A 57,671-nucleotide genomic window follows, 5' to 3' on the forward strand; every position below is an offset into this window, starting at 1 on the left:
ACAAATTTCATCTGTAGCTATTGCAACAATTATTGGTATTGTGCTTAATCTGGTTTTACCGGAGGAAGCTTAATATAAGGGTTTGTTCTTAATAGACAAATCACAGTCGTTCATAAACATTTAAAAAAATCATGCTACAGAGAGAGCATGATTAGGGTAAAGGAGACCTATAATGTCAGTAACAAATGGTTTAGTTAGCTTGCCACATTTAACAAGCATGGAAGTTTTGTCAACAGAAGAAGTTATGGCTTTGATCAAACGTGCTTCAGAGTTTAAAAAGGGAACAGCAAAATTTGAAAATGATCGTCAAATTTTTACTTCTAATCTCTTCTTTGAAAACAGCACACGGACACATAACTCTTTCCATATCGCTGAACGTAAACTGGGCTTAGATGTGCTTGAGTTTGATGTTGGAACAAGTGCGTTGAGCAAAGGTGAGACACTGTATGATACAATTTTAACTTTAGACGCACTTGGCGTTGAAGTTTGTGTGATTCGCTCTTCTGAGGAGCATTACTACGATCAGTTGATTAATTCAGATAATATCCATTGTGCCATTGTAAATGGTGGTGATGGCAGTGGACAACATCCAAGCCAATGTCTGCTGGATTTGATGACGATTTACGAAGAGTTTGGAAAATTTGAAGGTTTAAAAATTGCCATCTCAGGCGATCTGACACACTCTCGTGTAGCTAAGTCTAATATGATGATGCTTCATAAATTAGGTGCTCAAATCTACTTCACGGGACCTGAAAAATGGTACAAGGAAGAAGAATTCGGAGCTTATGGTAGTTATGCGCATCTGGACGATATCTTGCCAGAACTTGATGTTCATATGTTACTACGTGTTCAGTATGAGCGCCATACAGCAGGAGATATTATTTCTAAAGAAGATTACCATGAACGCTATGGTTTAACCATAGATCGTGCAGAAAAGCTGCGTGATACAGCTATTATTATGCACCCTGCGCCAGTAAACCGTGATGTTGAAATTGCAGATAGCTTAGTAGAATGTGCGAAAAGTCGTATCGTTCAACAAATGACCAACGGTGTTTACACCCGTATGGCTATTTTAGAAGCAGTATTACGCGACTAAGCGAAGAATTATTGGAGGAATCTATGAAGCGACTTTTAATATTAGAAGATGGGACCATTTTTGAAGGGCAAGCAATTGGTGCCAATACAGATATCACGGGAGAGCTTGTTTTTAGTACCGGAATGACGGGCTATCAAGAATCTATCACCGACCAATCTTATAATGGACAAATCTTGACCTTTACTTATCCATTGGTTGGAAACTACGGAGTTAACCGAGACGACTACGAATCGATTCACCCAAGCTGCAAGGCAGTTGTCGTGAGTGAAGCAGCACGCCGCCCATCAAACTGGCGTATGCAAATGTCACTGGATGAATTCTTGGAGGCTAAAAATATTCCTGGGATTTCAGGCATTGACACTCGTGCTCTTACAAAAATTATTCGTCAACATGGCACGATGAAGGCAGCTTTGGTTAATGCTAAAGATGAAATAGAGCACCAAATGAGTCAACTTAAAGCGACTGTTTTACCTAATAATCAAGTGGAAAAAAGCAGCACTTTAACAGCATACTCTTCCCCAAATACGGGAAGAAAAGTAGTTGTCGTTGACTTTGGACTCAAGCATTCAATTCTACGTGAATTATCAAAGAGACATTGTGATATTACAGTTGTACCCCACAATACGACTGCGGAAGAAATTTTAGAAATGAACCCAGATGGCGTCATGCTCACTAATGGACCTGGGGACCCGACAGATGTACCACAAGCTGTAACAATGATTCAACAGATTCAAGGTAAAGTTCCGATTTTTGGAATTTGCTTAGGACACCAACTCTTTAGTCTAGCAAATGGTGCAACAACCTATAAAATGAAGTTCGGCCATCGCGGCTTTAACCACGCTGTCAGAGAAATTGCAACAGGTCGAATTGATTTTACTAGCCAAAACCATGGTTATGCTGTATCCGCAGATGATCTACCAGAAGACCTTTTGGTTACGCATGTAGAAATAAATGATGCGTCCATTGAAGGAGTACGTCATAAGCGTTACCCAGCCTTTTCGGTTCAATTTCACCCAGATGCAGCACCTGGTCCACATGATGCAAGTTATTTATTTGATGATTTTATGGACATGATGGATGAATATTAAATTAAAAAACAGCTGAAAAGGCTGTTTTTTTAATAAGACATAAAGTTTAAGATTGTATTCTTTTATAAAAGTTGATATAATTTTATCTATAAAACAAAAAGGACATTTTTATGAAAATTTCTAAAACATATTCTATTACTCTGATCGCTTTAGGGGCCGCGATTATTGCAGTACTTTCTCCTTTGGCTATACCTGTGGGGATTGTACCCATAACACTTCAAACTTTAGCTATCGGGCTTATCGCAACGCTATTGCAGCCTCGTGAGAGCTTTTTTGCATTACTGATTTACCTCGTTTTAGGAGCAGTTGGTTTGCCCGTTTATGCAGGAGGAGCATCAGGGATTGGCGCTTTATTTGGTCCAACAGGCGGATTTTTATTCTCCTTTGTACTCGTAGCACCTCTCCTTTCGTACTTTTTACAGAAGACTGAACGTAAATTTTTCTCTATTTTATTGACAAATCTTCTAGCTCAGTTTTTAATCCTTGTATTAGGTACAGTGTGGTTGAAATTCTTTATCGCCGTTCCTTGGGGCACAGCTTTTGGTATTGGCTTTGCACCATTTATTTTGGGAGCAATTATCAAGGCGGTGATTGTTGCGGCAGTTGGAGTTGCGCTCCTTGATATTCTTTTCAAAACGAATCCTTACTTTTCCAAATAAAAATTTATAAAAACCTTCCAAAAATTTGGAAGGTTTTTTAGGTAAAGAAGAGGGCTTTGTATTCACCCAGCTTTGTCTTATTTTCTAGTAGAATTAATATATAATTTTTATTATGGGAAATAAAATAATTCAATATTATCGGAAAAGTCTCATTGTACAGAAGAATAGGTCGCTTCCTATTTTCTTATTAAAGAACACAGGAGGAAAGTATGATCAAGTTTTACTATAGGCAAGGATGTGGCTCTAGCCAAAAAGCAATGTCATGGTTTGAAAAGTATAAAATAAATGTAGACTCGAAAAGAATTGGTGAAATTTCTAAGCAGGACTTGCAGAAAATATTGTCCTATATGGATGGAGGTCTCGAAACAATTACCAAACGGTCGAGCATGAGTAATCCACAGACACAAAACAGTTTAGAAATGCTTCTAGAAATGAATCTAGATGAAGGTTTAGAATACTTATCTCGAAATGCATATCTTCTTCGATTACCGATAGTTCTAGATGATAATAAAGTTCAAGTGGGTTATAACATGGATGACTTACGTCAATTTTTCCCAAGAGAATATCGCCGGTTAGAATTGTCTACAGATCAGGGATTTATCTAAACTCAAACGAATGATTAGGGACAAATAGAAAATGAAAAAACTATGGAAAAAAGTAGAAGAAGGTATGGAATATTTTGTCTATGTCTTATTTATTATCATGTTTTCAATATTGTTAGGCTTTATTTGGCATATTATACCTTGGATATGGGTAAAATAAAAAAGAGACTCAACTGGAAGTCTCTTTTTTTATTACTTCTTGGAAGACTGTTTTATTAACGGTCTTTGAGTTTTCCGCAATCCGGTAAAGGACATTACGCTGTAGTAACTGTATCGTAGGGAGCAGTGATTGCCCATTTTTCAGATGCTTGCTGATCAGTTTATTAGGGTCAAAGTCAATATCATCAGGAGGAAAGGAAATTAAACTGGAGCCAGTATAGTTCTTTGTTGAGAGCATCCCGTCTTCTATGTGATAGGTTCTCGCTTGAGGTTGGCCATTGTCAAAAAAGGCAATCACAGCATTGTAAGCTACTTTTTTAGTTAGGGTGGAGCGCTTGTCTTTATAGCGAAGCAAAGCACTGAGAAGAAATTCCTGAGCTTCTAAGGGTGTGAGATGTGGTTGGTAATGGAATTGCACCAGAATTTCTTCAGTTATTTTATGAAAACCTGTAACTCCGACTAAAAAGCCATTAGGGCTCACATAAAATTTTTTAAAATATGTACGAATGGCTTGTTCATTTTCGGTGATTTGCCCATCTGAAAGGACAGAAATAAAATCCTTAGTGAGTGCTAAATTAAGGAAGCTCATTTATTTTACAAACATCGCGTCGCCAAAGCTAAAGAAGCGATAGTGCTCGTCGATTGCATGTTGGTAAGCTTCGAGGATAAACTCTTGACCCGCAAAAGCAGCGACCAACATCACGAGAGTAGATTTTGGTAAATGGAAGTTAGTATTGAAAGCATCTACTACTTTCCATTGATAGCCAGGTTTAATAAAGATATCTGTCCAGCCAGAATCAGCTTGAATATCTCCATCAAATTTTGTTCCAATCGTCTCCAAGGTGCGGATAGAAGTTGTACCACAAGCAACCACACGATGTCCTGAAGCTTTAACAGCGCGAAGAGTTGCAGCAGCTTCTTCAGACAGTTGATAGAATTCGCTATGCATATGATGTTCTTCGATGTTATCAACGCTTACTGGTCGGAAAGTACCTAGCCCTACATGTAAGGTAAGTTCTACAACATGAACACCTTTAGCACGAATCTTGTCTAATAGCTCAGGTGTGTAGTGTAAGCCGGCCGTTGGGGCAGCTGCAGAACCGTTTTCTTTTGCAAAGACAGTTTGATAACGTTCTTGATCTTCAAGTTTTTCGTGGATATAAGGGGGAAGTGGCATTTCGCCTAAGCTTTCTAAAACTTCCAGGAAGATGCCATCATAACTAAACTCAACAATACGACCGCCATGTTCCAATTCTTCAACAACGGTTGCTTTTAAACGTCCATCACCAAAAGAAAGTTCTTGACCAATACGCATTCGTTTTGCAGGTTTAGCTAAAGTTTCCCACTGATCACCTTCAGTGTTCTTAAGAAGGAGGAGCTCGACATGTCCTTGAGTTTCTGGCTTAACACCATAGAGACGTGCAGGAAGGACACGTGTATTATTGAGGACAAGTGCATCACCTGGGTTAAGCTCATCCACAATATCATAGAAGTGTTTATCTTCCATAGAATGGCTCTCTTTATCCAAGACTAAAAGGCGTGACTCAGAACGCTTTTCAAGAGGAGTTTGGGCGATAAGTTCTTCTGGCAAGTTAAAATCAAAATCATTAATATTCAAAATATATTTTCTACTACTTTCTAAAATTTGTAATTTATCTATATTTGGTCACTATCCCTGACAAGAGCATTTCAAAAGAGGAAAATGTCCTCTTTCATTAATGGCCGTTAATACAAAAATTTATAATAAAGATTTCTATTCTTATTTTGTAAATAGAGAATAGATAACAACAATATTATATCACAAAAGAAAAGCTTAGATTAATCCTGATTCCTTTAAAAATGTTCTTTGTTATTGTAGAAATTGCTCTCTTGAGTTAATAAATTAGATTATGTCATCACAATTTGAAAAAAATTTGATAAAATGTAGATTAGAAATTTCAGAGGTAGTTTAAGCACATATAAAATAATAAAACTACCAAAGTAGAGAGTTAAAGTATAAGTATCTCAGATGAATGTATTGGCTAAAATTGATACCACCAGAAAAAGTCCATTACGGAAAGTATATGGTGTGTTGCTTGTTATATCGACCTGTATTGTTTTAGTTTTGATAGGGACGGCGCTTTTAGGATTTATTGATATTAATAGAGAACCTTTTGATTGGGTTCTGAATACCATTATTACTTTATATACAGTGGATTATTTGTGGCGTTTAAAACGCGTAAAGAATAAATGGCGTTTCTTTAAAATGAATATCTATGATTTGATTGCGATTTTACCCTTTACTTTTCTGTTTTCAATTTTAGGCTTAACTTCGTTTATTGGAATTGCTCAACTCTCGAAATTTGCTCTTGTCGGCCGCTTGATTGGGATGTTTGGCAAGTTTAATCGTTCTTCCAACCGTTTTCTAAATACGAATAGTTTTTATCAAGTATCTAACATTGCACTCGCCATTATTATGACGGATAGTTTTATCTTTTCACTTTCAGAAAAAATATCTTTTGGTGATGCAATTTGGTGGGCAATTGTTACGACAACAACCGTGGGGTATGGAGATTTTTATCCTAAAACATTCTTAGGAAAAGTCTCCGCAGCTATTTTAATGTTTTTAGGGATTGGTTTAATTGGTTACCTCACATCAACTATTACGAGTTATTTCACGAAAAAAATTGATCTTGAAGAAAAAAATCATGAATTACTTCAACTGGAAAAGATAGAGGCTTTGGAAAAAAAGATTGATCTACTCGTAAATAAAATAGAGAATATGGAAAAAACTAAGAAGCCGTGAAAATTTAATCCGAAGGAAAAATAAAAAGCTATCAGATTAAGATAGCTTTTTATTTTTATAGTTTAATCTTTGTTTTTGCAGTGAAAATAAGCGTCAAGTGTTCTTTTTAAAAATTTACGATCTTTCTCTTCAAGGATTTCCTTTTTATAAAAAAGAGCTTCATCGATCAGTCGATCAAGATTAAGAGAGAGCTTGTTTTTATAAGTGGTATCAATATCAGATTTTTCAACTCCCAAAATATCTGCCATTTTCTGAATTACACCTTGTGAAGGGGTGCTTCGCATATTAAGGTAATCTGATAAAGTAGAAGGAACAATCCCGATTTTAGAAGCAAAATCTTTCTGCTTTATACCGCTCATCTGAAGATACTTTTTTATATTAGCTGCGATAATAGCGCGATGTTCTTGAGTATCCATGCCTTTATTATAGCGTTAAATACAAACTCAATCAAGAAAAAAAGTTCGGGTCTGCCTTGATTATTCATTCACAACGTACTATAATTAAAATAATGTGTTAATTTATGTTCAAATTAAGAAATGAGGTCTTTATGCAACATAATTCTTTAAAAGGTTGGAGAGAAAAAGAAGGATTATCAAAGGAATTACTAGCAGATAAATTGGGTTTGACTATTGATGAACTCGAAGGTTTAGAAAAAGATTCTTCTCGAATTTCTAAAGAAACATTGGAAAGAATTCTTGCTTTATTTAATATTACTTATGATGAAATTATTCTAGGTAAGATAGAAAACCAATAAAAGTTATACGAATAAAATACGTTTTTAACGTATTTTACTGTTGATTAAATAAATGTTTTTAAAATTAGAAGATAGAAGTGCTAAAGGAGAATAAAGTACAGGTGAAGGTGAGCAAAATAAAAGCCGAGTATTTGTCGAAGAAATTTGAGATGCTGCCGGTGAAAGATACACGGAACAAGGCAAAATCTTTAATAGGGGCAAATGAAAAAAGTCAGAAAGACTTTTGGGCTTTACGCAATGTAAGCTTTGAAATACATGAAGGAGAGTGCGTCGGAGTCATTGGTCTGAATGGTGCAGGAAAATCAACTCTCTCCAATATTATTAGTGGTCAAATTGCGCAAACTACAGGGCAAGTTGAAATAAATGGAGATGTTTCAATTATTGCGGCAAATGCAGGAATGCAGAACAATCTTTCTGGACGTGAAAATATCCGTCTGAAGGGCTTGATGGTCGGCATGAAAAATAAAGAAATAAAAGCCAAGATGCAGGATATTATTGATTTTTCTGAACTTGGCCCTTTTATTGACCAACCAGTTAAAACATACTCCTCTGGTATGAAGGCAAAACTAGGTTTCTCTATCATGGTTCATCAAGATCCAGACATCATGATTATTGATGAAGGACTTTCTGTTGGGGATAAAACCTTTGTTGACAAATCGAAAAAGAAGATGTTTGAATTCCGTGACCAAGGGAAAACAATCTTGATGGTTTCACACGATATGCGCACAGTTAAAGAATGGAGCGATCGTGTTATTTGGCTAAATTACGGTGAAGTCAAGGCATATGGAACACCAGAGGAAGTTATTCCTGAGTATGAAAAATTTGTCCACTGGTTTAAATCCCTATCGAAAAAAGAACAAGAAGCCTATAAACAAGAACAACGTCAAACCCAATTTGACTACTCTGTTGAGGAGTTAAAAAAAGAAATTATTAGTCAAAGTTCTTCGAAAAGCCGACGTGTTAGCCGTGAAGTGACACAAAGATTAAAAAAGAAGAAAGACAATCACAAACTATCTTTTCTCTCAAAAATAGTGGTGGCACTTTGTATACTTGCTTTTCTTTGGATTACTCTTGTGTCTTTGAGCAACACGACTTTGAAAAAATCAGTCCAACATCCCGTAAAATTTTTCTCGCAAAACCTTTTTAAAGCAAGAGAAGTATCTCGTAAAGATAAACAAACTAATAAGACAATAGAGAGCTCTACAAGTGCATCTTCAAGCTCAAGAAATGAAGAGGCTGATTCTCAATCTACTCCAGAACCAAGCACGAGTGAAAGTGTTGAAAGTACAGGCGAGTCTGACACAGCAACAAGTTCTTCAGAGGAAGCAACATATGTGATTCAAGCGGGGGAATCACTAGGAAGTATCGCTGAAAGTAAAGGCTTAACTGTAGATGCAATTCAAGCGGTTAATCCAGGAATTGACTTTAATATTATCCAACCAGGTCAAACTATAAATTTACCAACAACAGCAGCAGATGCAACAACAGAGCAACCAGATGAAGGGGTAATTCAATAATGAAAGATGCAATTCTTTATCTTAAAGAGCAGATTAAATATTTTCCTATAGCTATTAATTTATCAAAATACAGTACCAAGAGCACCTCGATGCAAAATAAGTTTGGACGTGTATGGGAAATCTTGGATCCTTTAGTACAACTTGCTATCAACTATATTATATTTGGGGTACTGATGCAACGGTCCGCTCCAGATGGGCTTCCTCCACTTTCTTGGATGTTTATTGGTATGGGCGTGTATTCTTTTATGCAGCATGTTATTGTAACTGGAGCAAAGAGTGTTTCTACACAATTTAAAACGACTGCTAAAATGAAGTTCCCTGTAAGTATTATGCCCACAGCATCAATGTTTGGCTTTTTAACAGAATTGTACATCATGGTAGGAATGGGCTTAATTATTGCAATGTTCTCTGGTTACTATCCATCAATGTATTGGTTGCAATTATTATACTACTTCCCTATGTTAATTATTTTTTCATTGGCAATGTCGCTCTTATGTTCTTCAATCGAAGTAGTATTTCCTGATTTCAAATTCTTTTTGAATTATATATTTAGGTTTTTAATGTATGGATCAGGTGTAATCTTTTCGTTGGATCATTTTAAAGTTATTCCTCAGTTTTTACTTCAATCGCAATTGATTAATCCTTTCTATTATCTTATTGAAGGGTTTAGAGACGTGGTATTTGGAAGAACATGGTTTTGGGAAAAAGGAATGTATAATGTGAGTTTTGTAGTTCTATTACTGGTTATTTTAATTATTGGGGCAAATGCTCATATGAGGATTAGAGATAGAATTTCAGATTATTTATAAATACAAAATAGAATAATTTAGAGGGAAATATGAAAATATCAATTATTGGTTTAAACATTTTTGGAATTGGCGGAACTTCAAGAAGTAATCTTAATACTATTTATGAGTTTTCCAAAGATAGCAATAATGAAATAACTTATTATAATTTTGCGGATTTTAGCAAAGTAGATGTTTTAGCACTTATGCAGCGAGAAGTATTTATGAGAGATATTAAATATCAACATTTAAATGATATTTTTAAAATCTCTTATGATGAATGTGATACAAGCTTATATATTATTACAAGAGAAAGCTTTTTTGCTTTAGGAAAATTTCTGAGAGCTAAAAGACCGAATGCAAAAATTCTTGGAGAAATTCATGCACCATTAGCGTATCTAGATGATGCTTTGGGAGATGATTTACCCTATTTTTCAGCTATAAGAGTTGCTACTGAGAGTATAAAACAAGGTTTTATTAAGCAATTTGGATATGATAACGTTTTTGTCCAAAGAGTAAGTCTCGCGCATATATCACGTATGAACAAGTTGGAAAATTCCTTAACGACTAACTTTGTAGTTTTTTCACGTTTTTTTGAAAAACAGAAAGATATTACTTATTCGTTAAAATTGATGGATTACTTAATTAATTATTTAGGGTGTAAGGAAATAAAATTTTACATAAAGGGGGATGGACCTGCCCAGCTACTATATGAAAATCTTATCCAATATTATAATTTAAAAGAGCATGTTTTTATTAATTATGTATTACCAGAGAATTATATTTATTTATCCACAGCAAGCCTAGAAACTCTGGGTTATTCAATAGTAGAGGCGATAAGTGAATCCAAACTGGCTTGTGTTTATGAAGGAGATGATAAAGTTAACTTGGAAAACTTCGAGAAAGTCAGCTCTATTTCATGGTTGAATAAAGACTTGAGTCATGATGCAAATGTTTTACTTAAAGTTATGCAAACGACTTTGACTAACGAAGAAATAAAAAGTGATGTTGAAACGATATTAAAACCATCGAAGGATTACTGCCAAAATATTTTGTATCAGGTTAGTAAGTTTTCAAAGAGGACCTCACAAGCAAGTAATGAAGTTAAGCTTTCAAATAAAGAAATCAGTGATATTATCAAGAAGCTTTCTACGAATACAATAGAAGCGGATGATATTTTATCAAATTTAAGGAGTTACTATTTAAAAATCAAACAATATCCTATTGTTGGTCCCATTTTAAAAAATAAAAATATCAGAAGACAGATAAAGAAGGCTATTTTAGCTGTAGGAAGCAGTACGCAGCCCAAATTGGAAGTTAAAGATGATTATTTTTTCATTGAGTCATTTCACGGTAAAAATTTTTCGGGAGATCCTAAGCACTTGGCTCTAGCAATTTCGGAAAAGTATCCAGAAGCTAAAATTTTTGTAAGCTCCACTAATCAACTTGTTGATATAGCAATCAGAAGCTATGGATTTGAAGCGGTACGACTTGGTACTAAGGCTTATCTCAAAGCTTTCACGCAGAGTAAATATGTTTTTCATAGTGCCAATACCTTAGATAAGGCTGGAAAAAACAAGGGACAAATCTTTATCCAAACTTGGCATGGTTTCCCAATTAAAAAAATGGTTTCCGACTTAGAAAACAAGGAACAGAGAGAACAAGAACTTAATGCTTTTATTCCGAGGATGAAAAAATGGGATTACCTCATAACATCGTCTGATTATCATACTCAACTCTTAAATTCAGCCTTTCTTCTTAATAAAAACTCAAAATTAAAGGTTTTATCATTGGGAGCACCGAAAAATGGGTATTTGATAAAAAATAAGGAGAACCAAAATGAGTTGAAAAAAGTGCACTTAAAATATTTTAATCGCCCCTTAATTGAAGGAAAAAAATATATTCTGTTTTGTCCGACATGGAGAAAGAATGAACGAAGTGAGGTAACTTCTATTGATTTAAAAGAAGTCATTAACCAACTCCCAGAAAACTACGAAATTATTGTTAAACTTCATCCACATGAAGCACAATTAAGGAGAGCATATTCAAATCTGGATGCACGTATCCACTGTTTCTATAATGAACTTGTTGACATTCAGGAATTATACTTACTAAGTGATATTTTAATATCAGATTACTCATCAGCGGTATTTGATTATGCCCATCTACAAAAGAAAATTATTCTTTTACAAGAAGATGTTGAAGAATATACACATCAGATAGGAATGTATTTTGATTCTGAGTCACTTCTGAAATTGAAGGGGAAGAATTATACAACTGAGGAACTTGTTGAAAATATTCTGTTATCTGGTGAAGAGGAAAAATATGAGTACAATTCGCTTATTGTTAAAGAGCTGTTGAATAAAGATAGTATGCACTCAGCCAATGATATTTTAAAAGAGATAGGACTATGATTAATGAAAAATGAAGAAAAAATTTTAAGAGTAACATATAAAAAGAAAATTCGAAATTATAACTACGAACGCATTATTGTTGATTTGAAAAATTCAAAAAATATTATTGCCTTGAGTAAAGAAAACGAGATTTTTTATAATCTCTACAAGGACTTGCTGGCCAATGATTTTATGTTTTATTTTCATCAAGGAACAAAATCTTATTTTATTAAGCGTAAGTTAATTGCGCAAATTTGGAAACGTAAAGATTTAATTTCATTTGGTGATTTGTTTTATACCGTTGAAGAACCGCATCAAAAAAGAAAAAATTTAGTGGCTCCTTTACGCTTAGTTGTTGTTTTTTCGGGAAATGATGTTAAAAATTATTATAATCCTAACATTGGAGTACGTTGCTTTACCAAAAATTATCCAACACTTCAAAATGTTGTTTTAAAAAACACGATAGTTATGAGAATCATGGATTTAAATCTTTCTCATGGTAGTCATTATATCAACACGGACAATTATCCTCATTTTGAAGATGATGTTCAAGGTGCCATCAGAGCTGTCATTGAACGCTATGATATCAATAAAGAAGATGTTGTCCTTTATGGTGCAAACAAAGGCGGGACAGGGGCGTTCTATCATTCGATGTTAGGTGATTATAAGTCTTTAAGTATCGAACCCATTATCTCTATATTAGATCGAAAAAGTTTATTACAAGATAATTATTTTTTAAAGGGATTAAGAAAAGACTCACTTCTGAGTGATTTACTTGAACTAGATAAACAAGAATTCCGATATAAAAAGATGGTGATTGGTAGCCCGGTTATTCCGTTTAATTACGATATGTATGGGCAGTTGGAAAATGAGAACATCAATATCATTGACGTGTTGGATAATGCAATAGATGAAGAAGGAGAGGTTTATCCTGAAACTATTGCGGAACAAACAACATTTATTAATAACTTATTGCTTGAAAGTAATAATTATAAAAATAAAATGGAGGTAATTAAAAATATTTATAAGGAGGCTGGGAATGTCTAACGTGAAAAAGATTTTAGTCGCAGGTACCTTCGACATTCTCCATGAAAGCCATGTAGATATGTTACGTAATGCCAAGAATCTTGGTGATAAGCTGATCGTTATGCTTTCGACAGATGAATTCAATGCCCAAAAAGGAAAAAAAGCTTATCAGGAATATGCGACGCGTAAGTATATATTGGAATCTATCCGCTATGTGGACCTTGTGGTACCTGAGCAGTCTTGGGAGGACAAAGCACTCTATATCGATATGTTTGAGGTGGATATTTTTGCCATGGGCGATGATTGGAAAGGGAAATTTGACTTCTTGAAAGAACAGTTTCCTGATCTGAAAATCATGTATTTCCCACGTGGTAAAACTTCATCTTCAAGTATCAAACAAGATTTAGGGAAGATGTATATTTCTAATATTAAAGAATAAATGAATGATATAAAAAAGATTCTTTCAAAGTTAGGCTTGGTTATTAATCCGCTTAAATTAATAAAACTATTGAAACAAGTTGATTATTTATTTAAGCATCGCCAAAATAATTACCCCAATGATCGAAAGTCAACCGACTTATATTTGAAAATTGATAGTAGTGTGTATATTTTTCAAGGTAAAAAATTTTCTAAAGTAGAAAATTTACCTGAGGTATGCAGTTTAATAACTTTAAGTGAAGAGTCTGTGACTAAAAGCTTAGCACTTTTAGGAAAAACTGAACAAACAGATATCAATTCTTTATTAAAAGCTTTAAGTAACGTAAAAAATGCAGATACTTTTCACAAAGTAATTGGTGAAATTTCAGAAGATTTTTCAACAAACTTATCAATGAGTCAGTTAGTTAAAACAGTAAGTAAAAAATTAATTTAGAATGTAAGGAAAGGGACAATATTGATTTTATTAGCGAGACTAAGACTAATTTTTATAAGAACAATAATGTACCCCTTTCTGTTTATCTTAGGTGTAGTTTTTAAGACAAATTCAAAGATTGTTTTGTTTACTTCTTTTAATGGTAAATCCTACTCGGATAATCCACGTTATTTGTTTGAATACATGAGAGATTCGGAAGAGTTTTCTGATTATCAATTCATCTGGGCTTTCAAAAAGAAGCAAGCAATAGCAGGAGCAAAAACGGTTAACTTTAACTCACTCCAATATTATTACTATCTTTCTAAAGCAAAATATTGGGTCTTTAATGCTAAAATGGCTCCTTATTATTATAAGAAGTCAGACCAAATCTACTTACAAACTTGGCATGGTGTCCCCCTGAAGCGGTTAGGTCACGATATTATTGATAATGGTTCAACTTACTATAGAAGTAAACAGAGTTACAAACAGATGGTGAGATCCTATGATAAGGACAGTAGACATTGGGATTACCTTGTCGCTTCTAGTCCTTTTTCCGCTCATGTATTTGAAACAGCATTTGCTTTTCCGCAGCAAAAAATGCTCAAGGTCGGCTATCCACGGGTTGATTGTTTGATACATCCAGATCCTGCTAGGGTTGAGGAATTAAAGAAGAAGTATCATTTGCCACTAAATAAAAAAATAATTCTTTATGCTCCAACATGGCGAGATAATTCTTATAGTAATACGGGCTATACTTTTGAATTAAAGGTCGATTTTTACAAGTGGAAAAGGGAACTTGGAGAAGACTATGTCGTTTTGTTCAAACCACATTACTTGATTTGTAGCACTTACCATATACCTCAGGATTTAAACAATTTTATCTTTTTCATGGATCCAAATCAGGATATTAATGATGCTTACTTAGCGAGCGATGCTCTGATTACTGACTATTCAAGTGTATTCTTTGATTATGCTCAACTGGGAAGACCTATTTATTTTTATATGTATGACCTTGCACATTATGCTGAAGAATTACGAGGTTTTTATCTCAAAGTGCCCGACGATTTACCTAATGATCCCGTAAAAACAGAAGAAGAACTCCTAAAAATGATTAAAGATGATTGTTTTGACTACCAAAGGCTGTATGCGTTTAACAAGAAGTTTAATCCGTGGAATGATGGCAGTGTTTGTGAAAAAATTATAAGCGAGGTTTGTAATGAAAATTAAATCCATTGTGTTAACCTTTATTTTAGCGCTTTTCTACCCGTTCACTTTTCTCTGTCGTGTGCATCAGAACCGGATTACTTTCATTTCGCTTGAGCATGAAAATCTGTCCAAGGATTTCAAAATTTTGCATGATGAATTGGTCGTAAATCAAGAGTACGAGATAAAAACCTTGCTCTTTAAATTTCAACCAACTTTCTGGGGCCAACTCCAATACGGATTAGCTTGCATTCAGCAACTTTTTGTCCTTCAAAGTTCTAAACTGGTGATTATTGATTATAACAACTTCGTCATTTCTAAATTTCCCCATCGTAAAGAGGTCAAAGTTCTTGAGATTTGGCACGCCACAGCAGCTCTAAAAAACTTTGGTAACTGTGTCCAACGAGATTACGAAATTAAAAACTATGATTATGCTATTGCTAACTCAGATTTTTATAAAAGAGTGTATGCACAAGCTTTTCAACTCCCAGAGTCTCACGTCATGGTTACAGGCATTCCTAATAATGATAAAATTTTCGATGAACATTTTGTCAAGGCAACTAAAGAGCAACTTCTTAGAAAGTACCCTGCTTTAGTAGGGAAAAAAGTCATCACTTATGCGCCAACATTTCGGGGACGGATTAGTACTTACTTTAAAGAGGTAAAACTTGATTTGGCACGTGTACATCAAGATTTAGGTGAAGATTACGTTATCATCTACAAAGCACACCCGCTGATTTCGGGTTCTGCTTATGAGAGCAATCCTCATGTGCTCTTTATTGAAGAAGAGCCCATCTCCTTAATTTTCTGTGTTACGGATGTACTGGTGACCGATTATTCGGCAATTGCGGTGGATTGGATGGTCTTTGACAAACCTATCGTTGCTTATGTTCCCGACTTTAAAAGTTATTCTAAAAAACCAGGCTTAACAATAGATTACCTACAAGAATTTCCTGGAGACGTTACTTTTAATGAAAATGAGCTCATTCAAGCACTCCAGACAACAGATAGAGCTTCCTACAAAAAAGAAAGAGCTATCTTTTTCCAGAAAACCTACAACTATCGAGATGGGAAGGCAACAGAACGTGTGCTTAGGTTGATTGAAGATCTTATGGCTGAAAAGGCAGTAGAGGAGGATATGGAGAGAGTTGAAATATGAAAATTAAGAAAAAACGAAATAAGTTAGGTTGGTTTATTACCTTTGTCCTTTTATTGATTGTAGGATGGGTTTCATTTATGTTTATTGGTCCTAAAAAGCAAGAAAATTTACATGATCAAGCTCAAAGTGTACAACGTACAGATCAAGAGGAAGGATACATTACATCTAATAGTTCGAAAGAAGCAGTTACGTCTTCTGAAAATATTGTCAAAGATACAGGGGAAGCTAGCACGATAAAACTAAACTCGAAAGAGGGAGGAGACAAGTTTACTGACCTTTCATCTGGTAGCTTTAAAATTTACAAAGCCAACAATGTTGAAGTATTAAAAACGGCAACTTCAATTGATGCTCCAGCTTTTACTTTGCAAGAAGTGATGCAAAAATATCCTGAGGCTTTAATCATGAATGCTTCTGGCTTTAATATGAGCACTATGCACATCACAGGGTTTCAGATGAACAATGGGAAACTTTTTAAGGATTGGGGTTCAGATAAGAGAGCTAACAACGCCTTTGTTATCAATAACGACGGCAGCAGTCAAATCTATGACTCTTCTGTCCCTGCCTCAACAATCATTGAAAATGGTGGGAAAATGAGTTTCAGTTTTGGCTCTGTATTAATTCGTGATGGTCAAATACAGAAAAATGATGGTTCAGTGAATTGGATGATTCACTCTTTCATAGCCAATGATGCACAAAATAATCTTTATCTTATTATCTCGGATACAAGTACAGGATACGATCAAATTATGGATAAGTTTAAAGAATTAGATTTAAAAAATGCAGTTGTTATGGATGGCGGCGGATCAAGTCAAATGGCCTTTAAAGGTGAAGTAGTATACCCGAGTCAGGATCAACGCTCAGTTAATGATTTTATCATTCTTAAATAAGGAGAGAGTTATGGAAAAAGAAACTTATAGACGGTCAGGTGGAAAGAAAGCTACTAAAAAAAAGAGTAAGTTTCCTAAAGTTATCGGCATTACTTTACTTGTCTTGATACTTGTTTTTACTGGCTTAGGAGTATTCTTCTATCAAAGTTCAAAAACAGCTATCAATAAGGCTAATACCTTGCATCTTGCAGAAGCGCGTCCTGTAAACTTAAAGAAAGGAGAAACATTTACGACTTTAATTCTTGGAACAGCTCGTGTAGATAATGAAAAAGTACTTATGACTTCCAGTCTTACTTCTACAAATGCGAAGCTCAAAAAGACAAGTCTTATCAATGTTCAACCTCTTTTAGTTTTTCCAGATCAAACAACGCTCTATCAAAGTTATACTCAGGGTGGAGCAGAAGCAGTAAGCAAGAAGTTTAATGAAACCTTTGATACAGAAACTAATAAAGTAGTGGAAATCAACTTTGATAACATGGGGAAACTGGTCGAGGCTAGCGGGGGAATCGTTGTGCAAAATACAAAAGCTTTTGTATCCAAAGGCTTCAAATTTGAGCAAGGGTCTGTAGAGTTAAAAAAAGCAGATGAAGTTTCTGCTTATCTCAGCTTGCTTAATTCTAATGATCAGAAAGGCTATACAGATAGACTACAAGATGTGGCTATTGCTACTTTTGAGAATTTGAAAAAGCCTTCTGTTCTTGCGCGACACTCTTTAGCGATTCTGAAAAGCTTCCCTGAGGTTGTCAATACTAACATCAGTTTTCCAGATTTTATGAATATGGTTAAACACTATAATAAGGCGCTTAAGGTAAGTAAAATAAACGTTCATGCGACTAAAATTCCAGGAAATAAGACCCAACTTGTTACTCAAGAAACGCTAGATAAGGTCAAGAATAAATTTGAAAATACTTTAAAATAAAAACGGCATCAAGTCGTTTTTATTTATACTTTCATAAATAAAAAAATTGGTAAAAATTGAACTTTCCTATTGACAAGGAAATAAATTAGAGTTATAATGTGTATATACCAATTTGAAAAAGGAGACTCTCTCATGAAAGTTATCACAGTAAAAAACCAACTTGAAGGCGCAAAAATCGGCTTTGACTTACTCAAAGAAGCAATGGATAATGGAGCAAAAACACTTGGACTTGCTACAGGTTCAACTCCAGTAGAATTCTATAACCAAATCGTTAAATCAGATCTTGATTTTTCAGATATGACTTCAGTAAACTTGGACGAGTATGTTGGACTTGATGGTTCAGATGAACAATCTTACCGTTACTTTATGAGCAAACACCTTTTCAATGAAAAACCGTTCAAAGAAAACTTCTTGCCAAATGGTAAAGCAGCAGATTTGGAAGCAGAAACAAAAGCTTACGACCAAATCATCGCTGAACACCCAATTGATTTCCAAATCCTTGGAATTGGTCAAAATGGACATATCGGTTTCAACGAACCTGGAACTTCATTTGAAGAAACAACACACGTTGTCGATCTCCAAGAAAGCACAATTAAAGCAAATGCACGTTTCTTCGAAAATGAAGAGGATGTACCACGCCAAGCGATCTCGATGGGTATCGCTTCAATCATGGCAGCTAAATCAATCGTATTGATGGCTTATGGCGAATCAAAAGCAGAAGCAATTAAAGGAATGGTTGAAGGTGAAATCACTGAAGATATGCCAGCATCTATCTTGCAAAAACATGCTGATGTTGTTGTTATCGCAGATGAAGCGGCAGCAGCCTTGTTGAGCAAATAACATAAATAAAAAAGGTCCAGAATGCTGGATCTTTTTTTTATTTAAAGACGCGTGTTGCCTCAACAGCTTTTTTCCAGCCTTCATGAAGTGTTTGGCGTCGTTTTTCATCCATGTGGGGTTGAAAACTTTGCCCTTCTGTATAAGAGCTTTTTATTTCCTCTATGTCTTTCCAAAAACCGATAGCTAGACCAGCCAAGAAAGCAGCACCAAGAGCTGTAGTTTCAAGATCCTTGGCTTTTTGAACGGGAATATTAAGGATATCCGCTTGGAACTGCATTAAATAGCTATTATTAGCTGCACCTCCGTCAACTTTCAATAATGGAATATCAATTCCGGAATCTTCTTGCATCGCATCAATAATATCCTTGACTTGATAAGCGATACCTTGCAAAGTAGCTTTGATAATATCGTTGTTACTGGTGCCTCGTGTAATACCAAAGATAGCCCCACGAGCATCCTGATCCCAGTACGGGGCGCCTAAACCAACAAAAGCAGGTACAACATAGATTTCGTCATTGTTGGTAGAGGCCAAAGCCGCTGCTTCAGATTCTTTACTGTTATCAATCATTTTTAAACTATCACGAAGCCATTGGACAGACGAGCCAGCAACAAATACAGAACCTTCAAGGGCATAGGTAACTTGACCATTGATACTATAACCAATAGTGGTTAGAAGATTATTAGACAGTTGCGCTTCTTGGCCTGTATTCATAACGATGAAAGCCCCAGTACCATAAGTGCTTTTAATCATTCCGGGTTCAAAAGCCAGTTGTCCAAATAAGGCAGCCTGCTGATCTCCAGCCATTCCTGCAATAGCTATTTCTGAGCCAAAGAAATGATAGGGTTTCGTCATGCCGTAACATTCAGAATTAGAGACGGGCTGGGGAAGCATTACTGATGGAATGTTCAAGAGGTCAAGGATATCTTGATCCCATTGAAGGTTATGTATGTTAAAAAGCATTGTCCTGCTTGCATTAGAATAGTCGGTTACATGTGCTTCACCATCGGTTAACTTCCAAACCAACCAACTATCAATAGTTCCAAAGAGCAGTTCACCACGTTCAGCACGTTCCTGTGCACCCTCGACTTTATCTAAAATCCAGCGTATTTTAGTGGCTGAAAAGTAAGAGTCGATGACAAGTCCAGTTTTTTGGTGGATAAGTTCAGAATGACCTTCTTTTTTCAAAGCATCGGCTATGGCTGCCGATTGTCTAGACTGCCAGACGATTGCATTATAAATAGGCATACCTGTTTTTTTATCCCATACAACAGTTGTTTCACGCTGATTGGTAATACCAATCGCCCCGACTTCTGCAGGTTTAATCCCTGATTGGATAAGGGCTTCGGAGACAACAGATTGGACGGAATTCCAAATTTCGTTAGCATCATGCTCCACCCAGCCGGCTTGAGGAAAGTGCTGTTGCAACTCTTTTTGTGAACTGCCGACATGTTGTCCTTGCTTGTTAAAGATAATCGCGCGTGAACTTGTTGTCCCTTGGTCAATTGACATAATGTATTTTGCTTGCATGTAGAGCTCCTTGTATACTTCTCATTATCTTAATTATATCAGAAGTAGGAGAAGGGAGAAAGCTATATCTGCACTATAAAGCGAAAGTACCTACAATCGAATATTATGATTTTATATTTACACCTAAAACTGTCAAGTGACCATTGGAAATTAATTTAACGATAAGATGCGCAAAATCATTTGCTTTCATAGTACTTGGTAAAGAAACCCACCATTTGAGTGTGCCTGCCAAGATAGAAGTAATATAACTGATGACAAAATCACTCGGGACCAACACATCGTGCTCACGAATTTCCAACTTAGCGAAAAGCTCCGTATAACGTTCGGTTAATATCTCGATAAAACGATTGATAATCGTTTGGTCCTGTGATTTATCTATCACAATCTGTGCTACTTCTGGATTTTGACGTACAAAGTCGTAGAAGCGGGCTAACATCTTTTCAATATCATTGACATAAACATCAGTGCCGTCCACAGGATTTTGCTCGTCTAAAATTTTGATGAAATCCATAATAAAAGTGTCAATCAAACTGTCATAGAGATCTTGCTTGTCGGCATAATGGGCATAAAAAGTTGCACGATTAATCATTGCAGTATCAGCAATTTCTTGAATTGAAATTTTTTCAAATTTTTTATTTCTTAATAAAGAAAAGAAGGCTTGCGTAATCATTTTTCGTGTCCTTAAGACACGTAAATCATTTATTTTTGCCATATTAATACATTTCTCCTTTACTTGTAGGTTAAACAACAAAATGGTAGTATCTGTTGTTTATTATAGTCTTTTATGATAAAATCTACCGATTTAAGCTGTGTAAAAGACTTTTGACATAAACGACACACAACTTCTAAATGTTGCTTAAATGACATTAACTTGTAACTTGACGGTTGAAAAATGAGGAATAAATGATAAAATAGACAATGAATAAGATAAGCAACAGCCTGTCAAATAGAGAAGGAAAAAATAATATGAAAAGTTATAAGGCTGGAATTGATGTCGGTTCTACAACAGTAAAACTCGTTGTTTTTGATGAGGAATATCAGCTCCTCTTTAGTCGGTATGAGCGGCATTTTTCAGATGTAAAAATGGCCACGATAAAAGTATTAAAAGAATTATTGGCAGAACAAGGTGAGTGCACACTTACTCTGGCTATAACGGGTTCAGGCGGGATGGGACTTGCAGATGTTATTGATGTTCCTTTTATACAAGAAGTGATCGCAAGTTCGATTACAATCGAGAAATTTATCCCTGAAACAGATGTTATGATTGAACTTGGTGGTGAAGACGCCAAGATGACCTTTTTTGATGCAGGGACTCAAGAACTTCGCATGAATGGCACTTGTGCTGGTGGAACAGGAGCTTTTATTGACCAGATGGCAGCTTTACTGAAAGTAGATGCTGCCGGAGTCAATACATTAGCTAAAGACTATGAAAAAATTTATCCTATCGCTAGCCGTTGTGGTGTTTTTGCCAAAACAGATGTTCAACCCCTTCTTAATGAAGGAGTCCGTAAAGAAGACATAGCCGCATCAATTTTTCAGGCCGTGGTGAATCAAACGATTGCTGGTTTGGCTTCGGGTCGTAAGATCACGGGGAAAATCGCTTTTCTCGGAGGGCCACTCTATTTCATGAGCGAATTGCGTAAGCGATTTATTGAAACATTGGACATATCAGAAGAGGATGTTATTTTTCCCGAAAATCCCCAACTTTTTGTGGCAATGGGTGCTGCTCTAGCTGAAGAAACCAGAACAAGTACGATTCGCACTTTAATAGACAACCTAGAAAATGATAACAGTGACAGCTTGATTCCGCAGGATACTTTAGATCGTCTTTTTGAAAATGAACAAGAATTAACAGATTTTCGGACACGTCATGCTAAGGCAAAAGCAAGCTATAAAAAGCTTTCTGAGCATCACGGCGCAGCCTTTTTAGGAATTGATGCAGGATCAACTACCACAAAAATTGTACTGATTGATGGTGAGGGGCATATTCTTTTTGACCACTATGGTTCAAATAATGGCGAACCTTTGGAGTCGGTCATTGCTGTCTTGAAAGAAGTCTATCGTTTACTGCCGGAAGATGTTTATATTGCTAAATCTACAGTGACAGGCTATGGTGAACACCTGATCAAAGCTGCACTCCGAGTTGATTACGGTGAAGTTGAGACGATGGCGCATTATAAGGCAGCGGATTATTTTAATCCTGGTGTCGACTTTATTTTAGATATTGGTGGCCAAGATATGAAAGCCATGCGGATCACTGACGGGGCTTTAAGCTCAATATCTTTAAACGAAGCGTGTTCTTCCGGATGTGGTTCTTTTATTGAGACCTTCGCTCATTCTTTGAAATATGATGTGCGTGATTTTGCCGAAATTGCTTTATTAGCAAAACACCCAGTAAATCTTGGTTCACGTTGTACAGTATTTATGAATTCAAAAGTGAAACAAGTGCAAAAAGAAGGGGCCACTGTAGGTGATATCTCTGCTGGTTTAAGTTATTCTGTAATCAAAAATGCTCTCTATAAAGTCATAAAAGTCAAACGTCCTGAAGAATTAGGAACAAAGATTGTTGTTCAAGGTGGGACTTTCTATAATGAAGCTGTACTTCGTGCTTTTGAAAAAATCTCCGAACGTGAAGTTGTTCGTCCTTCTATAGCAGGACTTATGGGCGCTTATGGCTGTGCTTTGATTTCTCTAGAACAGGAAGAGTTTGGGCAAAAATCAAGAATTCTGAACTTGCACGATTTGGAAGATTTCAGCACACAAAAAGAATTTATGGTTTGTGGCCTTTGCGAAAATCAGTGTAAAATGACGTTGACGGTCTTTAATGACGGCAGTAAGTTTGTTACAGGAAACCGCTGTGAGCGAGGCGCAGAAAAAGCAACACAAGTAAAAGTTGACAAACGTGATAAAAAGGTTAATCTTGTCGACTATAAATACAAGAAACTTTTCAAATACCGGAGCTTAACCAAGAAAAAACAGACCCGTGGAGAAATAGGGATTCCTCGTGTCCTAAATATGTATGAAAATTATCCGCTCTGGCATACCATGTTAACGGACTTAGGTTTCCGAGTAGTATTATCCCCTAAGTCTGATAAAGAACTTTTTGAGAAAGGAATTGAAACAATTCCTTCTGATACGGTTTGTTATCCTGCTAAACTCTCACATGGACACATTATGTCCTTGATTCAAAAGGATGTTCCAGCTATCTTTTATCCTTCTGTGCTTTATGAACAAAAAGAACAAGACCAAGCAGAAAATAATTATAACTGTCCGATTGTTCAGTCTTATCCCGAAGTGATTCGTAACAATATTGATGAAATTCGAGAAGGTAAAGTTAAATACCTTCATCCATTTATTAATCTAGCTAATCAGGAAGGTGTAGCTGTCAATGTCCATAAAGCTTTGCTTGGTCAGGGTTTCAAAGTGGATTTATCTGAAGTGAAAGCTGCGGTTTTCCACGGTTTTGAAGAGATGGAGAACTTCAAGCAAGATATTCGGGATAAGGCAGAAGAGTTGCTCATGCAGATTAATCTGAACAAGGAAAAAGCTATCGTTCTCTCAGGTCGTCCTTATCATTTAGATCCAGAGATTAATCATGGTATTGCTGACATTATTACGCAAGAAGGCTTTCATGTTTTAACAGAGGACAGTGTGGCGCATCTCGAAGAAGTTGCAGGGCTCCGTGTCGTCAATCAATGGGTTTACCACTCACGCCTATATGCCGCAGCGCAAGTAGTGTGTAAAAATAAAAATTTAGAATTAGTACAATTGAATTCATTTGGGTGTGGTTTGGATGCAGTGACAACGGACCAAGTGGAAGAGATTATGCGTAACCATAATAAACTCTATACAGTCCTTAAGATTGATGAAGGATCAAATATGGGAGCAGTGCGTATTCGTTTACGTTCTCTCAAGGCAGCGGTTGCAGAACGTAGTCGACATAACGTTGAAAAACATACCCCAATTAAAGAAATTGTCGAAACACATCCTGTATTTACAAAAGAGATGGCCAAAAAACATACATTGCTCATGCCAATGTTGTCGCCGATTCATCAAGAAGGATTACTTGAGAATGCTTTTGAAGCTTCAGGTTACAATGTGGTTGTGTTGCCAGAAACCCAAAGCTCAGTGAACAACGGGCTAAAATTTGTGAATAATGATTCTTGCTACCCTGCAATTATAACGATTGGTCAACTTATCGAAGCTCTCCAATCTGGAGAATATGATGTGGACAATACATCTGTTATGATGACACAAACAGGTGGAGGCTGTCGTGCAACCAACTATATTCCTTTACTCCGTAAGGCGCTTATCGATGCAGGTTTCCCACAAGTCCCAGTGGTGAGTTTATCTATGGGCAATCAAGGGACAGAAAAAGGCTTCAAGTTTACTGTGCCACTTTTGACTCGATTCATGATTGCTGTGCTTTATGGTGACTTATTTGAGCGCGTAGTTTATCGAACACGTCCTTACGAAGCTGAAAAAGGTTCAGTCAATGCACTTCATGCTAAATGGTTAGAAAAAGCACAACATAATGTCAAATCTGCTTCGATTTTTGAATTCAACAAGAACATGAAACAGATAATCAAGGACTTTGATAATATTGAACTCCTTGATATTCAAAAACCTCGTGTGGGCGTTGTCGGTGAAATTCTGGTTAAATACAGCAAAACTGCTAATAATGATATTGTAAGCATTATTGAAGAAGAAGGTGCTGAAGCAGTAGTTCTCGATTTGATTGGCTTTATGAACTATTCTTTATACAACCAAATTTGGAAAACAGATGAGATTGGTTTTGCTAAGAAAAATAAATTGATGGCAAAAACGCTACTTTCTATTATTAATATGTTGGAAAAACCGATGGATAAAGCTTTACGTGCTTCTGACCGATTTGACGGTATTGAGTCCATTTATGAAATTGCGGCCAATACTGAAGGCATCGTTTCAGTGGGTAATCATACAGGTGAAGGGTGGTTCTTGACAGGGGAAATGATTGAGCTCTTGCAAAACGGGGTTCAAAATATCGTCTGCCTCCAACCTTTTGGTTGTCTTCCCAACCATATCGTGGGTAAGGGTATGTTGAAAGAGTTACGTCGCCAATACCCAGGAGCAAATATTAGCCCGATTGATTATGATCCAGGAGTTTCCGCGGTCAACCAGCTTAATCGTATTCGTTTGATGATGGCAACAGCTAAAAAAGCAATGAAAGAAAAAGTATCAGTTTAAAATAAATCTAAAAAAGAGCATCTTTACAAATGCTTTTTTTTGTACTTGATTTTAGTTGGAAATTTATATTCTTGACAATCCTATTTTAAAAAAGTATAATTCAATTTATATAAAAGTATAGTCTTTTATAATACAACATATATAATTAAGGGGAATCTTATGCTTACAATGGGATTTATCGGATTTGGAAAATCAGCTAATCGTTACCACCTTCCTTATGTTATTCTGCGTGAAAACATCAAGGTTAAAACAATTTTTGATTTACACATTAATGAGGAACTAGCAGCACCATATATGGAAAAGGGTGTGCATTTCACAACAGATTTAGAAGAAATGCTGAAGGATGACGACATACAGCTTATTACAATTTGTACACCAGCTCACACACATTATGAGCTTGCTAAAAAAGTAATTGAAGCTGGAAAATCAGTAATCGTAGAAAAACCTTTTGTCGATACATTAGAACACGCCAAAGAATTACTCGCGCTAGGTAAAGAAAAAGGCGTTATGGTGGCGCCTTATCAAAATAGACGTTTTGATGGGGACTATTTGGCAGTCAAACAAGTTATTGAGTATGGCTTGCTTGGAGACATTCTTGAAGTGGAGGCTCATATTGATTACTACCGTCCAGGATCAATGACAGAGGTGGGACCAAAAGAAGCAGGTGCGTTTTATGGCTTAGGTATTCACTCTATTGATAGACTCGTGGCACTTTTTGGGCGTCCTGAAGCAGTAACTTATGATATTAGAAACAATGAAGTTGCAGAAGCAGTAGATAATTATTTTGATGTTGATTTGCACTATGGAAACCAATTAAAAGTTAAAGTAAAAACAAATCATCTGGTGGCACAAGATTATCCAAGATTTATCGTTCATGGAACAAAAGGTTCATTTATTAAATACGGGGAAGACCAGCAGGAAAATGATTTGAAAGCTGGAATTATGCCAGAAGTTCAAGATTTTGGGGAAGATAGTCCTATGAATTATGGTCTCGTTAAATACCAAAATGCAAATGGCGATTGGATTGAAAAACAAATAAAAACTCCTGTTGGCGATTATGGTCGTTATTATGATGCTGCCTATGAAACCATTATTAATGGTGCTGAAAAACTAGTAAAAGATGAAGAAGTTATCACCAATATCGAAATTTTGGAAAACGGTTTTAGTCAATCTTCTCCTTCAGTTTATCGTTTAAACATGTTGAATTAGGAGATAAATATTATGAAGAGAATTTTAGGATATGAAGCTTCTGATTTTACACGAGAGAGTACATCAAAAGAACTTAAAGAAGCTATTTTAAAAGCAGAAGGACGCACAATACTCGTGGATCTAGCTGCAGAAAATGTACCACTCTATCCAGAGGTTACAAATGGTGAAATGGCGGCAGCTTTCGGTGCAGATTTATTACTTTTGAAAGATATTGATGTGCAAAAGATGGATATTCCTGGTTTAGGAGAAATTAAGAATGTTTCAGAGTTACGGAAGTTAACAGGAACAGCTGTTGGTGTTAATTTAATTATCAAAGATACCGGACCTGAATATAAGAGAGTGACAGAAACATCGATAAAGGAAGTTCTTCGCAAAGGAATAAATTTCTTATCGTTAACAGCATATGTTACGCCTGAAGCAAGCCCAGAGCGTATCGTAGCGGATATTAAGCTGGTACGTCGTTTCTATAATGGTTTCTTAATGCTGAATCCCGTTGTCTCACATGGCTCAGATTTGGTTTGGGAAAACTTAAAAGCCTATATTGATGCTGGAATTGATATGATTGATTTACCTGCTCCTGGGGCTGTACCAGGTACCACAGAAGAACAGATCGCACGATTAGCCTTTGCGATTAGAAAAACAGGAACTTTGGTGGACTGTGTGGTTGGAACTTCACAAGAAGGTGCGGATAAAAATACGATTCAAAGTTTAGCTTTGGCGGCTAAACGTGTGGGTGCAGATGTCTTTGAACTGGGAGATGCTGGTGTAGCTGGGATACCTGCTCCCGAAAACATTTTTCACGCTTCTATGAGTATTCGAGGAAAACGTCACACTTATGTGAGGATGGCGCGCTCAGCCAATCGCTGATAAAGTAAAAATCATAAGTGACTGTCACTTATGATTTTTACTTTATTTTCCTAAGATATTGTGTAATAATAATGAGAATGTCAGTTTATGAGGTCGGTATATGAAAAAGAAACAGCCAAAATATTTAGTAATTTATGAAGACGTTAAGGAAAAGATTTTGTCTGGTCACTATCCTATCAATTCTAGGATTGCGGATGGTAATACCTTAGTGCAAGAATATGATGCAAGTTTAATGACCGTGAAAAAGGCACTCGATATCCTTGTGTCGGAGGGCTTTTTGATTCGTCGTCGAGGTTATGGCACGATCGTCAAAGATTGGACCAAGGGCAAAAAAGCACACCTCTATGCAGTTGAAGGCTCTTCTAAACGTCATTCGGGTCAGATGGAATCAAAAGTTTTAACTTTTGAAGTCGAGCATCCAGATGTAGATATCGCTAATAAATTATCCATAGATGTGGACGATTTCATATATCGTATCGAGCGGGTAAGGTATATCAAAAAGGTACCAACGATTATTGAATACACTTATATGCCAATTTCTATTATTCCGCAATTAAAATATTCCCATCTTACGGGTTCCATTTATAAATATATTTTGGAAGAACTTGGTCTTGTTATACAGAGTTCCTTTCTTAATGTTAAAGGTGTACGTCCTAATGCTTTAGAAAAACAGACTATGCATCTTACTGATACAGATTTCTTGATGCAAGTCGAGCAAGTGGCTAATCTCGAGGATGGGCGTATTTTTGAATATTCGATTGCTCGTCATTTGCCTGAGTCATTTAACTTTGAGACAGTGATTTTTAACAACTAAATACAGGACAAAACTTACTTTTAGGTTCCTATATTACTCAAAAGTAGGTACTATACAAATAGGAAAATCTCCTATATAATGAAGGTAGTACAGAAGTGAAGCTAATGAAGGAGAGATTAATCAGATGGATTTAAAATTAACAAATAAACTCGCTTTAGTAACTGGCTCGACCAAAGGCATTGGACGAGCGATTGCTGAAAGTCTTGCGGCAGAAGGTACGGATGTTATTATTAATGGTAGATCTTTAGACGTTGTAGAAAAAGTAATTGAAGAACTTGGCCAAAAATACCCGAATAGAAGGTTTTATCCAGCAGCTCATGATTTATCAATGGAAAATGAACGCCAAGCTCTTTTTCAAGCTTTTCCAGAAGTTGATATTTTAGTCAATAATATGGCGATATTTAATGATGCGAAATTTGAAGATATCGAATTAGACGAATGGCGTCGTTACTTTGAGGTTAATTCAATCTCAGGGATTGCTTTAGCTCAATTTTACCTTCCTCAAATGAAGACAAAAAATGCTAATGGGCGTGTCATTTTTATCGCATCAGAAGCAGCAATTATGCCAAGTCCAGAAATGCCACATTATTCTATGACCAAAACGATGAATCTGTCTTTGGCGAAATCATTAAGTCGCGAAACAGCAGGTACTACAGTAACGATAAATACAGTAATGCCAGGATCAACATTAACTGAAGGTGTTGAGAGTTTATTGGCTTCACTTTACCCAGAGATAGAGTCTGTTGAAGAGAGAAGTCGCGCCTTTATGTTGAACAATCGTCCAACATCAACGATTCAACGTTTGATTCATCCTGAAGAAATTGGTAATTTTGTCGCTTATGTGGCAAGTCCTCTTGCAGGCGCTTTTTCTGGTGAAGCCCTTCGAATGGACGGTGGACTTGTTCCGACGATTTTTTAAACAAAGAAAAAACATTGGCCTTGACCAATGTTTTTTTATTTACGATAAAGTCGTGTTGAATTTTTTAATTCTGCAAGACTATAACGCATAGGGTCAGAGAAAGTTTGATCAATATGTGCGTCAAGACTTTTTGAGAACATTTCTTCATATTCTGGAATAGTGAGTTTTTTGCGCTTATCTAAAAGGGCTTGATGCTCTGACTTGCGGAGATGTTGCTCAAAGCCTTCAACCAACTGGCCAGAGAAAAATTCGGCAACCGTTCCAGAGCCATAGCTGAAGAGCCCAATCTTATCATCTGCTTTTAAATTTTCAGCATTTTCTAGTAAGGAAATTAAACTGAGATAAAGCGAACCTGTATAAAGATTTCCTACACGACGATTATATGTGATTCCTTTCTCATATTGCGCGAGAAGATGTTCCTGAACTTCAGAACTTTCACCTTCAAGTTGAGGAAGAAGTGCTTTTTTCCCCATCTTGGTATAAGGGGTATGGAAAGCCAGGGCAGAAAAATCAGAGAAACCTAGTCCAGTACGACGTGCATACTCTTGCCAAACTTTAGAAAAGGCCTCAATATAAGTGGCATTTGAAAACTGTCCATCAACAGTTGGATAAATATCACCAAAAGGACGCCAGAAGTCATAAATATCTTGCGTCAAGCTGACAGAGTCATCATTGAGTGCTAAAATCTTAGGGTCAGCTGTGATTAACATGGCTACGGCACCAGCACCTTGTGTGGGTTTACCACCTGTATTCAAGCCATATTTAGCTATATCAGTCGCAATAACGAGAACTTTACGGTCTGGATGACGATAAACATGGTCTTTTGCCATTTGCAAGCCAGCAGTTGTCGCATAGCAGGCTTCTTTAAGTTCGATAGAACGCGCAAAAGGCTGAATATCAAGTAAACCGTGAACAACAACAGCAGAGGCTTTTGACTCATCAACGGAAGACTCTGTTCCCACAATGACCATATCAATTGCTTGCTTGTCTTCTTCAGTCAGAATTTCAGCAGCTGCATTGGTCGCAAAGGTGATGAGATCTTGGCTGATCGGATTGACGGCCATTTGGTCTTGTCCAATACCGATATGAAATTTAGCAGGATCGATATCACGCGCAAGCGCTAAATCAGTCATATCTACATAAGTTTCAGGAACAAAAAAGGCAAGTTTGTCAATACCAATATTCATATATATCCTCCAGTTTATATGCTTTATAAATTTGTATGTTTAAGCTCCAATTTTAACATAAAAGATTAAAAATTGGAAAAAACTTTTGACTATTTGGACGAGAAATGTGCTATACTTGGCTTATGAAAGAAATAGTAATTATCGATGCGCTTCGTACGCCTGTCGGAAAATATGATGGTGCTCTGTCAGATAAGACAGCTGCAGAACTGGGTGTTCATGTAGTTAAAAATCTACTTGAACGTCACGAAGATATTAAAGATGACGTTAAACAAGTGATTTTTGGCAATGTACTTCAGGCTGGTACAGGGCAAAATATTGCACGTCAAATCTCAATCAATAGTGGCCTATCTCACCATGTCCCAGCTTCAACTGTGAATGAAGTCTGTGGTTCTGGTATGAAGGCAGTGATTCTCGCTAAACAACTTTTACAACTTGAGGAAGCAGATGTCGTGATCGCTGGGGGAACAGAATCAATGTCTCAATCTCCAATCATCCGCCACCGTAAATCTGGTGAAGAAATTCTTACGATGATGTCTGAAGGTTTGACAGATGCCTTTAACGGTGAATCTATGGGCTTGATTGGTGAAACAATCGCCGAGCAATTTGAAGTTAGTCGTGAAGAACAAGATCGTTTTGCTCAACGTTCACAAGAAAAAGCCTTAGCTGCACGTACAGCAGGCGCATTTGAAAAAGAAATAGTGCCGTTTTCAGACTTAGCAGAAGATGAGACGATTCGTGCGAACTCATCACTAGAAAAACTATCTTCTCTTCGTACTGCCTTCAGCGAGAATGGTAGTGTAACTGCAGGTAATTCATCACCAGTAAATGATGGTGCGTCCGCTTTAATTTTAGCAAGCAATGATTATGCTGAAGATAAAGAGCTTCCAGTTTTGGCAAAATTATTGGCCAGTGAAGAAGTGGGAATTGATCCTGAAATTATGGGAGTTTCACCGATTAAAGCTATTCGTCAGTTGCTTGAACGTACAAAGTTGGATATTGAGGATATTGATGTATTTGAAATCAATGAAGCCTTTGCCGCTTCTAGTGTAGCTGTAAATCAAGAGCTTAATATTCCAGAAGAAAAAGTGAATATTTACGGGGGCGCTATTGCTCTAGGACATGCTATTGGTTCATCAGGAGCCCGTATTTTGACAACTTTAGCTTATGCGCTTCAACGTGAAAATAAGCGTTATGGTATTGCTAGCCTTTGTATCGGTGGTGGCCTTGGTTTAGCTGTCCTCTTGGAAAACCCTAATTTAGTTTAATCAATGAATATGAAGAAAAAATTTTACCAAATGAGTCCAGCAGAGCGTCTGGATTTTCTTGACTTAAAATCAGAAACACAACAAATTTTAGAAGAAACAGTGCTTGATGCGAATTTAGCAGACAACCTTATTGAAAACCAAATCAGTGAATTTGAGTTACCAATGGGTTTAGCACAAAATTTTGTCATTAATGGCAAAAGGTATCTTGTCCCAATGGTTACCGAAGAACCTTCTGTGATTGCAGCTGCAAGTAATGGTGCAAAGATAGCTGGAGAATTTCAAACAGTACTTGCAGAGCGGTTAATGCGGGGGCAGATTGTTTTTTATGATGTTGAGCAGGCAGACCAATTAATGCAGACTATTGAAGAAAATCAAGCGGAGATTTTTCATGCTGCAAAAGAAGCTTATCCCTCCATTGTTAAACGGGGCGGTGGTTTACGACACGTGAGCAGCAGGGCTTTCGAAGCAGAAGGTTTTGTATCCGTTGATTTTAAAGTGGATGTGAAAGATGCAATGGGAGCAAACATTGTTAATGCTATTTTGGAAGGTGTTGCTAACCTTTTTCGCACATGGTTTCCAGAGCAAAAAATCTTGTTCAGTATCTTGAGCAATTATGCTACAGAGTCCTTGGTTAAAGTCAGTTGTGAAATTCCTGTTGAGCGGCTGAGTAAGGGAGATAATGGGCAAGAAGTTGCTGAAAAAATTCAGGCAGCTTCACGTTTTTCTAAAATAGACCCTTATCGTGCAGCCACACATAATAAAGGAATTATGAATGGAATCAATGCAGTTGTTCTCGCCACAGGAAATGACACACGCGCCGTAGCCTCAGGAATTCACGCTTATGCAAGTAAGGAGGGGAGCTACCAAGGTCTGGCGGAGTGGTATGCAAAAGATGGGATACTATTTGGAAGTCTTGAGCTACCATTGCCAGTGGCCACAGTTGGTGGCGCAGTAAAAGTTTTACCCAAGGCTCAAGCAGCTTTAGAACTCTTAGAAATTACAGAGGCAAAAGACTTAGCACAGGTCATTGCTGCAGTGGGCTTATCGCAAAACTTGGCGGCCTTACGTGCCTTAGTTTCTGAAGGGATACAGCAAGGACATATGAGTTTACAAGTCCGTGCTTTAGCAATGACAGTGGGTGCTAAAGACGAAGAAATCACTATTTTAAGTGAAAAACTCCGCGAAGAAAAGGTAATGAATCAAGCGATAGCCGAAAAACTTTTGCTGAAAATCCGTCAAAATAATAAATAACAGTGCTGTCAAGTTTTTTTCTTGACAGGATGGAATTTTATGCTATAATAGTGAAGTAATAAAAAATAGAAATAGGAAATATAACATGTCTGTAAAAATTCGTTTAACTCGTATGGGTTCAAAGAAAAAACCTTACTACCGTATCAACGTTGCTGATTCACGTTTACCACGTGATGGTCGTTTCATCGAAACAGTTGGAACTTACAACCCACTTGTAGCTGAAAACCAAGTAACTTTGAAAGAAGAACGCGTTATGGAATGGCTTAACAATGGTGCACAACCATCTGATACAGTTCGTAACATCCTTTCAAAAGCTGGCGTTATGAAAAAATTCCACGAACAAAAATTCAGCAAATAATATTAAAAGCGGCTTAAGCCGCTTTTTGTCAATTTCACAATAATTTGGACGATTTTAGTCAGAGTAGAGGTGAGAAATGCAAAAAGATGTGAAAGAACTTGTAATGACAATTGTAAAACCTTTGGTCACAGAACCCGATGCTGTTTCATTGGAAATTATCGAAGGTGAAGAATTTATGGAGTACCATTTGGAAGTAGCGGAAGCTGATATTGGTCGTATCATTGGCCGTCAAGGACGTATCATTCAAGCAATTCGCACAGTCGTTTACTTTGTACCCGTTGAGGGTAAAAAAGTTCGCCTTTTGGTGGATCAATAAGATATTAAATAAAAGAGCGCAGGTCATAAATCTGTGCTTTTTTATTTAATATCTTGGATTTGTGGAAAAAAACTAGACAATTTTAAATTTGGTTTAAGGAACAGTTAACTCACAAATAAGAAAAGAATAGTATATTAAAGATACGACTTTGAAAAATTGCTAAAAGGTTGTGAAAATGGGAATAAGAGGGATAACACTATGATTAAGCTATATACCGCGGCGGCCAACTCATCATCACAAAAGGTAAGAAAATGGCTTATGGATCATCACCTAGAGTTCCAAGAAATCAATCTCACTAAAGATACACTTACAAAAGAAGAAGTTCTTGCAATCTTTTCTTTAACGGAAGAAGGGTCAGATGATATTATTACACGTAGAGGAAAAGCCATCCAAAATTTAAAAGATGATTTTTATTCTTTAACGATTCAAGAACTGATTCAAGCAATCGTTGATAATCCCCTTCTACTTCGTCAGCCATTAATCATAGACAATAGCCATTTGCAAGTCGGCTACCACGAAGAAGATATCCGCAAATTTTTGCCTCGAGAAGTACGGAAAGTTATGATTGAAGACTTTGCTAAAAAAAGAAAATTATAAATAAATTAGTTATATTCTTCTGATTTTTTTGAGACGTTCCCTTTCACAGGAGTGGCTTAACGAAGAATTTTGAAATCAAAGCGGATGAAGAGTATAAGCAAATATAGACAGCAAGTTTGCCCCCTCTTAAGGAAAATTCTTAGGTGTTAAATAGGAAATAGGAATATGTAAGATAAAATTTACAGCTTACTTGGCTCTAAAAAATTAAAAGAAGTTAAAATAAGTGAGAGTGTCCAAGGAAAGTGTTGTGTGAGTTGCAAAGTATAGTAAATAAAAGCATCTAGATTTCTAGTGCTTTTTTCGTTAAAAATAAGTGCTAAAGCTTGTTAGCTTAAAGAAGAAGTGGAGTAGGTAGGACCAGTAAATTTTTTGCTATAATAGACAATAGAGAATTTTTAAGAAAGATTAAAATATAAAGGGGACAATCTATTGACGGTAAATCTTATAATAATAGTATTAATGATTGCTTTTACAGCTTTCTTTGTTGCATCTGAATTTTCTTTAGTCAAAATACGTAAAAGTCGTTTAGAAACATTGGCAGCTGAAGGAAACAAACAAGCAAAACTAGCTATTGTTGTTGTAGAGCATTTGGACTCTTACCTGAGTGCCTGTCAGCTTGGGATTACACTGACTTCTTTGGCTATTGGTTGGGTTGGTGAAAGCACGATTCATGCCTTGCTTGCGCCTGTGATTCACTATCTACCACTGCCTAATACGATTGCAGAAAGCTTTTCAATTGTTCTAGCTTTCTTACTGATTACTTTTGTTCACGTCGTAATTGGTGAATTGATTCCGAAATCACTTAGTATTTCTAAGACAGAATCTGTCGTTTTAGCAGTTGTAAGACCTTTGCACTATTTCTACAAGGTGACATATCCTTTTGTTTGGCTGTTGAATGTTTCCGCAAGTTCTATTGGGAAACTTTTTAATCTTAGCCTAGCTTCAGAAGGAGAAGAAACACATTCGGAAGAAGAACTTCTTTTGATAGCTAACCAGAGTTTTGCTAAAGGTGAAATTAACGAAAAAGAATATGAGTATCTCAATAAAGTTTTTGAATTTGATGATTTATTAGCCAAAGAGATCATGGTCCCTCGTCTCGACATGGAAACAATTGCTTCTAGCACAACGATTAAAGAAGCACTTGAGTTTGCTATCGAAAAGGGACATACGCGTTTCCCAGTAATTGGAAAATCTAAGGACAATATCTTAGGTTATGTGACTCTTCAAGCTCTTATTAAAGAGTATCTTGTGTTACCAATGCAGAAAGTGCATATGATAGCTCAAGAACCGATTGTCTTTATTGATACTATTCCAGTAAAAGTTTTACTCTCACAAATGCAAAGTGAACATAAACATTTTGCAATTTTGTCTGATGAATATGGTGGAACCAGCGGTTTAGTAACGATTGAAGATATTCTGGAAGAACTCGTCGGTGATATTCAAGACGAGCAGGACCATGAAGAAGAAAATATTGTCGAAGTTGAACCCGGAATTTATCATGTCAAAGGCAAGACACCTTTATCTGAAATTGAAGATAAGTTTGATATAGATTTTGATAATCCTTCGTCAAGCAATACTATCAGTGGTTATATCATTAATGCTTATCTGGAAAATAGAGAGGAGCTTAACGTGGGGAGTATTAAAGTTTTGAATGCTCTTCAAATAAAGATTCTTGAAATGGATAGAGTGACTCCAAGTGAGTTAGAAATAACTAAAGTAGACAAACTCACCTAGATTTTGATGAATTGAAAGATAATAAAGAGCTCGCATCAAAAATGTGAGTTTTTTTGATAAAAACTTAAAAAAGGGTGTTTATTATATTTTGTGTACTTTTTAATATTTTCTTGACAAAATATATGAGACGTGATAGAATTTTATTGTTCATGTGAAAACAAACACAAGGAGAGATTATGAAAATTTGGACAAAATTAGGATTGTTAGCCATTCTTGGCCTTTCATTGACGGCATGTGGGGGAAATGCTCAAAATAAAAGTACGTCTTCTAGTTCATCAGAAAAGACTGATGCTAAAACAGGCGCCAGCAAAACTATGACTTATGCAGAGCCATCCAGCTTGAAAAAAAGCTATGATGTCATCATCGTTGGTTCTGGTGGTGCAGGGATGACCGCAGCTATCGAGGCGAAGGATGCAGGGATGAATCCTGTCATTCTTGAGAAAATGCCCATAGCTGGAGGGAATACTTCTAAAGCCTCTGCTGGATTGAACGCTTCGGAAACATCTGTTGAAAAAGCACAAGGTGTTACAGACTCAAATGATAAATTTTATGAAGAAACGCTTAAAGGTGGTGGAGGAACAAATGATAAAGAACTCCTTCGTTACTTTGTCGATCATTCTGCAGCAGCAGTAGATTGGTTAGCACAGAATGATATAGTCCTTGATAATTTAACGACTACCGGTGGGATGAGTGTTTCTAGAACGCACCGTCCACATGATGGTTCAGCTGTCGGAGCTTATCTTGTTAAAGGATTAGAAGAAAATATATCTAAACGTGATATTCCAGTTTTTGTTAATAGTGATGTGACAAAAATAAATGAAAAAGACGGAAAAGTCTCAGGTGTCGAAGTTAAAATCGAAGGTGAAACAAAACAAGTTGACTCAAAAGCTGTCGTTGTAACAACAGGTGGATTTGGTGCCAATCAGAAAATGATTGCTAAATACCGTCCTGACTTGAAAGATTATGTCACAACTAATGCCGCTGGCTCTACTGGAGATGGGATTGAGATGATTTCCGCTCTTGGAGGTGCTTTGGTTGATATGGATAAAATTCAGATTCACCCTACTGTTTTCCAAAAAACAGGATATCTTGTATCTGAATCAATTCGTGGTGAGGGAGCGATTCTTGTAAACAAAGAAGGTAAACGTTTCTACAATGAAATGGATACACGTGATAAAGTTTCAGCAGCTGAACTTAAACAAGATGGCAAGTATGCTTATGCTGTTTTTGGCGAAGGAACCAAGGATAAAGTTAAGGCGGTAGATCAATATATCTCTAAAGATATGGTTGTTGAGGCAGATAATGTTGAGGAACTTGCGAAAAAACTTGAGATAAAACCAGAAGAGCTCAATGCAACAGTGACCAAATGGAACAAAGCAGTGGCCGATAAACAGGATTCAGAATTTGGGCGTACAACAGGGATGACTAATGATATTTCTGGCAAAGTTTATGCGATTAAAGTTGCACCAGGAATTCATCACACTATGGCTGGCGTAAAAATTAATACACAAACACAAGTTCTAAAAGAAGATGGTCAACCAATAAAAGGTTTATATGCCGCTGGAGAAGTTACAGGTGGCTTGCACGGAGGTAATCGTATCGGAGGAAATGCAGTAGCCGATATCATTATCTTTGGACGTCAAGCTGGCCAAGAATCTGCAAAATATGCAAAAGCTTAACATATATTTTCACTTGAAATAAAAAACATCCTAAAGTTGGATGTTTTTTTTATAAAAGCTTTATTTTTCTCAACCAATACCAGACACCACCACTAAGGGCGAGCGAAATCGCCAAAACTAATAGGAAACCAAAGGAAAATTCTTCAAAGGGAAGTTTAAGATTTATACCCCAAAAGCCATAAATCATGGTTGGTATAGTCAAAACGATAGAAATTTCGGTGAGAGTTTTCATTATGGTATTGAGACGGAAGGAACTTAGATTGTTGACCATTGTATCTAAGCTAGCAAGATATTTATTATAGGCTTGAGTAAGCTTTTTTAAACTGTCTAAATTTTCCTCAAGTTTTATAATGCCGCTATGTCCATTTTCGTCTAAATTCAAAGTATTTTTTTCACGCTTAAAAAATTCTATTATTTTGTCATCACTATCATAGGTTAGAGATAAACTGATTAAATATTTTTTGAGTTGAAGTAATTGACTGAAGAGTGAGCGTGTAGGACCATTATCATTAATCGAGGTTTCTAGTTTTACAATTTTATCCCTAATTTTTTGCGCATCTTCTGTCATTTTAGCAAGAGCTGCGTTAATCAAGCTAATCAAAATTTCTTCGGTTTTTAATTCCTTCTGGCAGTCTTTAAGGAATTCTAAGACGAAGTCTTCTTTATCTTCAGTAATGATTATTACTGAATGTTCACGCTTTAAAATAAGTAGAGAGTCAAGCATATGCTCAAATTCAGCTTCCTTCCTCTCTCTTGGATAGAGAAGAAGTAAAGTGATGTATCCATTTCCATTTTCTCCCTTATTAAAGAAATAGTTAGCCTCCTTTTTATCATAAAACAAAGAAGAGAGATCCTGCTGATATTGATTATTTAGATGTTTGAAAAATTGACGGTCAGGTTGATAAAAGTAAAATAAGGTATTATCCTCTTCACTTTCAAGGGGAGCTATTTTAGAAGCAGCAACTTCTAAAGCTTTAAGGATTTTATATTTAAACATTGACTTTCCTCCAAAAAGGGTCACTTCCAAAAGTAAAACAAGATATGATAGCCAAAAGGCCCCTATCATAGAGGCCAACTTAGAAGTTAGATTTTTAAGAAAGAAGCGGAAATGCTTACTCTACTCTCCCATTTTCAGGCGTCATGTCGTCAACTTTATCTTTTACTTTATCGACTTGTTTTGAGGTAAATTTTCCTGTCGTTTGCGCGGCATCAACCACACGATCTTGGACGGTTACTTCGTCATCTTTTTGTTGCTCTTTTGTCTTAATGTCTGTAACTGTTACATTAACTTCTACAACATCTAGGTCCGTCATGTTTGCAACTTCTTTACGGATAACATCCTTAATTTGGTTATAAATTTCTGGAACATTTTTACGGTATTCTGTGATAACTTTCAAATCTACTGCAACTTGTGTTTTGCCCACTTCAACATCAACTCCGGAAGTTACGTCATCCGTATTTACAAGTTTTCCAGTTAAGTTAGAGAAGAAACCACCTTCGACAGCCAGTAAGCCATCCACGGTTTCTAAAGCTAATCCTACAATTTTTTGGACCACTTTGTCTTCGTAAGTTAATTCTCCTTTGATATCCTGAGTATTTTCGTGGTTATTAGAAGCAGTATGCTCAGTTTCGGCCATTGTTCCAAAGGGTTTCATGTTTTCTTGTACCATTTAATTCTCCTTATTTATAAGTTATTTCCGATTTTTTAAGTGTTCAATGATTCCGGTCTTTTGTAGAAATAAGCCCGCTATTACACCAAAGCCAATTAATATCAAAAGTAGAACCATTTTCCAAAAACCAATAGTGAAGATGGCAATGGCAGCTATACCACCGATAATGCCACCAATAATTGGATATCGATATCTTTCCAGATAATCCATTGACACCTCCTATACAACGCGAGAGCGTTTATTGTTTGTTTCTTTATTTAATGCATTTACTTCAACTTTTATTTTTACAGGTTGATCTACACCAAAGAAAAGTTTTAAACTATCAATAATCTCTTGTTCGAGCAAACGTGATTTTTCAGCAATTTCGACCCGAGGAATGATTTCCCCCTTCACATCAATGTTTATTTTCTTTTTATAGAGTGTAACATTAATGCGTGGAGATTTGAGAAAGTCATTTTCGAGGACTTTCTCACGAACAAGTCCTTCAATAGCTGAACGTTTTAAAGTGAGTTTTCCACCATGAGTAGGTAGTTCAATATCAATATAGGTACGAGGATAAAATGCGATGATGAGCAAAGCAATTATTAAAATAACAGCCAAGATAGCATTTCCCCAGAATAGATAGACAGGTACGTATTCACCGATATAGACGAGTTGACTTGAAGCGCTTGTCATATCGCCATACTCCACTAAATTGTAGTAATCCCAAGCTGAAGGAACTACAAGAGAAAGTAGGAGGAGATCAAATACGATGAGAATAAATTTCTTTCCAGATGACACAAGGCCTCCTTTCTAAATGCTTTAACGAAAAAATTAATGACTCATTTTTGATAAAACAAAGGATACAACGGCTACGACAATGACGGCACCGATGATTGAGGGAATCAAAGCCATGCCGGCCAATGAAGGGCCCCAGCTTCCGAGAAGGGCTTGCCCTACAGCAGAACCGACTAAGCCGGCTAAGATGTTGGCAATCCAGCCCATGGAGCCTCCTTTAGTGATGACACCTGCAAGTAAACCAATGATGGCTCCAACAATAAGTGACCAAATCATAAAATACCTCTTTTCTAGTATGTGCTGACATACATTTCTATTCTTAAACTAACACATCTGGAAAGCGGATTCAAATGATTGGTTTATTATTTTTTCATTATTCCAAAAAATAAATGCTCGAATTACTGATGTATCTAACTTTCAGGGTAATATTCCGAAAATTCAGAAAGATATTGATAGGATTTGAAAAATAAAAGTGATAGAATAATGAAAGGGGATACAATATTGGTAAATAATACAAATGGTATCTCAAAAAATAGAATGAAGGAGAACATTATGATTTTAGGTTTTATTAAGGCAAATTTCCCAGGTAAACGTCGTGTTCCGCTATTACCACAAGACATTACAGACTTTGATAATCAATTGCTGATTGAAACTGGATTTGGAGAGTTTTTAGATATTGAAGATGTTGAATATGAAAAAGCCGGGTGTAAAATCCTTTCAAGAGAAGAAGTGTTCAAACAGTCTGAAGCGATCTTTTCATTGAAACTTATCCAGCCAAGTGACTATGACCATATTAAAAAGGGACAAATCATCATCGGTTGGACCCATCCTTATGGCTCTGGTAAGTCTTTCATGAAAGAACAAGCCATTCCCAAAGAACTTATTGTTGTTGACCTAGATAATAATTTCCCTGCTATTTATTATAAGGATAAAGTCATCGAAACAAAGATACCAACAGGTATTATGGAACGGAATAGTTTTTTTGCTGGTTATGCTGGTACATTAGATGCTCTGCTGAAGTTTGGAATTTTACCAGATGAAAGCACTAAAATTGCAGTTCTTGGCTCAGGAAATGTCTCGCAAGGTGCATTTCATGCAGTTTCAAAATTTTCTTCAAATGTAAAAATGTTCTACCGCCGGACACTTCCGGTTTTTAAGGAAACTTTTAGCACTTACGATATTATCGTCAATGGTATCGAAGTTGGAGCGGGTAATAACCCCATTTTATCCTTAGAAGATCAAAAACAACTGCGGAGAGGAAGTTTCATCATAGATACGGCAGCTGATGCGGGGAATACGATTGAAGGGAACCATTTCACAACAATGATGGACTCAATCTATAAAGAAAAAGGCATTTATTACTATTGTGTCCCTAATACACCATCTATGGCTTATCGTAATGTTAGTCCAATGCTAAGTAAACAATTGAGTAAATACATTTTTAAAGAAAATGTTGAAATCTTTAAAGAAGCACTGAAACAGAGTAAATAATTAGTGACATGATATAACAATGTAACCTCTAGCTTAAACTTACCTAAAAATAATAAACAAGTTGTTTGCTTGAATATTATGATTTTGTTAGAATGAAACTGTTATGAAATTATAATATTATTTTAAAGGAAAGAGGTATTTTTATGATTTGGTCACTTATTGTTGGTGCAATTATTGGGGTGATAGCAGGAGCAATCACAAGTAAAGGTAAATCTATGGGATGGATTGCCAACATCTTAGCCGGTTTAGTCGGTTCTGCTGTGGGTCAAGCCCTCCTCGGAAGCTGGGGTCCTTCATTGGCCGGTATGGCTTTGATTCCCTCAATCATCGGTGCCGTTATTGTCGTAGCCGTTGTATCATTCTTCTTGGGTAAAACAAAAGATTAATACAATTCTTATAAAAAATCACTCTTTGGGTGGTTTTTTTGTATGGTTAAGCAAGCAGATATAGTACAATAAGTTTAAAATATTTTAGAATTAATAAAGAATATCAAGAACAACTTGTATAAGCGAGAAATATCAGGAGGAAGAAGGAAATTGACTGAAGAAGAACAAAATCTCGTCTATTTTTGGGATGGTTTTGCTGAAGAATATGAAGAAATACAACAGGAATCGCCTTTCCCGATTGCTCAAAAGCTAGTGAAGTTCCTTGTACAAGAGAAAATTTTACCTTGTCCAACACTTTTAGATATTGCAGGAGGAAGTGGTCGCTATTTGTCTGTATTTCAGGACCATGTGAAGAGATATACTTTAGCGGATATCTCACCAAAGATGCTAGAACTGGCAAGAGAGAAAAGAAAATCAGAGCATGTTGATTTCCTTAGGATTAGTCAAGAGGCGCTGATTCAAACAAATAAAAAATTTCAAGTTGTTTTTTCCGCAATGAATCCTGCTTTGAACCATCCTGAAAAGATAAAAGAATTGTGCCAACTCAGTCAAAAGTGGTGCCTTATCTTCCGATTGGTTAAGGATGAGGACAGCTTATTTTCTCCTTATGATCAGGAAGTGAACCCAGAGTTAAAATGGATGGAACACTACAAAAACTTTCTTCAAAAAGAGAAGCAAGAATTTTTTGTGCAACAATTTACTTTTGAAAAAACAGAAATGATTTCAAAAAAATTTTTCCACGCGTATTTTGAGGATGAATGCAGTAAACGGGAGTTGGAACGCCGTATAAACGAGCATTTTGGAGTGCAAGAATCATGCAAAAATTACCAGAAAGTTGTCTACGAACTGATTTACATTCCATGTAACAAAAAGTGACGAGAAAAGTAGAATGCTTTGTACTATATTTATGATTTATACCAGAGTCGAAAGAAAAACTACAAGAGCTTCAAAAAACATAAATAAAAACCCAAGAAAATTATAATTTTCTTGGGTTTTTGTTTTATATTATTGGAAAGGAAAAATAAACTAATTCAGTATCCTTTTTAATATGAGTGGAGTTTAATCATGATAACCATAGAGTTTTAATTCGCCCGAAATATATTCTCCTAGATAGACTTCAGTAATTTTATGAAAGCCGTTTTCAATGATTTTAGTTTCAAGCCACTCTTCGTTTTTATTTATAATGTCTAAAACATCATAGTTGGCTTGTCCGTCTACAATGATCGGGTATTTAATGTTTTCTCCTCCAAATTCGATAATTGTTAATTGACCATTTTGCTCTAAAATTGCGCGCTTTACATTTTGAACTTCATAAATTCCATTGGATCGTAGCTTAAACATAAGTTCATTTGCCGATATCCCATTTTTCAAACATTCCGTAACTTTTATTTTTCCATCTTGAATTAAAGTAAGTGGCTTTCCGTCTACAATCACTTTAATATAACGATTATGTTCTTTAGCAAATTTCAGAAGGAGGACAAGAAGAGTCCAAATGATTAGGACAAGGACAAATTGTAAGACCGTTATCGAATCATTATAAATGACACCTCCAATTATTCCGCCTAATACATAATTTTGAACTTGATCCATTGCTGATGAAGGTGCAAGATTACCTTTTCCCATGATGTTGATTTGGATAATTAAACAAACAATTCCGAGGGCAAATTTGATTATTATTGGACTATATAATTGCATAGCTAACCTTTCTTATTATTTAGAAATAATGTTGATTTTATTATTGAGCAGATGAGTTTCGGTGATAGTATAGGATTGCTGATCGGCATTGAGATTGACCGTGTAAAAATCATCTTTTACTTTTACAATTATTCCATCAGTAAGTTGAGTTGAACTTACCAGAATGTCTTTTTGCTCAACATTCATATTATCTGCAAATTGCTCAACAAAATTGACCATTTGAGAGGATTGAGAATGCCGTGACTGATTAACCTGATAATTTGAATACTGTATCCCAAGAGAAAGGATGAGGAACAAGAAAAAAATGAGACTAAGATCTCGATATTTCGTCTTGATTCGATGTTTTAAATATAACGAAAAAACAACGATAAGTAGTATGAGTGAACCAAAAATGAAAATATACCATAGGTAATCTGTTAGTCCAGCTTGTGTTTTCAAGAAACTAATATCATAAAAATTCATAAAACCTCCAATAAATTAACTGCAATTTTTTCTTAATAACCGATATATTATTAAAAAATTCCACAATTATATACTATCATAAACAAACTAATATATATAAAGAATATTTTTCATTCATCTGCTTAAAATAAAAAATACAATAATTGTTTGTATAATTTTAAATAAAATGGTACAATTTTGTCTACTTGAAATTTTAATATTTTAAATCATAGTTTGTCTTCGATTGAAGTATGAGCTATAAGTAGAAGAAAGGAAAAGAAAAAATTTGGGATTTTCAACAAAAGCAAAATTTGAAACCTACAGTAAAAAGGACAGTAGATTAGAAAAAACATTGGGGGTTAAAGACTTTTTGGCTTTGGGAGTGGGGACGATTATTTCTACTTCAATCTTTACTCTACCAGGAATTGTTGCTGCGCAATTTGCAGGACCAGCTGTTGTATTTTCTTTTTTGATTGCTGCAGTTGTTGCTGGAATGGTCGCATTAGCCTATGCTGAAATGGCCAGTGTTATGCCCTTTGCCGGCTCAGCCTACTCATGGATTTCGGTCCTGTTTGGAGAGGGATTTGGATGGATTGCGGGTTGGGCCTTACTTGCAGAATATTTTATTGCCGTAGCCTTTGTGGGCTCAGGTTTCTCGGCTACATTTCAGCATATTCTAGCAACCTCTAATATACATTTACCGGCAGCTTTGGCTAATCCACTTGGAACTAATGGTGGTATCGTTGATATTATTTCTTTAATTGTTATTTTAATTGCCGCCCTTCTTGTATGGCGAGGCTCGAATGATGCTGGAATAATTGCGCAAATCTTAGTTGTGTTAAAAATTATTGCGATTATCACATTTATTGTTGTAGGTTTAACAGTGATTAAACCTCAAAACTATACACCATTTATACCTAAACACAATCCTACTACAGGTTTTGGGGGAATATCGGGGATTTTATCAGGCGTCTCGATGATTTTTCTGGCTTATATTGGCTTTGATTCAATTGCGGCAAATTCAGCTGAAGCTAAAAACCCAAAACGTACAATGCCTTTAGGGATTGTAGGCTCGCTCGTCATTGCCGTAGTTCTGTTTTCAGCAGTCACGCTCGTTCTTGTCGGCATGCATCCTTATACTGAGTATGCAAATAATGCAGCTCCTGTATCATGGGCTTTGTCAGAAGCAGGATTTCCTTTGGTTTCACAAGTAATTTCAATAGTTGCTGATGCTGGGATGTTTATTGCTTTACTGGGAATGATTTTAGCGGGTTCTCGACTGATCTATGCTTTTGGTCGTGACGGAATGCTTCCTAAAATTTTAGGAGAAGTAGACAAGCGTGAAAATCCAACCAATGCTTTAATTGTTTTAACTACAGTTGCAATAATTATTGGGGCATTTTTCCCATTTACCTTCCTGGCTCAATTGATTTCCGCAGGTACATTGATTGCTTTTGTCTTTGTTTCAATCGGGATGTTTGCTTTACGTCCCCGTGAGGGCAAAGACTTACCACAAGCAAGTTATAAAATGCCATTTTACCCGATTTTACCAGCTCTAGGCGCGATAGGATCAATTATTGTATTTGAAAATCTTGATTCACTTGCGAAATTATACTGTTTCATCTGGATTTTGTTAGGTATTGTGATTTATTCATTGTATGGGGCGAAGCGCGAAAAAAATTAATCATTATAAAACGAATTGAGAGTTTATCAAATCGTTTTTTTTTGTTAAAAATTTTTCCAATTCTTTTCTTTTAATTCAGAAATCTCTTGTTTTAGTTTTTCAATCTCTTCGGACTCGTTACGTTTTGTGAATGTCAAAACGATATAAATCAGACAAAGGATAATAAAAATATTCCAAATATAATCGGGAATAAGTCCAAGATAATCCATGAGACCATTGGGGGTATTCATATGTTGATGCATTATTTTCTCCTTTATTTTAAATTCAAGTATTCATAATGGTTCGTTTACTTTGAGGAATGAATTAATGAATGCCCTCGCTATTAAAGCCAACGAGAAGTTTTTTCTGAGAAAGGATGGGTATACGTAAAATTTCTTGCGTTTGAATGTAGAAAAGTGCCTCATTCAATATCATAGTTGTAAGATTTTTTACTTTACTTCTAGTTTTTGAATTCCCTTGACTCTTTATAATATCCTCTAACTCATTCAGTGAGCGATAAAATGGTAATAAGTTGCGAACGCGAAAAGTAATCAACTTTCTTTTTATAGGTAAGTCTATTAAATTGGATGACTTTTTTTATTAGGACTACATGATGAACGCTGATAAATAGTAATCATTGATTCTCTCCTTAACTCTAGAGTGAAGATAAGTGTTTAAAAACAAGTATACGTTGACTTTTTATTTTTTCACAAAAGTTTCGTCTCATTATATATTCTTTAGGTTTAAATTTGTGAGAAGGACGGAATGTCGGAAAAAAACGTCTTTCATTTTTTGACCAATTCCTTTATCATGGAGAAGAATAATTTTATGAAGGAGAAGTAAGAATGTGTCAAAATCGTTATGGGGAGTTATTTAGAAAAATACGTAAACAAAGTGGTCTTTCCCTCACTGCTTTCTCTTCGATTGGAATAGGAAAAACAACCCTTTCAGATTTTGAACGTGGGAAAACCATGATGAGATTTGATAAAGTTGTTATGGGCCTTCAGTTTATGGGTGTAAGCTTAGAAGAGTTTGAGCATCTCTTAAACCACTATTTGATTAGTGATCCACTTGTGATATTAAATAGTGCTGAATCTGCCTTAATATTTGAAAATAAAGAAGAATTGAGATGCTTGGCCGAGTTAGCCAAAAAGCCCAATCACACTCAAATTCATTTTGCATTAAAAATTTTATTAGGAGAAGCAGGAGACTTTGAAAGAGAGGAGCTTACGGAGTTTTTATATACTGCAACATCATGGACTTATAAAGAAATGTTTATTTTTCATACACTGATTGATCAGATTCCACCGAGAGATACCCTCAATATTTTAAAAGAGTTTAAAAAAAGTTTCCGAGGAATTTATCGTTCAACGGAGTACAGACGTGGGCTTGCTTTAGTTTTATTTAGAGCGATTACAGTCCTCTCTTACTATGGCTATAAAAAAGAAGCAGGTGAGATTATTCTCTCCATTGAAGAGCATCAATTGGCCTATTCTATGTTTTTAAGAAACTTATTTTATGGTACTAAAGCCTATTGGGTATATTGTTTTGAGGATAAAGAAAAGGGGCAAGAGATGGCACAAAAGTTCATGACGATACAGGAATTGGCTGGAGTTCCAGAAGTGACGGCCTTTTATAAAAAAAGGGTGGAACAATATATGCTGGTGCAGGAGTAAAGACTTAAGGAGTACACCTCAAAAAAAGTTCCGGCATCCCGGACAATCGGTTAGAATACAACATTATTGTGTATAATAAGAAAGTATGAAATAAACCGAAACTTAAATTATCAAAAAAATCTTAGTTTTTAAGAGAGAAGCTCCTGAATTAAGGTGTTTTTTTGTTTTCTAAACCGTTTTCAAAGATATTGCACTTCAAAAAATCCCCCAATACACACATATTTTTGAATCGCACTGATTTTTTATTAAAATATACAAAAAATTACTTCTAGATGTTGTGGTTTTTGTATATTTTTTCTTTTTTTACAAAATCTTTTTCAATATAACTAAGATTTTACAGAAAGAAAAAGAATAAATGGAATATAAAGAAAGGAATTAGGATTGAAAAAGAAACGGATATATTTTTCAGTTGCCGTAATTATACTTTTATTGGCAAATACCACGTCAGGCGCTGTACAGGTTATAGCGGAGGAATTGTCTAAAAATAATAGAAGTGTAGAAAAAATAGAATCTCCTGAAGTTTCCGAGGATGGAAAGAGTGAAAGTATTATCGCCAGTGAAGATACAGAAAGAATTCAAAAAAGAGATGAAAAGCAAACATCATCCTTATATATTGAAAACGAGTATTCTCAAGAATTTGTGGAAAATAATAATCAAATAAAATTTTTAGAGAACAATAAAGGTGTACTGCTTCCCGAGGATGGAAGAACAGATAGCCCTGGAGAAAAACAACATTTAAAATTACAGGAAAAAAATATTACTCCTTATCTAAGCACTCAGTGGACTGATGTACCTACATCATTTAGAGCCGATATTGCTCAAATGTTACTTAAACATAACGATGAAATATTGAATAGATTTCAAACTCAAATTAATCAATCGAACGAAAAGTTGGGTTGGAAAAAAGGTTCAAAGTTAATACTTGACATACCTCAGCTTGAAGTGGAGGAATACGGGCCAGGTAGATATACTTATATCAAAGGAATTGTAAAAATTTTAACAAATGGATTTAAAACTGTGACAGATGGAACAATAAAAGTTGGGACTACGAATGGTGGAAATCAACTTTATATTGAAAGGGTACAAAATAAGCCTTCTCAAAAAAATATTGAAATTGAGGAAACTTATTTAGGGTTAGAAGATCGTCCTACTAATGAAATTGGGTATTATAATCCTTGGTATTTGGAAATAGATGGTGTGGTCGATACGATTGATTATGGGAAAAAAATATTAGATTTTTCGAATATCCTTCAAACCCCTTTTATCTCATACATCACAACAACACCAAGTTCGGTAGAAATTAATTCAAAGATTCCAGATCCATCTTCATATATTAGTATCACTCAAAGCTTAACTGATTCTCCTCAATTCAAATATCTTCAAGAACCTGATTTTAGTAGAGTAGGAACTACCGAGGCAATTGTTCAAATAACAGATCGTCTAGAAGATTATTCAGTAGAAGAAATTGTTCATTTAAACTACACAGTCACAGAGGATAAAACAACTTTGGACTTACAAGATGTAAATATGTATGTTGGGCAAACGTTTGATCCTAATATGCCTTTCAAAAACGTAACAGATATGGAAGGAAATAAACTCACTGCAGCTGATATTACTAAATATACTATTGATGGTATACAAACGAAAACTATCGATACCTCCCTTCCTGGGCAACATAGAGTCAAAATTTATCATGAAAATGCACATGGAGTAGAAATAGAAAGTAATGAAGCACTGGTTAATGTTAATCAAGATCAAACAGAGCTTGAGTTAAAAAACGTTGATTTAGAAGTCGGAGATATCTTCGATCCAGATGCCCCTTTCCAAAAAGTAGTAGATAAAGATGGAAATCTCCTTTCTTCTAAGGATATCCAAAATTACCAGATTGACGGTAAAAACACGAAAGAATTGGATACTTCTATTCCGGGTCAACATACCGTTCAAATAGCATATACGAATGCACTAGGACAGGAGGTCGTTAGTAATGAGGCGATTATAACTGTACAAAGAAAGACTTATGATATACAGGAATCTATCTATGACACAGAAGGTAACTTATTAAGAGATAAAGTTATTACAACTGTTAACGATGATCAAGAGTTTACACCCCGACCAGATAAATATTATCAAGATGGTGGAATAACCTACTCTTACAAAGGTTGGTTAACAGATGGACAAACTCCCGGAAAAGATAAGCCACTTGAAGGAGATCCTCCCAAAGCTGTGAGTGAAAAGACATATTACTATATTTATGAAAAATTAGATAAATTGATAAATGTTACATTACCCACGGAAGTGCTTTTTGGAACAGTAAATCAAACAAATAAGGTATCTTCTACAAGCTATGTCATAAAAAACAATTCCTCACTAATGAATGTTGATTTAAATTTGGAAGAGTTTATGAAGGAAAAGTCCGATATAACTTTATTAGATGATGAGGACGATATCCCTACAGGAACAAACAATAGTGCAAAATTAAACTTATTAGTTGACAGTAGCCCTGTCATTAAGGGGTTGAGTGAAAAAATAAAAGGTAAAAATATTACTCATCTTACTCCAGAACAGTCAATTGGACTCAGTATTAATGGTGAGTATTTTGGCAGTATGGAAGAAAAACATATTGTTGATTATAAAATGAAAATAAAAGTAAAAGCAGGTGCAATAACTGATGAAAGATAGTCTTGGAAAAGAAAAGAAAAAAATACTCGTTGTTATTCTCTTAATTCTGGTAATCAGTGTTGGGTATTTTGGATATAAAAGTATAAAAAGTCAGCCTAAAGAAATTATTGCAGGATCGTATTTGCCAGAAGGTAAGAATGCAAAAAAAATTTCTGACAAAGAAAGGAAAAAAGCAGCCAATAAAAAAGTTGATGAATCAAAATTTACTTTAACAATTTATCCAGAAGCTACTTTTGAAGAAAACAAAGAAAAAGGCGCACTTTATATTCGAAATCCGTTGGAAAATAGTTACCCAATAGCTGTACAAATAATTGAAGATAAGTCAGGGGATATTATATACGAATCAGGCGCAATTCAACCGGGTTATGAGGTTACCGAAGGGGAACTAATTAAAAAATTACCAAAAGGTAAGTATAAATGTACAGCAAATGTTTCAATTTTTGATGCAAAAACTCAAAAATATAAAGGACAAACCGCTGCCGAAATTGAAGTAAATGTGAACTAGAACTAAAAGAGGAAAAATGATTTTACTCATCATTCAAAAATTTTTATTGTAGATAAAAGGAACACGTCAAAAAGAAATTAAATATAAAAAATAAATTTAAAAGAGAAAAGGTAAAATTATGAAAATGAAATCAATTAAAAACACAGTATTATTAGCAACAATCAGCTTGATTGGCTTAGGATTGAGTGGTCGTGTATTGGCGGCAGAAGGCCAAAACCAAATTATTGATGGTTCTAAGGGACAAAATTCAGCTGACATTATTACTCGAGGAAATTTGGGGGAGATAGATAATACTGACCCTGATACACCATTGCCAGATGGAGATGATCGCTGGATTAACGTAACATTACCAACAGAAGTTGTTTTCGAATCTGTTGACTCAAAAACAATTACTTCTCCTAAGAATTATCAAATTGTGAATAATTCAGGACGTCCAGTCAAAGTAGATGTAGATAAATATGTCATTACTGGTGGCAATGGCGTACCTGCATTGACAAGTTTGAATATTAAACGCACAACTGGGTTTGAGGGGAATCCAACAGTGAACTTAGTTTCTTCTAAAGCAGAAGTTAAAGAGTATAAAATTAATAAAGAACTTGTTCGACTGGCAAATAAAGAAGGTAAATTTGCGGATGAAGTCGATGGGGCAAAATCAACAAATTTTGAATTCACAGGAACAATGAACAAAGAGGACTTGTCAGAAAAGCAAAACTACATTGAGTCAAAACTGTCCTTTAAATTTACTTCATTACGCATGGATGGAACAACAGTTTAATAACATAAGATGTCTATGATAGAAAGGGCAGTATAATGAAAAAATATCTGTTTCTTTTATTCATTAGTACTGTTTCTTGTGTGTTTGCTTTACAGCTTTCAGAGTCAAAGGTATATGCGGATAATAAAGCGAGTATAGTTATTATTGGTAATTTAAATGAACATGAGGATACAGAAATTTCTCATGATGAAATAATCAATGAAAAAGAAAGTTTAAAAAAAGAAAAAACGGTACTAAAAAAGAAAGTCCTCCTTCCAAAAACAGGGGAGACCAGATTAGTCATTTTAAGTGCAGTGGGATTTGTACTTATTATACTAGCAGGATACATTGTTTATCAAAAAGCCTAAACAATCTTAGGCTTTTTATAATAGAGTTATTTAAGAAAAGTAATCTTGTATTGATTATTATTCCAACCAAGAACAAAAGAGATAAGTTCAATCAAGGGACCGTTAAGCTGCCAATAACAAATTATTAAAAAGATATTATGATATAGAGATTTGATAATTTATGCAATTGAGTTACTCTTTAGTAAATGGTTCATAGAGTTCAAATAAGTGAGTGAAAAAATGCATGAAAATATTCCAAAAATACAACAAATAATAATTTATATTGAAGGTTATAATAACTTCTTTGAGGAGCTACATATAAAGAATGAATTGAAAAAAATATTCAGTACACAAGTGTTAGAGATTTGTGAGAGTGCGGAGGATTACGATGTGATAATTGCCAAACGTATAGTATCGTACAGTAATCCTCGAAATATTTTTTATATGGAGGATGTTTTTAATGAAGAAAAATGGAAAGAGTTGCTTTCTTATCTTATTAGTCAGATCATGTGCAAAAAAGTACAGCTATAACTTGATTCCTTACTTTTGGTATACAACACTTATAAAAGAGATATTTGGAAGGAACAGAAGTTTGAAAATATCAAGATAAAATTTGAAAACCATCAAATATTCCAAGAGAGCAGCTTTATTTTCAAAAAAATCATAAAATTATTACTGAGAATATTGAGGACGCTATTATTTCATAATAAGAATACTGGCTATGGTAAGTAGATTGATTGCTATGAATAAATGATTCATATAAAAAATAATTCTATGAAGTCTATCATTATATTGGAATACAAAAACTAGATTATATTAATATAAACTGGTTTTATGCTCAGTTAACGTTGTTCTTGTAGGACCTCAAATTCGATACGAGGTGGACAATATCAAAGCGATTAGTGGCAGCGCTCCGGTTGATGCGGTTAAATATGCAAGACTATGCATGATGAATCGAGAAAATGTCTTAAAATAGGCTTTTAATTTGATGGGAGAACCAGTATGAATCAAGAAATGGAAATGATTTGTTTTCAGTTAATTTCAAATAGTTGTGGATTTAAATCTTCATATGTCGAAGCTATTCGGTTGGCTAAACGGGGAAAATATGATGAAGTTGAACAAAAATTAGAAGAAGCACGAGAATTTTTTATAGTGCACATCACATCCATTATAAAAGCATATAGGGAAATAATACGTGAATTATGGTAAAATATCTGTATGACAAAATTTTACAATGTAGGCACAATAGTGAACACACAAGGGCTTCAAGGAGAAGTTCGTGTGATTTCAGTTACCGATTTTGCTGAAGAACGTTTTGCAAAAAACACAATTTTGGCTCTTTTTGACAAAAAAGGAAATTATGTCCAAGATTTGAAAGTTAAATCATCAAGAAAACAAAAGAATTTTTATATCGTCAAATTTGATGGATTCTATCATATTAATGATGTTGAAGGCTTTAAGGAATTTACTTTAAAAATAGCTGAAGACAAGTTGAAGGATTTGGACGAAGGCGAATTTTATTATCATGAAATTATTGGTTTAGATGTATATGAAAATGATCAATTAATTGGACAGGTTAGCGAAATTCTTCAACCAGGAGCAAATGATGTGTGGGTCGTCAAACGTAAAGGTAAGCGTGACTTGCTTCTTCCTTATATTCCTCCTGTTGTATTGAATGTTGATCTTCAAGCTAAAAGAGTGGATGTGGAAATTATGGAAGGCTTGGACGATTAGGATGAAAGTTGATATTTTAACAATTTTTCCAAACATGTTTGACTCGCTCAACCAATCGATAGTTGGGAAAGCACAAGAAAAGGGACTGCTTGAACTTCATACCCATGATTTTCGCGAAAATGCGAGCAACAAGCAAAGACATGTGGATGATATGCCTTATGGCGGTGGTCAAGGCATGTTGCTGATGCCGCAACCTATCTATGATACAATGGATAAGATTCCGCATGAAAAGGCGCGTGTGATTCTCCTTGATCCTGCAGGCAAACGCTACAATCAAAAAATGGCTGAAGAGCTTGCCCAAGAAGAACATCTAATTTTTATTTGTGGACATTATGAAGGTTATGATGAACGAATTAAAGATCTAGTGACGGATGAGATTTCGCTTGGCGACTTTGTCTTAACAGGCGGAGAAGTAGCAGCTACTGTTATTGTTGATTCTGTAGTACGCTTGCTGCCTGGAGCTTTAGGTAAAGCAGCCAGTCATGAGGATGATTCTTTTTCTTCAGGATTACTGGAGTATCCACAATATACACGCCCGGAAGAGTTTCGTGGGAAGAAGGTCCCAAGCGTTCTGATGTCCGGTCATCACGAAAATATTCGTAAATGGCGCTTGACGGAGAGTTTGAAAAAAACTTTAGCACGACGTCCGGATTTGTTGGAGCAGTACGAAACAAATGCAGAAGAAGAAGAAATTTTGAAACAGCTAAAGATAGAAAGTGAAAAATCTTGATGGCTTGGAAAAATTATATTTGGGATTTTGACGGAACACTCTTCAATACCTATCCTGTAATGTTAGAGGCCTTGCGTGAAGCAATGAAGCAATCCTCAGTAGAATTTCCGGGTCATATAGAAGCTTATATCAAACGTTTCTCTATTCGTAAATTCGCTTTTGAGTTTGCAGACGAGGACTTTCTTGACTTGTATCATAAAATAGAAGCAGAGATGCAAGTCAATCCTCAGGTTTACCCTGAGATCCCACAAATTTTGTCAGAAATTGTAGAAAATGGTGGACAGAATTTTGTCCTCAGTCATCGTGATGATGCCACCTTTGAATATCTGGGTGAACTTAAGAAATACTTCACAGAAGTCATTACCAGTCAGCAAAATTTTGCACGGAAACCAAGTCCAGAAGCTTTGGAATATTTGATTCACAAATATAAGTTGGTACCAGAAGAAACAGTCATGATTGGTGATCGTCCTCTTGATATTGAAGCAGGTATAAACGCAGGTGTAGCCACTTTGCTTTTAGATGAGAAAGCATATTTTGGAGACATCGCCGACAAGAAAATAAAAAATTGGAGTGAATGGAAATGACATTAACATTAGAACGTGATAAAGAATTTGTAAATCAATTTCATTATGACGCACGTAATTATGAATGGGAAAAAGAAAACGGAACACCTGAAACAAATATCAATGTACAATTTCAGTTAGTTCCCCATGATCAAGTACCTGACGGAAAAGTTGCTGCAGAAGATACAGCAATTTATGCTATCTTGACATATATGATTCCTTTGGAGAATATTGTCTTATCAGGTATGCTCAGCCAACTTAACTACGTGCGTGGTCGCCAAGTGAAAGAGCAATCTGAATTAGAGCAAGAAGAAATGGCACAAATTGCGGATCCACTTTTTGATCTTTTGAAACGCTTGGTGTATGAAACAACAGAGGTTGCCCTTGACCAACCGGGCATCAACCTTCAATTTTAAGGATTTTTTCAAGTTTATTTATTATGAAATTAGCTATTATTACAGATACTTCGGCAGATTTTGCCGAACAATATAAAAATCGAGACGATTTATTTGTCTTGGAAATTCCCATATCTATTGAGGGAAAAGAATATAAACCAAGTGAAATGACACATCAAGAGTGGTATAAGTTGATGGCTGCAACTTCGGAGGCACCTAAAACATCACAACCAAGTATTCTTGAATTAGAAGAATTACTGCGAACACTAAGACAAGAGGGCTATACTCATGTTTTAGGTGCTTTTTTGAGTTCAGGAATTTCAGGTTTCTATCAAAATGCATTTTATCTACAAAGTGAATTTGAAGATATGGTGGTTAAGTTTCCTGAAACCTTTATTACTTCTAGCCCACTCGGCTATATGATTGAGACAGCGTTGGATGCGGCGGATGCTGGGAAGTCATTTGACGAGATTGTTGCGCGGTTTGAATATCAAAGAGAAAATGACAATGCCTTTATGCTTGTGGATGATCTTCACTGGTTGGCTAAAGGCGGGCGCCTTTCAAGAGGAGGAGAACTTTTAGGGACACTCCTCAATATAAAACCTATTTTACAGTTTTCAGAAGATGGTAAGGTTGTCGTATATGACAAGGTGCGTACAAGCAAGAAAGCTGTGTCAGAGCTGAAGAAACTTATGCTTGCGAACAGTGATCCAAAGTCGCATAAGGTGTATGTCCTCCATGCTGATGCGGAAGATCGCGCAAAAGATCTTTATGATTTTGCCAAGACTCATGGCTATGACGATGTCGAAATTGTAACATTTGGACCTGTTATTGCTACCCACCTTGGTTTAGGTGCTATTGCTTACGGATTTTCACCTAAGAAATAATTTATTGTATAAAAATTAATTTTGAAAAGAGAAGGAAATATTTTAGTCATTTCTTCTCTTTTTTTTGTATTTTATTAAATTGTTATTTTTAAAGAAGTGTAAACGCAACCATATAAACGTTGAGAAGTAATTGTCCAATTTTTTTCAAGTTTTGTTTGACTTTAAGTTAAAAAAATATTAAACTAAAGTTGTAATTATACGCATAAATATACATTAGGAGGTATATAATGGAAGCAAAAACTGAAAAGAAAAAATTCCAAATGCCATCGGCATACACGATTCTTTTCATCATCATTGTTCTTATTGCAATCTTGACATGGTTTATTCCAGCAGGGCATTACAAAGTAGATGATGCAGGTAACATTATTGCTGGTTCATTTACGCAAGTAGCATCAAACCCTCAAGGCATTTGGGACATGCTTATGGCTCCCGTCAATGGGATGTTAGGTATTGAAGCAAATGGAAATGTACCTGCTACGCCAGCAGCAATTCCCATCTCATTCTTTATTTTAATGGTAGGTGGCTTTTTAGGTGTAGTGAATAAAACTGGTGCACTTGAAGCAGGTATTGCTTCGATCGTTAAGCGTTTCAAGGGCAAGGAGAAGATGCTGATTCCAGTCTTAATGATTCTCTTTGCACTGGGTGGATCAACCTATGGGATGGCGGAAGAAACATTGGCTTTCTATGCTTTGATCATTCCTGTCATGATTGCGGTTGGTTTCGATACGGTCGTGGCTGTTGCTATCGTTTTAGTGGGCTCACAAGTCGGCTGTTTGGCATCTACAGTGAATCCATTTGCTACAGGTGTAGCTTCTCAAGCAGTTGGTATTTCCATGGGACAAGGTATGGGACTTCGTTTCTTCATGCTAGTTGTACTCACAGGTATTTCAATTCTCTATGTTTATCGTTATGCTTCAAAGATTGAAAAAGATCCCACAAAGTCTTTGGTATATAAAAATCGAGAAGCTGATATCCAACATTTCGACATTGCTTCTATTGAAAAACAGGAAAATATTACGCAACGTCAAAAATGGGTAAATGTTGTCTTCTTCGGAAGTTTTGTCATTATGATTATGTCACTTGTTCCATGGGACATGTTGAACGAACATTTTACTTTCTTTAACGACTTTACCACTTGGTTAACTTCAATCCCAGGTCTCGGAGTTGTTCTTGGTAAGAGTATGGTACCTTTTGGTGCATGGTACTTCCCAGAAATTACAATGCTCTTCATCGTCATGGCCGTTGTGGTTGCTTTCGTTTACCGTATGAAAGAGTCAGAATTTATCTCTGCCTTCCTTGAGGGGGCATCAGACATGATCGGTGTTGCTATCGTCGTAGCTGTAGCACGTGGGATTCAGGTTGTGATGAACAACGGAATGATTACAGATACAATCTTGCATTGGGGTAAACAAGGACTTCAAGGTCTTTCCTCAAGTCTATTTATTATCTTAACGTTCATCTTTTATCTGCCAATGAGTTTCTTAATTCCATCAACATCAGGGCTAGCTGCCGCTACGATGGGAATTATGGGCCCAATGGGCGAATTTGCCAATGTTTCAAAAGATTTGGTCATTACAGCTTATCAATCTGCATCAGGTATTTTGAA

The 57,671-nt window shown here is 35.7% G+C and carries 61 protein-coding genes (2 of these 61 only partly in view); 47 read left to right on the forward strand and 14 right to left on the reverse strand.

Going from position 1 to position 57,671, the window contains the following annotated elements:
- From VNN39_RS07010 to VNN39_RS07030, 5 genes are all read left to right on the forward strand, one after another.
- On the forward strand, positions 1-73 hold the 3' end of the coding sequence (locus VNN39_RS07010) for a uracil-xanthine permease family protein (protein WP_017369180.1). The gene continues 1,214 nt to the left of window position 1, outside the view; the window shows 73 of its 1,287 coding nt (coding positions 1,215-1,287); its start codon lies beyond the left edge, outside the window; the stop codon is at positions 71-73.
- 99 nt (positions 74-172) lie between these two features.
- Positions 173-1,096, forward strand: coding sequence for an aspartate carbamoyltransferase catalytic subunit (locus VNN39_RS07015; RefSeq protein ID WP_338997227.1), 924 nt, complete (start codon positions 173-175; stop codon positions 1,094-1,096).
- 23 nt (positions 1,097-1,119) lie between these two features.
- Positions 1,120-2,184 (forward strand): carbamoyl phosphate synthase small subunit, encoded by a 1,065-nt coding sequence (locus VNN39_RS07020; RefSeq protein WP_046400990.1) that lies wholly within the window; start codon positions 1,120-1,122, stop codon positions 2,182-2,184.
- A gap of 110 nt (positions 2,185-2,294) precedes the next feature.
- Positions 2,295-2,843: a biotin transporter BioY gene (locus VNN39_RS07025; RefSeq protein WP_165711508.1), complete on the forward strand. Its 549-nt coding sequence runs from the start codon at positions 2,295-2,297 to the stop codon at positions 2,841-2,843.
- A gap of 209 nt (positions 2,844-3,052) precedes the next feature.
- A complete protein-coding gene (locus VNN39_RS07030) occupies positions 3,053-3,448 on the forward strand; it encodes an ArsC/Spx/MgsR family protein (RefSeq protein WP_338997229.1) in 396 nt (131 codons plus the stop codon).
- A 166-nt stretch (positions 3,449-3,614) separates the two neighbouring features.
- Here VNN39_RS07030 and VNN39_RS07035 read toward each other — a convergent pair whose 3' ends face one another.
- Both VNN39_RS07035 and queA read right to left on the reverse strand, forming a co-directional pair.
- A complete protein-coding gene (locus VNN39_RS07035) occupies positions 3,615-4,193 on the reverse strand; it encodes a hypothetical protein (protein WP_338997231.1) in 579 nt (192 codons plus the stop codon).
- Positions 4,194-5,222 carry a tRNA preQ1(34) S-adenosylmethionine ribosyltransferase-isomerase QueA gene (gene queA / locus VNN39_RS07040; RefSeq protein ID WP_213481756.1) on the reverse strand — a complete coding sequence of 343 codons (1,029 nt, stop codon included), beginning with the start codon at positions 5,220-5,222 and terminating at the stop codon, positions 4,194-4,196.
- A gap of 390 nt (positions 5,223-5,612) precedes the next feature.
- Between queA and VNN39_RS07045 the strand changes: the two genes are divergently transcribed.
- On the forward strand, positions 5,613-6,389 hold the full coding sequence (locus VNN39_RS07045; RefSeq protein ID WP_017369173.1) for a potassium channel family protein: 777 nt from the start codon (positions 5,613-5,615) through the stop codon (positions 6,387-6,389).
- Positions 6,390-6,451: 62 nt separating this feature from the next.
- On the opposite strand, the gene VNN39_RS07050 is transcribed toward VNN39_RS07045, so the two are convergent.
- Entirely contained in the window at positions 6,452-6,805 is a 354-nt protein-coding gene (locus VNN39_RS07050; RefSeq protein ID WP_338997234.1) for a helix-turn-helix transcriptional regulator, read from the reverse strand.
- 131 nt (positions 6,806-6,936) lie between these two features.
- Here VNN39_RS07050 and VNN39_RS07055 point away from each other — a divergent pair, with 131 nt between their 5' ends.
- From VNN39_RS07055 to nagB, 12 genes are all read left to right on the forward strand, one after another.
- Positions 6,937-7,143, forward strand: a complete 207-nt coding sequence (locus VNN39_RS07055) for a helix-turn-helix domain-containing protein (protein WP_017369171.1) — start codon at positions 6,937-6,939, stop codon at positions 7,141-7,143.
- A gap of 101 nt (positions 7,144-7,244) precedes the next feature.
- Complete coding sequence (locus tag VNN39_RS07060) at positions 7,245-8,660, forward strand: ATP-binding cassette domain-containing protein (RefSeq protein ID WP_338997235.1); 1,416 nt, start codon at positions 7,245-7,247, stop codon at positions 8,658-8,660.
- Positions 8,660-9,469, forward strand: coding sequence for an ABC transporter permease (locus tag VNN39_RS07065; protein ID WP_338997236.1), 810 nt, complete (start codon positions 8,660-8,662; stop codon positions 9,467-9,469). The genes VNN39_RS07060 and VNN39_RS07065 overlap by 1 nt, the downstream gene beginning before the upstream one ends.
- Positions 9,470-9,498: 29 nt before the next feature.
- Positions 9,499-11,859 (forward strand): CDP-glycerol glycerophosphotransferase family protein, encoded by a 2,361-nt coding sequence (locus VNN39_RS07070; protein ID WP_338997238.1) that lies wholly within the window; start codon positions 9,499-9,501, stop codon positions 11,857-11,859.
- A gap of 3 nt (positions 11,860-11,862) precedes the next feature.
- Positions 11,863-12,885 (forward strand): XcbB/CpsF family capsular polysaccharide biosynthesis protein, encoded by a 1,023-nt coding sequence (locus VNN39_RS07075; RefSeq protein ID WP_338997239.1) that lies wholly within the window; start codon positions 11,863-11,865, stop codon positions 12,883-12,885.
- Positions 12,878-13,303 (forward strand): glycerol-3-phosphate cytidylyltransferase, encoded by a 426-nt coding sequence (tagD, locus tag VNN39_RS07080; protein WP_285012244.1) that lies wholly within the window; start codon positions 12,878-12,880, stop codon positions 13,301-13,303. The genes VNN39_RS07075 and tagD overlap by 8 nt, the downstream gene beginning before the upstream one ends.
- Positions 13,304-13,735, forward strand: coding sequence for a hypothetical protein (locus VNN39_RS07085; protein ID WP_017369164.1), 432 nt, complete (start codon positions 13,304-13,306; stop codon positions 13,733-13,735).
- Between the two features lie 21 nt (positions 13,736-13,756).
- A complete protein-coding gene (locus VNN39_RS07090; RefSeq protein WP_338997243.1) occupies positions 13,757-14,941 on the forward strand; it encodes a CDP-glycerol glycerophosphotransferase family protein in 1,185 nt (394 codons plus the stop codon).
- Entirely contained in the window at positions 14,931-16,076 is a 1,146-nt protein-coding gene (locus VNN39_RS07095; protein WP_270265138.1) for a CDP-glycerol glycerophosphotransferase family protein, read from the forward strand. The genes VNN39_RS07090 and VNN39_RS07095 overlap by 11 nt, the downstream gene beginning before the upstream one ends.
- Positions 16,073-16,963 carry a phosphodiester glycosidase family protein gene (locus VNN39_RS07100; protein WP_253008372.1) on the forward strand — a complete coding sequence of 297 codons (891 nt, stop codon included), beginning with the start codon at positions 16,073-16,075 and terminating at the stop codon, positions 16,961-16,963. The genes VNN39_RS07095 and VNN39_RS07100 overlap by 4 nt, the downstream gene beginning before the upstream one ends.
- Before the next feature lie 10 nt (positions 16,964-16,973).
- Positions 16,974-17,882, forward strand: a complete 909-nt coding sequence (locus VNN39_RS07105; protein WP_017369160.1) for an LCP family protein — start codon at positions 16,974-16,976, stop codon at positions 17,880-17,882.
- Positions 17,883-18,014: 132 nt separating this feature from the next.
- Complete coding sequence (gene nagB / locus VNN39_RS07110) at positions 18,015-18,722, forward strand: glucosamine-6-phosphate deaminase (protein ID WP_004256319.1); 708 nt, start codon at positions 18,015-18,017, stop codon at positions 18,720-18,722.
- A gap of 37 nt (positions 18,723-18,759) precedes the next feature.
- On the opposite strand, the gene glpK is transcribed toward nagB, so the two are convergent.
- Together glpK and VNN39_RS07120 are read right to left on the reverse strand one after the other, a co-directional pair.
- Positions 18,760-20,250: a glycerol kinase GlpK gene (gene glpK, locus VNN39_RS07115; RefSeq protein WP_338997249.1), complete on the reverse strand. Its 1,491-nt coding sequence runs from the start codon at positions 20,248-20,250 to the stop codon at positions 18,760-18,762.
- Between the two features lie 103 nt (positions 20,251-20,353).
- A complete protein-coding gene (locus VNN39_RS07120) occupies positions 20,354-20,962 on the reverse strand; it encodes a TetR/AcrR family transcriptional regulator (RefSeq protein WP_338997251.1) in 609 nt (202 codons plus the stop codon).
- Between the two features lie 254 nt (positions 20,963-21,216).
- Here VNN39_RS07120 and VNN39_RS07125 point away from each other — a divergent pair, with 254 nt between their 5' ends.
- The 5 genes from VNN39_RS07125 (at position 21,217) to VNN39_RS07145 (ending at position 29,285) form a co-directional block, all read left to right on the forward strand.
- Complete coding sequence (locus tag VNN39_RS07125; protein ID WP_339006993.1) at positions 21,217-25,476, forward strand: acyl-CoA dehydratase activase-related protein; 4,260 nt, start codon at positions 21,217-21,219, stop codon at positions 25,474-25,476.
- Between the two features lie 159 nt (positions 25,477-25,635).
- Complete coding sequence (locus VNN39_RS07130) at positions 25,636-26,685, forward strand: oxidoreductase (protein ID WP_096368111.1); 1,050 nt, start codon at positions 25,636-25,638, stop codon at positions 26,683-26,685.
- Positions 26,686-26,697: 12 nt separating this feature from the next.
- Positions 26,698-27,552 (forward strand): hypothetical protein, encoded by an 855-nt coding sequence (locus tag VNN39_RS07135; protein WP_165713842.1) that lies wholly within the window; start codon positions 26,698-26,700, stop codon positions 27,550-27,552.
- 100 nt (positions 27,553-27,652) lie between these two features.
- Positions 27,653-28,366: a GntR family transcriptional regulator gene (locus VNN39_RS07140; protein WP_017370103.1), complete on the forward strand. Its 714-nt coding sequence runs from the start codon at positions 27,653-27,655 to the stop codon at positions 28,364-28,366.
- Between the two features lie 124 nt (positions 28,367-28,490).
- On the forward strand, positions 28,491-29,285 hold the full coding sequence (locus VNN39_RS07145; RefSeq protein ID WP_096368113.1) for an SDR family NAD(P)-dependent oxidoreductase: 795 nt from the start codon (positions 28,491-28,493) through the stop codon (positions 29,283-29,285).
- Positions 29,286-29,320: 35 nt separating this feature from the next.
- On the opposite strand, the gene VNN39_RS07150 is transcribed toward VNN39_RS07145, so the two are convergent.
- Positions 29,321-30,472 carry a hydroxymethylglutaryl-CoA synthase gene (locus VNN39_RS07150; RefSeq protein ID WP_338997257.1) on the reverse strand — a complete coding sequence of 384 codons (1,152 nt, stop codon included), beginning with the start codon at positions 30,470-30,472 and terminating at the stop codon, positions 29,321-29,323.
- Positions 30,473-30,594: 122 nt separating this feature from the next.
- Between VNN39_RS07150 and VNN39_RS07155 the strand changes: the two genes are divergently transcribed.
- From VNN39_RS07155 to VNN39_RS07185, 7 genes are all read left to right on the forward strand, one after another.
- Positions 30,595-31,737, forward strand: a complete 1,143-nt coding sequence (locus tag VNN39_RS07155) for a thiolase family protein (RefSeq protein WP_165711494.1) — start codon at positions 30,595-30,597, stop codon at positions 31,735-31,737.
- A 9-nt stretch (positions 31,738-31,746) separates the two neighbouring features.
- The gene (locus tag VNN39_RS07160) at positions 31,747-32,988 is read left to right on the forward strand and encodes a hydroxymethylglutaryl-CoA reductase, degradative (protein ID WP_338997259.1); all 1,242 of its coding nucleotides are present in this window, start codon (positions 31,747-31,749) and stop codon (positions 32,986-32,988) included.
- An 85-nt stretch (positions 32,989-33,073) separates the two neighbouring features.
- Entirely contained in the window at positions 33,074-33,346 is a 273-nt protein-coding gene (rpsP, locus tag VNN39_RS07165) for a 30S ribosomal protein S16 (protein WP_338997260.1), read from the forward strand.
- 76 nt (positions 33,347-33,422) lie between these two features.
- The gene (locus tag VNN39_RS07170; RefSeq protein ID WP_004256341.1) at positions 33,423-33,662 is read left to right on the forward strand and encodes a KH domain-containing protein; all 240 of its coding nucleotides are present in this window, start codon (positions 33,423-33,425) and stop codon (positions 33,660-33,662) included.
- Between the two features lie 198 nt (positions 33,663-33,860).
- Entirely contained in the window at positions 33,861-34,259 is a 399-nt protein-coding gene (locus tag VNN39_RS07175; protein WP_019292392.1) for a Spx/MgsR family RNA polymerase-binding regulatory protein, read from the forward strand.
- Positions 34,260-34,688: 429 nt separating this feature from the next.
- The gene (locus VNN39_RS07180; protein WP_338997261.1) at positions 34,689-35,993 is read left to right on the forward strand and encodes a hemolysin family protein; all 1,305 of its coding nucleotides are present in this window, start codon (positions 34,689-34,691) and stop codon (positions 35,991-35,993) included.
- Between the two features lie 176 nt (positions 35,994-36,169).
- Complete coding sequence (locus tag VNN39_RS07185) at positions 36,170-37,672, forward strand: flavocytochrome c (protein WP_339006995.1); 1,503 nt, start codon at positions 36,170-36,172, stop codon at positions 37,670-37,672.
- 49 nt (positions 37,673-37,721) lie between these two features.
- Here VNN39_RS07185 and VNN39_RS07190 read toward each other — a convergent pair whose 3' ends face one another.
- From VNN39_RS07190 to VNN39_RS07210, 5 genes are all read right to left on the reverse strand, one after another.
- A complete protein-coding gene (locus tag VNN39_RS07190) occupies positions 37,722-38,669 on the reverse strand; it encodes a magnesium transporter CorA family protein (RefSeq protein ID WP_338997263.1) in 948 nt (315 codons plus the stop codon).
- Between the two features lie 115 nt (positions 38,670-38,784).
- A complete protein-coding gene (locus VNN39_RS07195; RefSeq protein WP_240246768.1) occupies positions 38,785-39,309 on the reverse strand; it encodes an Asp23/Gls24 family envelope stress response protein in 525 nt (174 codons plus the stop codon).
- A gap of 54 nt (positions 39,310-39,363) precedes the next feature.
- A complete protein-coding gene (locus VNN39_RS07200) occupies positions 39,364-39,552 on the reverse strand; it encodes a DUF2273 domain-containing protein (protein WP_014024981.1) in 189 nt (62 codons plus the stop codon).
- Positions 39,553-39,561: 9 nt separating this feature from the next.
- Complete coding sequence (amaP, locus tag VNN39_RS07205) at positions 39,562-40,122, reverse strand: alkaline shock response membrane anchor protein AmaP (RefSeq protein WP_017370115.1); 561 nt, start codon at positions 40,120-40,122, stop codon at positions 39,562-39,564.
- A 33-nt stretch (positions 40,123-40,155) separates the two neighbouring features.
- A complete protein-coding gene (locus tag VNN39_RS07210; RefSeq protein ID WP_017370116.1) occupies positions 40,156-40,395 on the reverse strand; it encodes a GlsB/YeaQ/YmgE family stress response membrane protein in 240 nt (79 codons plus the stop codon).
- A 276-nt stretch (positions 40,396-40,671) separates the two neighbouring features.
- Here VNN39_RS07210 and VNN39_RS07215 point away from each other — a divergent pair, with 276 nt between their 5' ends.
- From VNN39_RS07215 to VNN39_RS07225, 3 genes are all read left to right on the forward strand, one after another.
- On the forward strand, positions 40,672-41,610 hold the full coding sequence (locus VNN39_RS07215) for a N(5)-(carboxyethyl)ornithine synthase (RefSeq protein ID WP_338997265.1): 939 nt from the start codon (positions 40,672-40,674) through the stop codon (positions 41,608-41,610).
- Positions 41,611-41,753: 143 nt separating this feature from the next.
- Positions 41,754-41,996: a GlsB/YeaQ/YmgE family stress response membrane protein gene (locus tag VNN39_RS07220; protein WP_014024978.1), complete on the forward strand. Its 243-nt coding sequence runs from the start codon at positions 41,754-41,756 to the stop codon at positions 41,994-41,996.
- A 150-nt stretch (positions 41,997-42,146) separates the two neighbouring features.
- Complete coding sequence (locus VNN39_RS07225; protein WP_338997266.1) at positions 42,147-42,872, forward strand: class I SAM-dependent methyltransferase; 726 nt, start codon at positions 42,147-42,149, stop codon at positions 42,870-42,872.
- Between the two features lie 183 nt (positions 42,873-43,055).
- On the opposite strand, the gene VNN39_RS07230 is transcribed toward VNN39_RS07225, so the two are convergent.
- Together VNN39_RS07230 and VNN39_RS07235 are read right to left on the reverse strand one after the other, a co-directional pair.
- Positions 43,056-43,691: a DUF421 domain-containing protein gene (locus VNN39_RS07230; protein ID WP_270231658.1), complete on the reverse strand. Its 636-nt coding sequence runs from the start codon at positions 43,689-43,691 to the stop codon at positions 43,056-43,058.
- 15 nt (positions 43,692-43,706) lie between these two features.
- Positions 43,707-44,153 carry a DUF3290 domain-containing protein gene (locus VNN39_RS07235; protein WP_165713852.1) on the reverse strand — a complete coding sequence of 149 codons (447 nt, stop codon included), beginning with the start codon at positions 44,151-44,153 and terminating at the stop codon, positions 43,707-43,709.
- A 265-nt stretch (positions 44,154-44,418) separates the two neighbouring features.
- Here VNN39_RS07235 and VNN39_RS07240 point away from each other — a divergent pair, with 265 nt between their 5' ends.
- The gene (locus tag VNN39_RS07240) at positions 44,419-45,816 is read left to right on the forward strand and encodes an APC family permease (protein WP_096368127.1); all 1,398 of its coding nucleotides are present in this window, start codon (positions 44,419-44,421) and stop codon (positions 45,814-45,816) included.
- Positions 45,817-45,860: 44 nt separating this feature from the next.
- On the opposite strand, the gene VNN39_RS07245 is transcribed toward VNN39_RS07240, so the two are convergent.
- Entirely contained in the window at positions 45,861-46,058 is a 198-nt protein-coding gene (locus VNN39_RS07245; protein WP_270741253.1) for a hypothetical protein, read from the reverse strand.
- A gap of 582 nt (positions 46,059-46,640) precedes the next feature.
- Between VNN39_RS07245 and VNN39_RS07250 the strand changes: the two genes are divergently transcribed.
- From VNN39_RS07250 to VNN39_RS07310, 13 genes are all read left to right on the forward strand, one after another.
- Positions 46,641-47,471: an Rgg/GadR/MutR family transcriptional regulator gene (locus tag VNN39_RS07250; protein ID WP_338997268.1), complete on the forward strand. Its 831-nt coding sequence runs from the start codon at positions 46,641-46,643 to the stop codon at positions 47,469-47,471.
- Positions 47,472-47,852: 381 nt separating this feature from the next.
- Positions 47,853-50,150 carry a hypothetical protein gene (locus tag VNN39_RS07255; protein WP_338997269.1) on the forward strand — a complete coding sequence of 766 codons (2,298 nt, stop codon included), beginning with the start codon at positions 47,853-47,855 and terminating at the stop codon, positions 50,148-50,150.
- Entirely contained in the window at positions 50,140-50,655 is a 516-nt protein-coding gene (locus VNN39_RS07260) for a hypothetical protein (protein WP_165713857.1), read from the forward strand. The genes VNN39_RS07255 and VNN39_RS07260 overlap by 11 nt, the downstream gene beginning before the upstream one ends.
- 124 nt (positions 50,656-50,779) lie before the next feature.
- Positions 50,780-51,430 carry a hypothetical protein gene (locus VNN39_RS07265; RefSeq protein ID WP_338997270.1) on the forward strand — a complete coding sequence of 217 codons (651 nt, stop codon included), beginning with the start codon at positions 50,780-50,782 and terminating at the stop codon, positions 51,428-51,430.
- 35 nt (positions 51,431-51,465) lie between these two features.
- Entirely contained in the window at positions 51,466-51,777 is a 312-nt protein-coding gene (locus tag VNN39_RS07270) for an LPXTG cell wall anchor domain-containing protein (protein ID WP_017370127.1), read from the forward strand.
- A 207-nt stretch (positions 51,778-51,984) separates the two neighbouring features.
- A complete protein-coding gene (locus VNN39_RS07275; RefSeq protein ID WP_338997271.1) occupies positions 51,985-52,287 on the forward strand; it encodes a hypothetical protein in 303 nt (100 codons plus the stop codon).
- Positions 52,288-52,758: 471 nt separating this feature from the next.
- A complete protein-coding gene (locus VNN39_RS07280) occupies positions 52,759-52,965 on the forward strand; it encodes a PTS lactose/cellobiose transporter subunit IIA (RefSeq protein WP_165713861.1) in 207 nt (68 codons plus the stop codon).
- 9 nt (positions 52,966-52,974) lie between these two features.
- Positions 52,975-53,490 (forward strand): ribosome maturation factor RimM, encoded by a 516-nt coding sequence (rimM, locus tag VNN39_RS07285; RefSeq protein WP_017370130.1) that lies wholly within the window; start codon positions 52,975-52,977, stop codon positions 53,488-53,490.
- 1 nt (position 53,491) lies between these two features.
- Positions 53,492-54,220, forward strand: coding sequence for a tRNA (guanosine(37)-N1)-methyltransferase TrmD (gene trmD / locus VNN39_RS07290; protein WP_096368128.1), 729 nt, complete (start codon positions 53,492-53,494; stop codon positions 54,218-54,220).
- The gene (locus tag VNN39_RS07295; protein WP_339006998.1) at positions 54,220-54,804 is read left to right on the forward strand and encodes an HAD-IA family hydrolase; all 585 of its coding nucleotides are present in this window, start codon (positions 54,220-54,222) and stop codon (positions 54,802-54,804) included. Before trmD ends, VNN39_RS07295 begins: the two co-directional genes overlap by 1 nt.
- Positions 54,801-55,199: a DUF1149 family protein gene (locus VNN39_RS07300; RefSeq protein WP_051008863.1), complete on the forward strand. Its 399-nt coding sequence runs from the start codon at positions 54,801-54,803 to the stop codon at positions 55,197-55,199. The genes VNN39_RS07295 and VNN39_RS07300 overlap by 4 nt, the downstream gene beginning before the upstream one ends.
- Before the next feature lie 23 nt (positions 55,200-55,222).
- Positions 55,223-56,065: a DegV family protein gene (locus VNN39_RS07305; protein ID WP_096368129.1), complete on the forward strand. Its 843-nt coding sequence runs from the start codon at positions 55,223-55,225 to the stop codon at positions 56,063-56,065.
- Between the two features lie 227 nt (positions 56,066-56,292).
- A protein-coding gene (locus VNN39_RS07310) for a YfcC family protein (RefSeq protein ID WP_339006999.1) crosses the window boundary here: on the forward strand, positions 56,293-57,671 show its 5' portion. Its footprint extends 148 nt past the window's final position; only the first 1,379 of its 1,527 coding nucleotides appear in the window; its start codon is at positions 56,293-56,295; its stop codon lies beyond the right edge, outside the window.

It is taken from the genome of Lactococcus formosensis, assembly GCF_037892375.1.
Taxonomy (GTDB): Bacteria; Bacillota; Bacilli; order Lactobacillales; family Streptococcaceae; genus Lactococcus; species Lactococcus formosensis.

Coding starts and splice junctions, on each gene's coding strand:
- VNN39_RS07015 (WP_338997227.1), top strand. CDS start 173: ATGTCAGTAACAAATGGTTTAGTTAGCTTGCCACATTTAACAAGCATG.
- VNN39_RS07020 (WP_046400990.1), top strand. CDS start 1,120: ATGAAGCGACTTTTAATATTAGAAGATGGGACCATTTTTGAAGGGCAA.
- VNN39_RS07025 (WP_165711508.1), top strand. CDS start 2,295: ATGAAAATTTCTAAAACATATTCTATTACTCTGATCGCTTTAGGGGCC.
- VNN39_RS07030 (WP_338997229.1), top strand. CDS start 3,053: ATGATCAAGTTTTACTATAGGCAAGGATGTGGCTCTAGCCAAAAAGCA.
- VNN39_RS07035 (WP_338997231.1), bottom strand. CDS start 4,193: ATGAGCTTCCTTAATTTAGCACTCACTAAGGATTTTATTTCTGTCCTT.
- VNN39_RS07045 (WP_017369173.1), top strand. CDS start 5,613: ATGAATGTATTGGCTAAAATTGATACCACCAGAAAAAGTCCATTACGG.
- VNN39_RS07050 (WP_338997234.1), bottom strand. CDS start 6,805: ATGGATACTCAAGAACATCGCGCTATTATCGCAGCTAATATAAAAAAG.
- VNN39_RS07055 (WP_017369171.1), top strand. CDS start 6,937: ATGCAACATAATTCTTTAAAAGGTTGGAGAGAAAAAGAAGGATTATCA.
- VNN39_RS07065 (WP_338997236.1), top strand. CDS start 8,660: ATGAAAGATGCAATTCTTTATCTTAAAGAGCAGATTAAATATTTTCCT.
- VNN39_RS07070 (WP_338997238.1), top strand. CDS start 9,499: ATGAAAATATCAATTATTGGTTTAAACATTTTTGGAATTGGCGGAACT.
- VNN39_RS07075 (WP_338997239.1), top strand. CDS start 11,863: ATGAAAAATGAAGAAAAAATTTTAAGAGTAACATATAAAAAGAAAATT.
- tagD (WP_285012244.1), top strand. CDS start 12,878: ATGTCTAACGTGAAAAAGATTTTAGTCGCAGGTACCTTCGACATTCTC.
- VNN39_RS07085 (WP_017369164.1), top strand. CDS start 13,304: ATGAATGATATAAAAAAGATTCTTTCAAAGTTAGGCTTGGTTATTAAT.
- VNN39_RS07095 (WP_270265138.1), top strand. CDS start 14,931: ATGAAAATTAAATCCATTGTGTTAACCTTTATTTTAGCGCTTTTCTAC.
- VNN39_RS07100 (WP_253008372.1), top strand. CDS start 16,073: ATGAAAATTAAGAAAAAACGAAATAAGTTAGGTTGGTTTATTACCTTT.
- VNN39_RS07105 (WP_017369160.1), top strand. CDS start 16,974: ATGGAAAAAGAAACTTATAGACGGTCAGGTGGAAAGAAAGCTACTAAA.
- nagB (WP_004256319.1), top strand. CDS start 18,015: ATGAAAGTTATCACAGTAAAAAACCAACTTGAAGGCGCAAAAATCGGC.
- glpK (WP_338997249.1), bottom strand. CDS start 20,250: ATGCAAGCAAAATACATTATGTCAATTGACCAAGGGACAACAAGTTCA.
- VNN39_RS07120 (WP_338997251.1), bottom strand. CDS start 20,962: ATGGCAAAAATAAATGATTTACGTGTCTTAAGGACACGAAAAATGATT.
- VNN39_RS07125 (WP_339006993.1), top strand. CDS start 21,217: ATGAAAAGTTATAAGGCTGGAATTGATGTCGGTTCTACAACAGTAAAA.
- VNN39_RS07130 (WP_096368111.1), top strand. CDS start 25,636: ATGCTTACAATGGGATTTATCGGATTTGGAAAATCAGCTAATCGTTAC.
- VNN39_RS07135 (WP_165713842.1), top strand. CDS start 26,698: ATGAAGAGAATTTTAGGATATGAAGCTTCTGATTTTACACGAGAGAGT.
- VNN39_RS07140 (WP_017370103.1), top strand. CDS start 27,653: ATGAAAAAGAAACAGCCAAAATATTTAGTAATTTATGAAGACGTTAAG.
- VNN39_RS07145 (WP_096368113.1), top strand. CDS start 28,491: ATGGATTTAAAATTAACAAATAAACTCGCTTTAGTAACTGGCTCGACC.
- VNN39_RS07150 (WP_338997257.1), bottom strand. CDS start 30,472: ATGAATATTGGTATTGACAAACTTGCCTTTTTTGTTCCTGAAACTTAT.
- VNN39_RS07155 (WP_165711494.1), top strand. CDS start 30,595: ATGAAAGAAATAGTAATTATCGATGCGCTTCGTACGCCTGTCGGAAAA.
- VNN39_RS07160 (WP_338997259.1), top strand. CDS start 31,747: ATGAAGAAAAAATTTTACCAAATGAGTCCAGCAGAGCGTCTGGATTTT.
- rpsP (WP_338997260.1), top strand. CDS start 33,074: ATGTCTGTAAAAATTCGTTTAACTCGTATGGGTTCAAAGAAAAAACCT.
- VNN39_RS07170 (WP_004256341.1), top strand. CDS start 33,423: ATGCAAAAAGATGTGAAAGAACTTGTAATGACAATTGTAAAACCTTTG.
- VNN39_RS07175 (WP_019292392.1), top strand. CDS start 33,861: ATGATTAAGCTATATACCGCGGCGGCCAACTCATCATCACAAAAGGTA.
- VNN39_RS07185 (WP_339006995.1), top strand. CDS start 36,170: ATGAAAATTTGGACAAAATTAGGATTGTTAGCCATTCTTGGCCTTTCA.
- VNN39_RS07190 (WP_338997263.1), bottom strand. CDS start 38,669: ATGTTTAAATATAAAATCCTTAAAGCTTTAGAAGTTGCTGCTTCTAAA.
- VNN39_RS07195 (WP_240246768.1), bottom strand. CDS start 39,309: ATGGCCGAAACTGAGCATACTGCTTCTAATAACCACGAAAATACTCAG.
- VNN39_RS07200 (WP_014024981.1), bottom strand. CDS start 39,552: ATGGATTATCTGGAAAGATATCGATATCCAATTATTGGTGGCATTATC.
- VNN39_RS07210 (WP_017370116.1), bottom strand. CDS start 40,395: ATGATTTGGTCACTTATTGTTGGAGCCATCATTGGTTTACTTGCAGGT.
- VNN39_RS07215 (WP_338997265.1), top strand. CDS start 40,672: ATGATTTTAGGTTTTATTAAGGCAAATTTCCCAGGTAAACGTCGTGTT.
- VNN39_RS07220 (WP_014024978.1), top strand. CDS start 41,754: ATGATTTGGTCACTTATTGTTGGTGCAATTATTGGGGTGATAGCAGGA.
- VNN39_RS07230 (WP_270231658.1), bottom strand. CDS start 43,691: ATGCAATTATATAGTCCAATAATAATCAAATTTGCCCTCGGAATTGTT.
- VNN39_RS07235 (WP_165713852.1), bottom strand. CDS start 44,153: ATGAATTTTTATGATATTAGTTTCTTGAAAACACAAGCTGGACTAACA.
- VNN39_RS07245 (WP_270741253.1), bottom strand. CDS start 46,058: ATGCATCAACATATGAATACCCCCAATGGTCTCATGGATTATCTTGGA.
- VNN39_RS07250 (WP_338997268.1), top strand. CDS start 46,641: ATGTGTCAAAATCGTTATGGGGAGTTATTTAGAAAAATACGTAAACAA.
- VNN39_RS07260 (WP_165713857.1), top strand. CDS start 50,140: ATGAAAGATAGTCTTGGAAAAGAAAAGAAAAAAATACTCGTTGTTATT.
- VNN39_RS07265 (WP_338997270.1), top strand. CDS start 50,780: ATGAAATCAATTAAAAACACAGTATTATTAGCAACAATCAGCTTGATT.
- VNN39_RS07270 (WP_017370127.1), top strand. CDS start 51,466: ATGAAAAAATATCTGTTTCTTTTATTCATTAGTACTGTTTCTTGTGTG.
- VNN39_RS07280 (WP_165713861.1), top strand. CDS start 52,759: ATGAATCAAGAAATGGAAATGATTTGTTTTCAGTTAATTTCAAATAGT.
- rimM (WP_017370130.1), top strand. CDS start 52,975: ATGACAAAATTTTACAATGTAGGCACAATAGTGAACACACAAGGGCTT.
- trmD (WP_096368128.1), top strand. CDS start 53,492: ATGAAAGTTGATATTTTAACAATTTTTCCAAACATGTTTGACTCGCTC.
- VNN39_RS07295 (WP_339006998.1), top strand. CDS start 54,220: ATGGCTTGGAAAAATTATATTTGGGATTTTGACGGAACACTCTTCAAT.
- VNN39_RS07300 (WP_051008863.1), top strand. CDS start 54,801: ATGACATTAACATTAGAACGTGATAAAGAATTTGTAAATCAATTTCAT.
- VNN39_RS07305 (WP_096368129.1), top strand. CDS start 55,223: ATGAAATTAGCTATTATTACAGATACTTCGGCAGATTTTGCCGAACAA.